Genomic DNA, 57437 nt, shown 5'->3' with positions numbered 1-57437 from the left:
GCTCGCCATGGACGGTTTCACACGCTTCGCGCTCTATTATGCTCCCCCCGATGGCCCCCTCGCCGATTTCGGCGCGAGCTGGCTCGGCTGGAACCCGCGCTCTGGCCGCAAGATGGCACATCCCGCCCTGCCCGGCCTGCCGATGCCGATTGCCGAAATCACCCGGGAACCGCGCAAATACGGTTTTCATGGCACGCTCAAACCGCCCTTCCGGCTCAAACCCGGCTTCGACGTGTCCGAATTGCACAACGCCACCGAAGCGCTCGCCGCGACGCTGCCGCCCGTTCTGCTTGACGGGCTGAAGCTGTCGAAACTCGACTCCTTCCTTGCGCTCCTCCCCGAAGGCGACACCACGCAGATCGCCCTGCTCGCAGCCCGCGTGCTCGAGGCGCTGGACGGGTTCCGCGCCGCTCCCGAGGAAACCGAGCTGGAGCAACGCCGCGCCGCAGGCCTCTCCCCGCGTCAGGAGGTACTGCTCCAGCAATGGGGCCATCCCTACGTGATGGAAGAGTTCCGCTTCCACCTGACACTGTCGGGCAAACTGTCCCCAACCGAGGCCGACGCCGTTGCTGGTCACCTGCGCCCGGTCATCCAGCCGCTCCTGCCGCGGCCCTTCCGCATCCGCGAAATCTGTCTCTTCGGCGAAGGTCAGGACGGTCGTTTTCACCACTTGCATCGCTACACCCTCTCCGGCTGAATCGCCCGCACCATTTGCGCCACAATCGGGTATGTGGCCGAGAGGTTTGGCTGATCCGCGCAAGATCTTCTTCGAGTTTTAGGTAATTTGGCGTGGATCTCGCCTATGCCGGGAGCGTTCCCCGGAGGCCCCGATCCGTCGCGCCGCAGATTGTGCGTCGGACCGATCTGCCGTGACAGGTCGTCTGGCGTCTTCCTTGAACGCCCCAACCCGGCCTGCGAAACACCCATATCATACTGTAATTTATAATATTTTCCTCGCTTCGGATTTAGACGCCGCCTTCGCCCCGGCATGTGCCGCACCGACCGCGTGCTTTGCATCGGAACCCGTCGCCAGCCTGCCCGGGCTGGATTTCCGTGGGACGGAAGGCGGGTAGCCCGCCCCTCGTGTGCTGACATCACGACCGACTGGGCCAACACGCCGCAACCTCCGTGAGCGGAAATGTAAGTTTTTTGACTCTTCTTCGTCATGACGCCGCCCAAATTCGCTGCGAAATCCCAGACCAACGACGAATAAGGAGACTCTCATGGAATGGATTGCACAGATTACGATTGGTGACCTGATCCTGTCTTTCATGGCATGCTGCCTCATCCACGAGATGCTTATTGCGGTCCTGCCCGACGAGGTTGCCGGCCCCGGCGGCTGGTTGATCGACACCGGCACCGATGAGTGACCGCGGGCAGTATCCGCCTGTGTGACGCCCCCTCTCTTCAAAACACATCCTGCCCGGATTGACCGGGCAACAGGTGCAAGCTTCGAGTTGCGGACGGTATCTCGGGGTCCTGACGAAGACGAACGCAGAATGCCTCTCCGCCAGTCCGAACCGAGCAAGCGTTCCTGTGGAAGCGTTTCAACGCCTCCCCTTCGCACACAATCACAAGACAGAAAAACCCTGCCAGCGGCATGCTGACAGGGCCAATCCCCTGACTCGGGGAGAGCGGACGGCACTGCGCCTGAGCAGCTTGCCCGCCCGCTCCCTAACCTGATCAGAACGGGCTGTCGGGATAGTAGAACTTCTCGGCATTGTCCTGGGTGATCAGGACCGAGCCGATCACGAACTTGCCGGAGACCGGCGCGTTGGAGACGAAGTTCAGCGCCGTCATCTCGATGGCCGTGGCGGACATTGACGGCGGATAGGTCACGTTCGCCTTGATCGTTGCATCGCCATCGGCCACGCGCTTGATCATCTCCTTCATGCCGGCACCGCCAAGTACCCACATCTCGTCCGTGCGGTCCGCTTCCTTCATCGCGCCGAGAACGCCGATGGCCATGTCGTCATCGGAGGCCCAGACAGCGTCGATTTCCGGATATTTGGACAGGAAGTCCTGCATCACGGTGAAGGCGTCGTCGCGGTTCCAATTGCCATGCTCCATGGCCAGGATCTCGATGCCGGAGCCTTCGATCGCGGCCTGGAACCCCTCGACGCGCTCATTGTCGATGGTCGTCGGGATGCCGCGCAGAACGACGATCTTGCCGCCATCGGGCATCATTTCCTTGAAGAACATGCCAGATGTGGTGCCGAAGCCAGGATTGTCGCCGGCCACGTAAAGGTCTTCGATGCCGTCCTCGGAGAGGCCGCGGTCGATCACGGTGACCCAGGCGCCGGAGGCCTTCACGCGCTTCACGGGGGCCGTCAGCGGCTCGGATTCGAAGGGCAGCACGACCAGCGCGTCGATATTGCGCGTGGCCATCATGTCCTCGATATCATTGACCTGCTTGGCGGGGTCGGACGCGGTGGAGAGGACGAAATCCAGCTCCGGATAGGTGGCTTCCAGCCGCTCAATGGTGGTCTTTGCATGGAAGTTCATGCCGCCGGCCCAGCCATGGGTCGCGGCCGGAATGGACACGCCGATGATCGTGGTCTCGGCCATCGCCACGCCTGCTGCCAGAATGGTCGCAATCGCCGTGGCACCGAAGAGATGCTTCATTTTCATGGTCTTCCTCCCTAGATTGCCCCGCGACGGGGCAGTTTTCCCGTCAGCGGGATGACTTCCTGGCGCGCTGCAGCACAACCGCCAGAATGATGATCACGCCCTGGATCGCCCCGTTGAGATAGGGGGACACAAGGTCCGTGAGATTGAGGATATTGTCGATCAGCCCGAGGATGAGCACACCGACCACGGTGCCCCAGACCCGGCCATAGCCGCCCGAGAGCAGGGTGCCGCCGATGATGACCGCGGCAATGGTCTCCAGTTCCCAGAGCAGGCCGGTGGAGTTCGAGGCCGAGCCGAGACGCGGCACGTAGAGAACCGAGGCCAACCCCACCAGGATGCCAAGCACGATATAGGTCATCAGCCGGACATTCTTGACATGCACGGCCGAGTAGCGCGCAACCTGCTCATTGGAGCCGATAGCGGCGCAGTGGCGGCCATAGGCCGTGTGGCGCATGGCGATCTCGCCGAGAATGGCGACAATGGCAAAGACGATGATTGGCCAGCGGATGCCGAACAGCCCGCCGTAATAGACCGGCTCATAGATCGAGCCGAGCGAGAAATTCAGCGAGATGGTGCCGCCATCGGCCATCCAGGTCACGAGGCTTCGGAAGATCACCATCATGCCCAGCGTCACGATGAAAGCTTCGATCCCCATTCGGGTGATCAACAGCCCGTTCACCGCGCCCGCCGCTGCCCCGAGCATGAGCCCCGTTCCCATGCCGACGAGGATCACGCCCCAGTTCGTCCCGAGGCTCGGAATCAGCCCGTTCATCACCATGATCATGATGCCCGCGATGAAGGCCGTCATCGAGCCGACCGAAAGGTCGAGCCCGCCGGCCGTGATCACGAAGGTCATGCCAACGGCCATGATGCCGATGAAGGAGGAGCGCGAGAGCACGTTGGTGATGTTCTTGGACCCGAGGAAATCGGGGTTCAGCAGATAGCCGACAACCACCAGCACGATGAGTGCCAGGATCGGTCCGAGCGCCTGCAAGTCGAATTTGAACCCTGCCTTGCCGGGGGCATTGCTGGTCGTCTCACTCATGGCCATTGCCCTTCTTGTCCAGTCCCATTGCGAGGCGCACGATCGTGTCCTCGTTCACATCATCGCCCGTCACTTCACCCGCGATCCGTCCGCGCCGCATGACCGCGACCCGGTCGCACAGGCCGATCACCTCGGTCATTTCCGAAGAGATCACGACGACGGAATGGCCCGCATCGGCGAGCGCATGGATGAAGGTGTAGAATTGCTGCTTGGTGCCGACATCGATCCCGCGCGTGGGTTCGTCGATGATGACGATCTGCGGCTCGGCCAACATGATCTTGGCCAGCAGCACCTTCTGTTGATTGCCGCCCGACATATTGCCGACCAGCACGTCGCGCGACGGCGCGCGGATGTCGAACTCCTCGATCGCCTTGTCGAGTGCGGCTTCCTCGGCTTTCCGATCGATGACGATATTGCTGAACTTCTTCAGCGCCAGCAACGTCAGGTTGCGCCGCATGTCCTGGGTCAGGATCAGGCCGTTTTCCTTGCGGTCCTCGGGCAGGTAGACGAGCCCCGCCTTCATCGCATCTTCCGCGTTATGGATCCGTACCGGCGCACCGTTGATGGCGACCGAGCCGGTGGAGGGGCGAACGCCGAACAGCCCCTCCATCAGCTCGGTGCGGCCGGACCCGACGAGCCCGGCAAAGCCGAGAATCTCGCCCCGTCGAAGGGCAAAGGAGACGTCCTTCACGAGCGTTCCGATGGTAAAACCTTCCACCTCCAGAACCGGTTCGGCCCCATCGGCCGGGCGTTTGGGCGGGAACATGTCGGAGAGGTCGCGCCCGACCATTGCCTCGGCCATCTGGTCTTCATTGAGCTCGCCCCGCTGCGCAGTGCGGACAATCCGCCCGTCGCGCATGACCGTGATCCGGTCGGCAATGCGGGCCACCTCGTCGAGCTTGTGCGAGGTGTAGAGAATGGCGGTGCCCTCGGCTTTCAGCCGGTCGATCTGGCGGAAAAGCACCTCGGTTTCGCGCGTGGTCAGCGCGGCGGTCGGCTCATCCATGATCAGCACACGCGCCTTGCGCGACAGCGCCTTGGCGATCTCGACCATCTGCTTCTCCGGCACGGAGATATCGGCGGTCTTGGAGCGCGGATCGAGTGGCGTTTCCAGCCGGCCAAGAAGATCACGGGTCTGGGCGCGCATGGCGGCGTGATCCAGCAGGAAGCCACGTTTAAGCTCATGGCCAAGGAAGATATTCTCCTCCACGGAAAGCTGCTGCGCGAGGTTGAATTCCTGGTGAATGAGGGTCACGCCCATTGCTTCGGCCTCGCGAGAGCGGGCGAATGTCACCGGGGCGGCGTCCAGCACGACCTCGCCGTCGGAGGCCGCAAGATAGCCGGACATGATCTTCATCGTGGTCGATTTTCCGGCGCCGTTCTCACCGATCAGGGCATGGACCTCGCCCGGATAGAGCTCCATCGAGATGTCGAAGAGGATCTGGATGGGGCCAAAGGAGCGCTGCACATTGCTAAGCGCAAGGATGGGGGCCGCGGACTCGGTCCGCGGCGCTCCCGTCATATTGGCGGCGGCCAGGCTCATGCGCGCCTCATGCCAGCTTGACCCAGGCCGCGTCCCGCGCCGAGCTGCGCACGCAGGCATCGACAAAGGAGACGCCGGTCAGCCCGTCCTGAACGCTCGGGAAGACGACATCGGCCGGGATTTCCTCACCCGCCAGCTTCGCCCGGATCGCCCGTGCGGCCTCCGAGTAGATATTGGCGAAGCCTTCCAGATAGCCCTCGGGGTGGCCGCCCGGCGTCCTTGAGACGCGGTTGGCCACATCGCGCGCGCCGGATCCGGAGCGGGTCAGCAGTCGCTTGGGCTCGCCAAACGGCGTGTACCAGAGATAGTTCGGGTCCTCCTGGGACCATTCCAGCCCGCCCTTCTCGCCATAAACACGCAGTTTGAGGGCGTTTTCATTGCCCGGCGCCACTTGCGAACACCAGAGCATGCCGCGCGCGCCGCCCTTGAAGCGGAGCATGACATGGCCATTGTCGTCCACGCGGCGACCGGTGACGAAGCTCTGCAGATCGGCGGAGAGCGTTTCCAGCTCCAGCCCGGTCACGAAGCTCGCGAGGTTGAAAGCGTGGGTGCCGATGTCGCCTGTGGAGCCTCCTGCCCCGGAGCGTTCCGGGTCCGTGCGCCATTCGGATTGCTTGTTGGCGCCGGTCTGCTCCTCGGCCTCGGTCAGCCAGTCCTGCGGGTACTCGACCTGCACAACTCGGAGCGTGCCAAGCTCGCCCTTCGCCACCATCTCGCGCGCTTGGCGCACCATCGGGTAACCGGTGTAGTTATGGGTCAGCACGAACAGCGCGTCGCTCTCGTCCGCCAGCTTCACCAGCTTGCGGGCATCCGGCAGGGTCGAGGTCAGCGGCTTGTCGCAGATCACATGGATGCCGCGCTTGAGAAACTCGCGCGCCGCCGGGTAATGGACATGGTTCGGCGTGACAATCGCCACGGCCTGGATGCCGTCCTTGATCCGGTTTTCGCGGATCGCCATCTCGCGGAAATCGCCATAGATCCGGTCGGGGGCGAGGCCAAGAGCCTCGCCCGAGGCTTTCGCCCTCTCCGGAGTGGAACTCAAAGCGCCTGCAACCAGTTGATATTCCCCGTCGATCCGGGAGGCGATGCGGTGGACAGCGCCGATAAAGGCGTCATTGCCACCACCAACCATGCCAAGTCTGATAGGTGCCATGATCAGATCCCCAGCATCTTCTTGTTGGCCTCTTCATCGGTCCCGCCATCGGCGAAATCGTCAAAGGCCTTTTCGGTGACGCGGATGATGTGATCCTTGACGAATTGCGCCCCTTCGCGCGCACCGTCCTCGGGGTGTTTGAGGCAGCATTCCCATTCGACCACGGCCCAGCCGTCGAAATCATTGGCAGCCATCTTGGAGAAGATCGCACCGAAATCGCACTGCCCGTCGCCAAGGCTGCGGAAGCGACCCGCGCGGTCCGTCCAGCCCTGGTAGCCGGAATAGACACCTTGTTTGCCGGTCGGATTGAACTCGGCATCCTTGACGTGGAACATGCCGATCCGGTCCTTGTAGATGTCGATATTGTCCAGGTAATCAAGGCATTGCAGGACGTAGTGGGACGGATCGTAGAGCATCATCGCGCGCGGATGGTTGTTCACGCGCTCAAGGAACATCTCGAAGGTCACACCGTCATGCAGGTCCTCCCCCGGATGGATCTCATAGCAGACATTGACGCCGCATTCATCCGCATGATCAAGGATCGGCTTCCAGCGCCGCGCCAACTCGTCGAAGGCAGTCTCGATGAGGCCGGCAGGCCGCTGCGGCCAGGGATAGATGTAAGGCCATGCCAGCGCGCCGGAGAAGCTCGCATGGGCGGTGATCCCCATGTTCTTCGAGGCGGAAAGCGCCTTCTTGACCTGATCCACGGCCCATTCCTGGCGCGCCTTCGGATTTCCGCGCACCTCGGGGGCCGCGAAACCGTCGAAAGCGGTGTCATAGGCGGGATGCACGGCCACGAGCTGGCCCTGCAGGTGGGTCGAAAGCTCGGTGACCTCGACGCCGTTTTCGGCCGCCTTGCCCTTGAACTCGTCGCAGTAATCCTTGCTCTCGGCCGCTTTCGCGAGATCGATGAGCCGGCCATCCCAGCTCGGGACCTGCACGCCGAGATAGCCGCAATCCGCGGCCCATTTGGTGATGCTGTCCCAGGAATTGAACGGCGCCTCGTCTCCGGCAAACTGGGCCAGGAAAAGAGCGGGTCCCTTGATCGTCTTCATCGCACAACCTCCTCGGCCGGCGAAGTGGCGCGCTCTCGCGCAGCCCCTCCCCGGCATTTGCGAATCGCAGATGTAATCCTTTACATCACGAGCATATCCTGCATGTAATCGATTACAAGATAGAAACTCAGCTATGTACGCATTGCCCCATCCATTGGGACGAAGCCCGCACAAAGGCTTGATACATGGGAGAAATCACCTCTCGCGCCCCCTCGATCCGCGATGTCGCGCAGGTTGCCGGCGTCTCCACGGCGACCGTGAGTCGGACGCTGTCGACTCCGGACGTGGTGTCGAAATCGACCCGCGAAGCGGTCTTCGCCGCCATCGAGGAAACGGGCTACCGGGTCAATCTCGCCGCGCGCAACCTGCGCAAGCGCGAGACCGGCGCAATTGCCGTGCTGGTGCCCAATCTCGCCAACCCGTTTTTCTCCCGCATCCTGTCGGGCATTGCCGAGGTGATGATGGAAGCCGGCTTGAATGTGCTGATCGCCGACACCAAGCCGACAGCTGACGGCGAGCACAGCTTCCCCGAATATGTCCGGCAGAACCATGTCGACGGGATCATCGTGCTCGACGGCAAGCTGCGGCACGAGAAGCTCCTCGACCGGGGCAGCGCCGATATCCGCGCGCCGATGGTCTTTGCCTGTGAATGGATCGCCTCGATCGGGCGTCCTGTTGTGACGGTGGACAACCAAGAGGCTTCGGTGCGGGCGGTGCAGCACCTGCTCAAGCTCGGGCATCGCAAGATCGGCCATATCTGCGGTCCACCGGACAATGTGCTCTCGTCAAGCCGGCTGGAAGGTGCGCATGGCGCGATGCAATCGGTCGGGTTGCGGATGAAGCCGGACTGGATTTATCCGGGCGACTTCTCGCTGCAATCGGGCGCAGAGGCCGCAAAGCTCTGGTTTGCCTCCACAGACCGACCAACGGCCGTCTTCGCGGCCTGTGACGAGATGGCGCTCGGTTTCATCGGCGCGCTGATGCGGCGCGAGGTGAATGTCCCGAACGACGTCTCCGTGGTCGGATTCGACGACCTGGAGATGGCGGCCCACTTCGTGCCGGCGCTGACAACCGTCCGGCAGCCGCGCGCGACCATGGGACGGGCGGCGGCACGGATGCTTTTGGAGCGGATGCGGATGCGTCCCGAAGACCGTGTTGCAGGCCCCGCGCCGCGCATTATCCTGCCGGTGAAACTGGCCGAGAGGGAATCCACGGCACCGCCACCGGGCCGAGGAGAGGAAGAAAGCAAACCATGAAATTTGTTCACCTTATTGCGGCGACAAGCTGGCTTGCCGGGCAGGGCATCGCGGGCGAGTTGCCTCCGCCTGTGACGGACGCGATGTATATGCCGGCCAGCCCGCAGATGGTCGAACTGGGGCGCCTGCTCTTCTGGGACCCGGTCCTGTCGGGCAACCGCAACATCTCCTGCGGCACCTGTCACCACCCGAAATTCGGTACATCGGACGGGGTGTCGCTCTCCATCGGCGAAGGCGCCACGGGGCTCGGGCCGGACCGCGTGCCGGACCCGGCGAACCCGCCCGAGCAGCGAATCCCGCGCAACGCGCCTGCGCTGTTCAATCTCGGGGCGTTGGAGTTCACCGTGCTCTTCCATGACGGCCGGATCGAGGCCGACCCCGACGAGCCGAACGGGCTGCGCACTCCGCTCGATCAGGAGATGGTGCAAGGCTTTTCCGGCGTGCTCTCGGCGCAGACCATGTTCCCGGTGCTCAGCCAGGACGAGATGGCCGGGCATTACGGCGAAAACGAGATCTCCAAGGCCGTCCGCTCGGGACGGCTGACCGGCGAGGACGGTGCCTGGGACCTGATCGCGCAGCGGGTGCGGGCGAACCCGGACTATCAGGCCGGGTTCGAGGCCGCCCTGCCGGAGGTTGCGGCCGGCAAGCCGATTTCCTTCACCGATATTTCCGACGCCATTGCCGAGTTCATCGCCTGGGAATGGCGGTCCGATGACAGCGCCTTTGACCGTCATCTGCGCGGCGAGGCGGCGCTTGAGGGCGCCGCACAGCAGGGCATGACGCTGTTTTACGGCGATGCCGGCTGCGCCAGCTGCCATTCCGGCCCGTTCCAGACAGACCACGCGTTCCACGCGATGGGTGTTCCGCAACTCGGCCCCGGCAAAGCCGAACGTTTCGAGAGCCATGCACGGGATGAAGGACGGTTCCGCGTGACCGGGCGCGCCGAGGATCTCTATGCCTTCCTGACCCCGAGCCTGCGCAATATCGCCCTGACCGGGCCATACGGGCATAGCGGTGCCCATCGCGACCTCGGCGCCTTCATTGCCTATCACGCGGATCCGGCAACGGGCTTCGCCGCGTTCGACCGCGAACAACCGATCCTGCAGGAGTTCGAAGGCAAGCCCGTCTGGGCGGCGATTGACGAGGGGGGCGAAGGCGACCGGATCCTCGCGGCGCTGGACCCGGAGCCGATCGCGCTCTCACCCGAGGACATCTCGGCCCTTGCCGCCTTCCTCGAAAGCTTGACGGGGGATCGTGGCGCTGAGGGTCGGCTGGGTATTCCGGATCGGGTCCCAAGCGGATTGCCGGTGGATCACTGAGCGCGACCAAGCGAGTGCATTGTGCCGCAAGGCCACATCTGGACGAAGCGTTGAAAGGCACGGAAGAAAGCGAAGCCGCCGGACCGTCCCGGCGGTCTGGCGCGGACATGGCTACCGCTGGAACGTCTTGTGGCCGCAACGACTTGCGACATTGTCCGTAGAACGCTCTTCAAAGATCTCCTAGTCGATCTCGCGCAGCTCCACCTGCCCACCCGATTGTCTCCAGACCTGGTAGCTCCGTCCCGCCTTGGCCGTGACCCAGTCGCCGGTCTCGCCCGCAGGCCAGATCACACGCAGCTCAACCTCCTCCAGCGCCCCCAGCCCGAAATGCTCCGGCACCGACCGGCCCGAGCCATGCCCGCCGCCCGAGGTGACCTCGCGCGCCACGATCCGCCCATCGGGCAGACGTAGTTCGATCCAGGCGCCGACGGCGAAGTCGTTCACCCCGACCTGGCGCGGGCGCAGCGCGATCCAGCGCCCTGCCCCGTCCGAGACATTGCGATAAAGCTCCATTGGCGCCCGGCGGTTGATCACCACGAGGTCCAGCAACCCGTCGCCGTCGAAATCCGCCAGCGCCGCGCCGCGCGCGCGATCCTGCGTCGCCACGCCAGCCTCGACAGACCGCTCCACGAAGCTCCCATCCGCCTGCTGGATTAGAAGGTTGTTCGGATCGTTGATGGCATTGCTCGGCATCTGGTCGACATTACCCTTGGCGATGAAGAGATCGTCGCGCCCGTCATTGTTCACGTCACCGAACTGCGCCGTCCATCCGGTCGAGGGGCGGCCGTCCTCGCCGATATGGGGCCGTTGCGCGAAGGTGCCGATCGAAAACGGCGCCTGTTCGTAGCCCGAGCGCCCCTCCGAGAGCAGCGTCAACTGGTCCGCCATCGAGGTCAGCACGAGGTCGGGCCGGCCATCGCCGGAAATGTCTCGGCTGGCGATGCCCATTCCCCAGATGGAAATCCGCGTCCAGCCGTCTTCCTCGCCCAGCAGGCGCGGCTCGCCCTCCATGCGCCACATCTGCTCCTCGCCCGCGCGCACGTAGTAATGCCGATCATTGGAGACGCGCAGATCCGCCCGGCCCTCCCGCATCCAATCCGAGAACAGCATCGAGAGCGCGCAGAATCCCGGCTCCAGGATCATCGGCGGACCATAATGGTCGCCGTCGGGACGGTGCAACTCGTTGACATCGCAGGCCTCGAAAGGCCCGTCCGGCTCGTCGCGGTCGACGTAATTGCCGATTGCGAGGGTCGGGAAGCGATGTCCCGTCTCCCAGGTCGCGGAGAAGGCAGTGGACCAGCGATCGCCGCCCTCGAAGCCGAGCCGCGCACCAGCCTCCTCGAAGCGGCACGCGCCAAGCCCTTTCAGCAGCTTGTTCTCTCCAACCCGCAGCACGGCCAGATCGAGGATCCCGTCATCGTCGATATCGAGCGGATAGGCACCGGTCACGCCGGTCAACTCGGGCATCCCCTCTCCAAGCCCGAAGGCAAACTCCTCGCCCGGCGCTGTGATCCGGTTGAGAAACAGCCGCGCCGGTGCAGTGCCGCCGGCGGCATAGATCTCCGGTCGGTGATCGCCATTGCAATCGAACACCGCCACGCCGCCGCCGACGAAATGCTCCCATCCGCCCGCATAGACATGCTCGACCGGCAGGGCGGCGCGCTCATCGACAAAACTGACCTCCGCCGCCGCCGGCAGCGCCATCAGCGCCAGAAGAGTGACTACCCTCATTGCCCGGCCTCCCCCACGAGTGCTTCGCTCGCCGCCGACAGCGCCAGCGTCGCCGCGCCACGCGCCCAGACAAGGTCGCCCCAGGCATTGGCCTCGATCCGCGGCAGCGCCCGCGCCTTGTTCAGCGTCAGCGCCCGCGCCTCGGCCAGCACGTCCTCGGCATAGAGATAGTCGTATTTCATCCGCGCGCCCGACAGGATCACGAGCGATGGATCGAAGAGGTTGATGACATTGGCAATCCCGGCCGAGAGGAACCGTCCTGCCCGTCGAAAGATCGTCCGTGCCGCCTCGTTGCCGGCCTTGGCCTGGTCATAGAGGCTCTCGAGGATCACCTGTGCCGAGCCGGACGCCGTCCGGTGCAGGTCCAGCGCCACGGAAGCCTCGCGCACCAGCGCATAGTCCGACACATAGGCCTCCAGGCAACCGCGCTGGCCGCAGCGGCAGAGCGCCCCGTCAAGCTGCACCTTCGTGTGGCCGAGCTCCATGCCGACCGAATGGGCGCCGCGATAGAGCTTGTGATCCATCACCAGCCCCATGCCGACGCCGTATTCCAGCGTGATCACGGCAAAATCGGCCAGACCGCGCCCGGCGCCATACCAGAGCTCGGCCAGCGTCAGCAGGTTGGCGTCATTGTCGACCTGCACCGGCAGGCCGAGCCGCGACGACATCAGTTCGGCGATCGGCAGCTCCGTGCCGCGGATGATCGGCGACCAGAGCGCCATCCCGCGCGCATGATCGACAATGCCCGGGACACCGAGCCCGACCCCCGAAAGCTGCGCCCGCTCCATTCCGGCCTTGTCCAGCAACAACCGCAGAAGGCTCTCCGCCTCTTCGACGAGAAGTTCGATCTCCGAGCGCAGGCTTGGGCGGTTCAGACTCGCCTCGACAACGGTCCGACCGGCGAAGTCGATGATCACGCCGGAATGGGTCTGGTCGCTGAGCTTGATCCCGACGACGAACCCTGCTTCTGGCCGCACCGCCAGCGCCACGGGCGGACGCCCGCGCCCACCTGGCTCTCGCGGCGCTTCGACCTCGCTCAGCAACCCGGCCCCGAGCAGGTCGGACACGAGGGTCGAGACCGAGGCGGGGCTCACATTGAGATGCTTGGCCACGTCAACGCGCGGGATCTGACCCTGCGAGCGGACACAGTCGAAAACCTGCTGGCGCAGCGGTGGCGCGGACGAATCATGGGCCGGAACGATCGGGCCACAGCCCGCTCCGGGCAGAGTGATCTTGTCAGAGTCTTCGGCAAATCCCTGCATATTTCCTTCACTCCACCAATAAAATACCTTTCTGCACCGCAGAAGATGTGACCGCAAACACGCAAAACAGCACAGGTTTTGCCCGAATTCTGGCCGAACACCGCATACTGAGGTGATTTTTATTTTGACAAATAAATTAATTCGGTCAATCTTTTTATCGGAGCGGCCCAAGGGGGAGTCTCGTGGACCGCCGCCCAACACGCAGGGCAAAATTCGGGAGGAATTCATGCGTAATCTTTTCATAGCGGCTGCCGCGCTGAGCACCGTCTTCACCACCACCGCGCTGGCCGAGGGCCTGACCGTTGGCGTGTCCTGGTCGAATTTCCAGGAAGAACGCTGGAAGACGGACGAGGCCGCCATGGTCGCCGCTCTTGAAGCCGCTGGCGCCACCTATGTTTCGGCCGACGCCCAATCGTCCGCCTCCAAGCAGCTTGCAGATGTCGAAGCGCTGATCGCGCAGGGCATCGACGCGCTGATCCTGTTGGCGCAGGACACCGAGGCCGCCATCCCCGCCGTGGCGCTTGCTGCGGATGAGGGCATTCCGGTTGTCGGTTATGACCGTCTGGTCGCCGATCCGCGCGCCTTCTACCTGACCTTCGACAATGTCGAGGTTGGCCGCATGCAGGCCCGCGCTGTTTTCGACGCCATGCCCAAGGGCAACTACGTGATGATCAAGGGCTCGCCCACCGACCCGAACGCAGACTTCCTGCGCGGCGGTCAGCAAGAAATCATCCAGGCGGCTGTTGACAGCGGCGACATCACCATCGTCGGCGAAGCCTATACCGACGGCTGGCTGCCGGCCAATGCACAGCGCAACATGGAACAGATCCTGACCGCGCAAGACAACAAGGTCGACGCCGTTGTCGCCTCCAATGATGGCACCGCCGGTGGCGTTGTCGCAGCCCTGACCGCTCAGGGCATGGAAGGCATCCCGGTTTCCGGTCAGGACGGCGACCATGCCGCGCTGAACCGCGTTGCCCTGGGCACCCAGACGGTGTCTGTCTTCAAGGACGCCCGTGATCTCGGCCGCAACGCCGCGGAAATCGCTGTTGCGCTGGCTGGCGGCACCGCCATGGCCGATGTCGACGGCGCGGCAGAGTGGACCTCACCCGATGGCGTGACCATGACCGCCAAGTTCCTGGCCCCGGTTCCGGTAACCCAGGAGAACCTCAGCTTCGTGACCGATGCCGGATGGATCGCGGTCGACAAGCTCTGCCAGGGCGTCGAGAACGGCCCGGCCCCCTGTAACTGACCCACACTCACGTAACTGAAGCGAACAGCCCCCGCCGATCACGGCGGGGGCAATCGGAACGCGCATCCCGGAGAGCGCCACACATGGCTGACCAGAACGCAAAGAGCGACCTGCCGCAGCAATCCCGCCGGAATATCCTCGACACGCTTGAACTCGACACCCGACTGCTTGGCATGATCGGTGCGTTCGTCGTCATCTGCGTTGTCTTCGATATCTGGACGGGCGGCCGGTTCCTGACCCCTCGCAATATCTTCAACCTGACGATCCAGACCGTCTCCGTTGCCATCATGGCAACCGGCATGGTCTTCGTCATCGTCACCCGCCACATCGACCTCAGCGTCGGCGCCCTGCTCGCCACCTGTTCGGCGTTCATGGGTATGGCCATGACCGCCTGGCTGCCAAACATCCTCGGCATCGAGCTTGGCTCCGGCATCATCGCTCCCATCGCGATTCTCGTCGGCATCGTCGTCGGCACGGCGATCGGCGCCTTCCATGGCTGGCTGATCGGGTATCTGACGATCCCTGCCTTCATCGTCACGCTGGGCGGCCTCTTCGTCTGGCGCAACGTCGCCTGGCACCTGTCCAGCGGCCAGACCCTCGGCCCGCTCGACCCGACCTATCTCAAGCTCGGCGGTATTTCCGGCACGCTCGGCGCCACCGGCTCCTGGGTCCTCGGCATCCTTGCCGCAGGCTTCTCCCTTTACCTGCTCTTCAACGCACGGCGCTCGAAAGTCGCGCATGGCTTCCCGGTCAAGCCCGTCTGGGCCGAACTGACCATTGCCGGCGTCGTCTCCGGCACCATTCTCGGCTTCGTCTGGATCCTCAACTCCTATGAGATCCCGGTCCGCAAGCTGGCCCGCGAATTCGCGGCCCGCGGCGAGGAAATGCCGGAAGGCTACACAGAGGTCTACGGTGTCCCCTACTCGGTGATCATCCTGATCATCGTCGCCCTGGTCATGACCGTGGTCGCACAGCGCACCCGCCTTGGCCGCTATATCTTCGCCACTGGCGGTAACCCCGAAGCGGCCCAGCTCTCGGGCATCGACACCAAGCTGCTGACGGTCAAGATCTTCGCCATTGTCGGCTTTCTCTGCGCCATCTCGGCGGTCGTTGCCTCCGCGCGCCTGACCTATCACACCAATGATATCGGCACGCTGGACGAACTTCGCGTCATCGCGGCGGCGGTCATCGGCGGCACGGCCCTCTCGGGCGGCTTCGGCACGATCTACGGCGCCATCCTCGGCGCGCTGATCATGCAGTCGCTGCAATCGGGCATGGCCATGGTCGGCGTCGAAGCGCCCTACCAGAACATCGTCGTCGGTATCGTGCTGGTCTTCGCGGTCTATGTCGACATCCTCTATCGCAAGCGGACGGGAGACTGACCCATGCCACTTGATACCTCAAATCGCGGCACGCCTCTTCTGGAACTGCGCAACATGCGCAAGAGCTTCGGCGGCATCCACGCCGTGGACGACGTTTCTCTGGATCTCTACCCCGGCGAGGTTGTCGGTGTTCTCGGCCATAACGGCGCCGGCAAATCGGTGCTGATGAAGATGCTGTCGGGCGCCTATCCGCGCGACAGCGGCCAGATCCTCATCAATGGCGAGGAGGCGCATATCGAGAACCCGCGCGATGCGCGCTCCTACAATATCGAGACGATCTATCAGACCCTTGCGCTGGCGGACAATCTCGACGCCGCCTCCAACCTGTTCCTGGGACGCGAATTGGTGACCCCGCTTGGCCTCGTGAACGACGCCAAGATGGAGTCGGAAACGCGCAAGATCATGAACCGGCTCAACCCCAACTTCCAGCGTTTCCACACGCCGGTCTCGGGGCTCTCGGGCGGCCAGCGGCAATCCGTCGCCATCTCCCGTGCGGTCTATTTCAACGCCAAGATCCTGATTATGGACGAACCCACTGCGGCGCTCGGCGTCGAGGAGACGGCCATGGTGGCCCGCCTCATCGACGAGCTGAAGGCGCAGGGGCTCGGCATCCTGCTGATCGACCATGACATCCACCAGGTGAAGGCGCTCTGCGACCGCGCTTCGGTGATGAAGAACGGCAAGCTGGTTGGCACGGTGCGGGTCGATGAAGTCTCCGAGGATGACATCCTCGGCATGATCATCCTGGGCAAGAACCCGGAGAATGGAGTGGAGTAATGTTTATCGGTCTGGACCTCGGGACATCGGGTCTCAAGGCGCTCTTGATCGACGAAGACCAGAAGGTCATCGCCGAAGCCACGGCGCCGCTTACCGTCTCACGCCCTGCCGCGGGCTGGTCGGAACAGGCGCCGGCGGATTGGCTGGCGGCAGCTTCGGCGGCGATGGACGGGCTGGCCGCCGCGTCCCCGCTGGCGGGCGTCAAGGGCATCGGGCTCTCGGGCCAGATGCATGGCGCCACGCTGCTGGACGCGGCCGATGACGTGTTGCGCCCCTGTATGCTCTGGAACGACACGCGCTCCTACCAAGAGGCCGCGGCGCTCGACGCCGCCCCGCTCTGGCGCGAAATCTCCGGCAATATCGTCTTCCCGGGCTTCACCGCACCAAAGGTAATGTGGGTTCAGAAGAACGAGCCAGAAGTCTTTGACAAGCTGGCAAAAGTTCTGCTTCCGAAAGACTACCTCCGGCTCTGGCTGACGGGCGAATACGTGTCCGAGATGTCGGATGCGGCCGGCACCTCCTGGCTCGATACCGGCAAGCGGGACTGGTCGGACGCACTGCTGGCCGGCTCCGATCTCAGCCGCGACCACATGCCGAGCCTTGTCGAAGGCGCGGCGGCCTCTGGCACGCTGCGCAAGGAACTGGCAGATCGCTGGGGCCTTCCGGGCAATGTCGTGGTCGCCGGTGGCGGCGGGGACAATGCCGCCTCCGCCGTTGGCGTGGGAGTCGTCAACGCGGGCGAGGCCTTCATCTCGCTCGGCACTTCGGGCGTGCTCTTCGCCGCCTCCGATGCCTACCAGCCGGACCCGGCCACGGCCGTGCACACCTTCTGCCACGCCCTGCCCGACACATGGCACCAGATGGGCGTGATCCTCGCGGCCACCGATGCGCTGAACTGGTACGCGAACCTCGTCGGCTCGGATGCGGCGACGCTCACGGGCACTCTGGGCGAGCTGCGCCGTCCGGGCCGGGCGATGTTCCTGCCCTATCTTGGCGGCGAACGGACCCCGCATAACGACGCCCAGATCCGCGGCGCCTTTACCGGGCTGGAACACGCCACCGATCAGGCTGCCGGCGCCGTTGCCGTGCTCGAAGGCGTGACCCATGCCGTGAAGGACAGCTATGACGCGCTGGCCTCAACCGGCACGAAATTCGAACGACTCATCGCCGTGGGCGGCGGGTCGCGCTCGGTTTACTGGCTGCAAGCCATCGCCACATCGCTCGACATGCCGGTGCAGGTGCCGGTGGCCGGCGATTTCGGCGGCGCTTTCGGCGCGGCACGCCTCGCGCTCATGGCGGCCACTGGTGCCGGGGCCGAGATCGCGACGATCCCGGAAATCTCCAAGGTGGTCGAGCCGGTCAAGGAACTCAAATCCGCTTTCGCCGATGCGCATGCGCGTTATCGCGACAGCTACCAAGCCCTCAGAGGTCTCTCATGACAAACTTCTTCGACGGTATCGCACCGGTCATATACAATCCCACCAGCGATAGCGACCTCGCCTTCCGCCACTACAACCCGGACGAGATGGTCATGGGCAAGCGGATGGAAGACCAGCTCCGCTTCGCAGTCGCCTATTGGCACAGCTTCGCCTGGGAAGGCGGCGACCCGTTTGGCGGGCGCACCTTCGAGCGGCCCTGGTATCCGCAGGACAACATGGCCAATGCGAAGCTCAAGGCGGATGCCGCCTTCGAGATGTTCGACATTCTCGGCCAGCCCTATTTCTGCTTCCATGACGCCGATATCTGCCCCGGCGGTAGCAATTTCGCCGAGTACAAACGCAATCTCGAAGAGATCATCGACTATCTCGCCGAGAAGATGGAAGGCTCCAGCACCAAGCTGCTCTGGGGCACGGCGAACATGTTCACCGACCGGCGCTTCATGTCCGGTGCGGCGACCAACCCGGACCCGGATGTCTTCGCCTGGTGCGCGGCAACGGTGAAATCCTGCATGGACGCGACCTTGAAGCTCGGCGGGCAGAACTACGTGCTCTGGGGGGGCCGCGAGGGCTACGAGACGCTTCTCAACACCGACCTGGTGAAAGAGCGCAACCAGGCCGGCCGCTTCCTGCAGATGGTGGTCGAGTACAAGAAGAAGATCGGCTTTGACGGGCTGATCCTGATCGAGCCCAAGCCGCAGGAGCCAAGCAAGCACCAGTACGATTACGATGTGAACACGGTCTATTCCTTCATCAAGGAGTTCGACCTCGAAGGCGAAGTGGCGATGAATATCGAGCAGGGCCACGCGATCCTCGCCGGGCACAGCTTCGAGCATGAGCTGGCCATGGCCGCCGCCTTCGGCATCCTCGGCTCCATCGACATGAACAAGAACGACTACCAGTCCGGCTGGGACACAGACCAGTTCCCGACCAACGTGCCGGAAGTGGCGCTGGCTTATTACGAGATCCTGAAATCGGGCGGTTTCACCACCGGTGGCACGAATTTCGATGCCAAGCTGCGGCGCCAGTCGCTCGACGCCGAGGACCTGATCGCCGGCCATGTCGGCGCGATGGATGTCTGCGCACGCGGGCTGAAGGCGGCAGCGGCAATGCTGGAAGATGGCGGTCTCGAAGCAGCCCGCGATGCCCGCTACGCCGGTTGGGACACCGATGTGAACAAGGCCATGCTGACCTCCGGCACGCTTGAGAGCATCGCAGCGCGGGTTGAGGCCGAGGATATCAATCCGCAGCCGCGCTCGGGACGGCAGGAACGGCTGGAGAACTATATCAACCGTTTCGTCTGACCTGATCGAACCTCTTGACGGACAGAACGGGCGCTCTTCAGGGCGCCCGTTTTCCTTTGGAGGGCGTCGCAAAGCAGCTTGGCCGGATTCGCGGAGTTTGCGGCCGTTCGCTACGACCGAAAATGCACCAGTGGTAGACGTTCCAGCGCCGGACCGTGGGCTGGCACGGCGGCTTCGCCTAGCTCCGTGCCGATCAGCGCTCTGCCCACAACGGTCCCCTTGGCTTCTGTCGAACCGGACCATTCCTCTGGGCCGCGCCCTTTCGACATCCCCAACAGGCAAAGGCTCGCCCAGCCCAACAGGCCCCATACAGCACCGCGTGACAGCCGCGCCAGAAAGGCGTATAACGCGGTCAACCGGCCGAAGCGCCGGAACCGAGGCAATTCAGGCAACCAGGGGCAGTCTCATGGACACAAGCACCTTTCTCTCTCGACGCGGCTTTCTCGCAACGGCTGCGGCCGGAACCGCCGCGTTGGCGGGATGCGCCAATGGCGTGAACTCCCAGGGCGGGTCGCGGATAGACCAGCGCGTTGACGCAACGCGCTCCTTCCTCTTCTCGACCTATCCCGGCACGGCGCAGCTCGAGCAAAAGGCAACGGGCGTGCTCTACATGCCGCTGATCACCAAGGCCGGGTTCGGCGTCGGCGGCAGCTACGGGACAGGCGCCCTGCGGATCAACAATTCCACCGTGGATTACTACGAGGCGCTGCAGGCCAATGTCGGCTTCCAGATCGGCGCCCAGCAATATGCCCATGCGCTCTTCTTCATGACCGCAGACGCGCTTCAAAGCTTCCGCACCTCGCATGGCTGGTCCGTTGGTGCCGATGCCGAATATGCGCTGGTCGACCAGGGCGGCAACCTCTCTGCCGAGACGCTGACGACGCTGGAACCGATCGTCGCACTGGTCTTTGCACAGGCAGGTCTGATCGCCGGCGCGACGCTTGGCGGAACGAAATATCGTCGCTTCATCCCCTGATCGGACGGGCAGCGACATCCGGATGAAGGGCGCGCGGATCTCCGCGCGCCTTTTTTTGCTAGCGATGGCTGGGGAGAGCTGGTTTCTCGCGGCCGCCCCCCTCTCATTTCAGCATCCATTCCCCCTCGGGATAGAAGGCATGGAACGCGAAGGCGAAAAGCACGTCATGCGGCACGTCCGTGCCATCTCCGTCCCTCACCCGGATCGAACCGACATCCCGCCCGCGCGCGATTGACTGGCTGTCCAGCGCGGAGGCCTGCCCCGCCCGCCAGCTCAGCACCAGTCCGGCCTCGCGGATCTCCTCGGCCCGCGCCAGCCGCGCCACCGGCCAGGCGCGGTCGCCGACCCGGACCACGCGGGCCAGTGGCGCGATGCCATGCGGCGGCAACTCGCCGCTATAGAGGAAGGGACGCGCGGAGCTGTCATAGCCGGAATAAGGGTTGCGCCCGTAGGACCGGTTATAGTCCGGCTCGGCCATGACCAACCCGTCGGGGTTGCGGCTGCGATACTCATCCCAGCTCTCCATCCAGCTCGGCATTTGCCGCAATTCGGTGCCCGTGTGGACGCCGACAATCCCCGTGCCGATGGCCTGCTGCCACCAGCTCTCGGTCTCGCGGTCAAACATGATCATGTCGGAGTTGCGCAGCTTGCCCGAGACGCCGAATTCCAGCACCTCGCCGCCAACCCGCCGATCGAAGGTCAGGCCGGAATTACACAGCGGGCAAAAGGTCACCGCCACCGGAATGCCGCCCACGCTGTCATTCACGATCTCATGCCAGGTCAGGTAGCGGATCGGGTAGGCGCGCGGCCGGGCACCCTCGATCTCGAGCGTGATCACCGGTTCGCGCCCGCCGATCCGGCTCTCCTGTGCGACCTCCATGAACCTCGGATCCGAAAGCGCCGGGATACCGTCCCGTGGCGGTCCGCCTGAGATGATCTCGACCCAGTTTTCGATGCTGGTCCGGGAAAAATCTGTCCGGGGCCATTCCTGTTTCCAGAAATCGGGATTGGCACTGGCGGCAAGCGGCGCGGCGCAGAGCGCGGCGGCGAGAAGCAACGGGGCGAGGCGCATGGGCTGTCCTTCCTGTTCGGCCTCTCCAGCCTGCCAGCGCAAGGCGCGCCTGCACAGCCCCGCTCACGCAGGCGTCACGGAATGCGTTTTCGCGTGAAGAGCCGCAATCAGAGCGAGGGGCCGCGCCGCAGCCGCGTCCCATCGGTGAACCGCGCATAGCGGAAGCGCGCGAGCCCGTGCTCCGGCCCCTGCCCCGTCACCATCCGCGCCAGCGCCCGGCCAACGCCCGGGCCAATGCCAAACCCGTGTCCGCTCATCCCCGTCGCCACGATCAGCCCCGGCAGGCCCGGCGCCCGGTCGATCACCGGGACGACATCAGGCATCGTGTCGATCATCCCGGCCCAGCTGTCGCGGACTATGGGCGTGCCGATGGAGGGAAATCTTTCAGCGAAGCGCGACAGCATCAGCCCGATATGATCGGCCACCGGCTCCGGCTCCAATACGCGCATCCGCTCGAAGGGCGTCTCCTCCTCGGCCGCCCAGCCGCGCGGGGTCCGCCAGGAATCGGGGAAACCGGTCGGCGCGCCCGGTTCCAGATCGGTATGGGCAAAGCTGTCCCGGATCAGCGGCATGTAGCGATGCAGGTGTCGCAGCGCGTCCGGCCCGAGGAAGAAACCATGCCGGTCGCCGAGCGCAAGCGTGTAACCGCCATCCTCCCGCCGACGCATTGCCAGCCCCTCATCGACCGAATTGCCGGGCGCGAAATCCGACATCGGATGGGTTTGCAACGCCGTGGCGCGGACCGAAAGCTGCGGCAGGTTCAGCCCGTGCGCGCGCAGGAAGAGCGAAGACCAGGCGCCGCCCGCCAGCACGACCTGGTCGCAGGCCACGCGCCCCGCCTCGGTCACAACGCCGCGAAGCTGCCCCCCGGCCAGCTCCAGCCGGCGTACGGCACAATTCTCGGCGATCCGGACCCCGACCGATTGCGCCAGCCGCGCCACCGCCGGCACGGCCTTCCACGGTTCGCCCCGTGCATCCGAGGGCGTGGTCACGCCGCCGATCCAGCGCTCGCGGGCGCGCCCTCCAAAGAGCGCAACCACCTCCCCGGCGTTCAGCATTCGCGACTGCAGACCATGACGCCGCGCCGTCTCGACCCACGTTTCGTAGCGCGCCAGGTCGGATTTTTGCGTGGTCAGGTAACTCACCCCGACCGTCCTCACCCCGCACGCCCCGTCCAGACGCGCATCGACCTCTTTCCAAAGTCTCAGCGCATCGATCATCAGCGGCAACTCGGCCTCGTCGCGCCCCTGTTGCCGGATCCAGCCCCAGTTGCGCGAGGATTGCTCGCCAGCCACCCGCCCCTTCTCGCAGAGCAGGACCGACTGCCCCGCTTCAGCGAGGTAAAGCGCGGTGAAAACGCCGATCACCCCGCCGCCGATAATGACCGTATCAACGGCGTCCGGCAGCGGGTCGTCGAAACGAATGGGGGTCTGAAGCGTGATGCGGGCTGTATCTGTCATGCGCCCGGTCTAGCGCGACGGGCTCGGCATTGGGAAGGTTGGAGGCGATGATATGGAGAGAAGCCCGGGCTGAAGCCTGACGTTTCCTGTGTGTGTGGTCAAAAAACGGACAAAAGGCAGGTATTCTACAGTCGCGACGGAGAGAATCTCGAGCTGTGCCTGCGCCGGACCGTGGGCTGGCACGGCGCCTTCGGCTCAACTCCGTGCCCGTTTGCGCTCTGTCCTGATCGCCGTTTCCAGCTCAAAGCGAAGCAAAACGCTGCGCAGAAACGCCAAAGAAAACGGCCGGCACACCCAGGGGTCTGCCGGCCGTTCTGTTTCGTTCGGGCGCCCTCAGCGCTCGACCGTGACCTTCACGATCCGGTCCGGGTTCTTCACCGCGCCATTGGCAGCAGAGCTTCCCTTCTTGATGGAATCGACCACGTCCATCCCGTCGATCACCCGCCCGACGACCGTGTACTGGCCGTTCAGATGCGGCGCGGGCGCGAACATGATGAAGAACTGGCTGTTGGCCGAGTTCGGGTTTTGCGAGCGCGCCATGCCGACAACACCCCGGTCGAAGGACACGTCCGAGAATTCCGCCGGCAGGTCGGGCTGGCTGGAGCCGCCTGTCCCGGCCTGGCGTGTGTCGCCCCCGGCCTTGCCGAACTGCACGTCGCCGGTCTGGGCCATGAAGCCGTCGATCACGCGGTGGAACACCACCTCGTCATACTCGCCGCCCTCGGCCAGCGACACCAGCCGGTCGGAATGCTTCGCGGCCACGTCGGGCAGCAGGTCGATCACAACCGTCCCGTTGGCCTCGCCGGCAATCTCCAGAACCAGGTTCGGGCCGGGCCCGTCCTCGGCTGCCATCGCGGGCGATACAGCGCCCAGCTCGACAGCGGCATAGCCCAGCACGAGCGAAACCCCGGCGGCAAAGATCCCGCCTGCGATCCAGCGATCACGCGACATCGGCAGCCACCTTCACGGAGATCATTGTGTCCGGCTTCGCGGGCGGCTCGCCACGGGTGATCGCATCGACGTGCTCCATACCCTCGATGACCCGGCCATACACGGTGTATTGGCCGTTGAGGAAGTCATTGTCGGAGAAGTTGATGAAGAACTGCGAATTGGCCGAATCCGGGCTCTGGGATCGGGCCGCGCCAAGCGTGCCGCGCGCGTGAGGCAGCTTGGAGAATTCCGCCGGCAGGTCCGACAGCTCGGAGCCGCCGCGGCCAGCCATGCGGATATCGCCGGTCGACTTGCCGAACTGCACATCGCCCGTCTGGGCCATGAAGCCCTCGATCACGCGGTGAAAGACCACACCGTCATAGGCGCCAGAACGGGCCAGCTCCTTCATGCGCTCCGAATGCTTCGGCGCGACGTCCGCCAGCAGCTCGATCACCACGTTGCCTTCTTTCAGCTCGATGATGACGGTGTTTTCCGGATCCTTGATCTCGGCCATGTCTCGTTCCTTCCTTCTTTCGCATGGCGGGTATGCCTCCCGCGCTGTCGGCGCGACCCTAAACCGCGTTAGCGGAAACCGAAACCCCATAGCTGCGCGTTAGCGCTTGCGGTATTGCAACGGCAACTTCATCCAAGGAGCATTCTCATGAGCTGGAAGACCCTCGACGACATGGACATGGCCGGCAAGACAGTGCTGATCCGCGTCGACATCAACGTCCCCGTCAAGGATGGCGTCGTCACCGATACGACCCGCATCGACCGCATTGTGCCCACCGTCAAGGACGTCCTTGCCGCTGGCGGCAAGCCGGTGCTGATGGCCCATTTCGGCCGCCCCAAGGGCCAGGTTGTCCCGGAATTGAGCCTGGGCCAGATCGTTCCGGCGCTGGAAGCCGCCTTCGGCCAGCCGGTCAAGTTCGCTGCCGAGAATTTCGAAGCCGCTGCCGCCAACCTCAAGGATGGCGAGATCCTGCTGCTCGAAAACGTACGTTTCTTCCCCGAAGAGACCAAGAACGACCCCGAATTCGCGGCCAAGCTGGCGAAGCTCGGCGATATCTATGTCAATGACGCCTTCTCCTGCGCCCACCGCGCCCATGCCACGACCGAAGCCATGGCTCGCGCCCTGCCCGCCGCTGCCGGCCGTCTTATGGCCGCCGAGCTCTCGGCGCTGGAAGCCGCCCTCGGGACGCCCGAGCGCCCCGTCGTCGCTGTTGTCGGCGGTGCCAAGGTCTCGACCAAGTTGGAGCTGCTCTCCAACCTGATCGAGAAGGTCGACCATCTCGTCATCGGTGGCGGCATGGCCAACACCTTCCTTGTTGCCAAGGGCGTCGAGATCGGCACCTCGCTGGCGGAGCGCGACATGGCCGACACCGCCCGCGCGATCCTCGAGAAGTCCGAGACAACCGGCTGCACGATCCACCTGCCGATCGACATCGTCGTTGCTGGTGAGTTCGCGACCGGCGCTGCCAACGAGACCCTGCCTGTCGACCAATGCCCGGCCGACAAGATGATCCTCGATGCGGGCCCGGCCACGGTTGAAGCTCTCAAAGGCGTTTTCGCCGCGTGCAAGACCCTGATCTGGAACGGCCCGCTGGGCGCTTTCGAGATCGAGCCTTTCCACAAGGGCACCTTCGACGCAGCTCTTGCGGCAGCCGCTCTGACCGCCGAGGGCAAGCTGAAGACGGTGGCCGGTGGCGGCGACACGGTTTCGGCACTCAACAAGTCGGGTGCGGCCGAGAACTTCACCTATATCTCCACCGCCGGTGGCGCCTTCCTCGAATGGATGGAAGGAAAGGAACTGCCCGGCGTCGCCGCTCTCGGCTGATCCGGAGAAGACCAGGACGCGGAAGGCCGGGCTGATTGCCCGGCCTTTTTCGTGCGCGGCCCCGGGTGAGACAGCTGGATCGGAGCGGCGGCGCTCGGTTTAATTCCTGCCTGCCGGTTCTCCACCGCACCGATCCCTGCCCCAGACACAGTCTGAAGCCGGATTTCCGGCCGGCAGGGTGACCCAAACAGACCCCGGCCTGCATCATTGTCGCCATCGCGCGAACCGCTCTTCAAATCCGCCCCGTTGCATGACTAGAAGTGGCGATGAACCAGACCCTGCCCGCCGAGAGAACCGCCGCGGGGCCCGTGCGCCGCCGCCGGGTGATCTACGTGCCGGGCTATGACCCGTTCCACGCCCGCCGCTATCGCGAGCTTTACCGGACGGAAGCGCGCGACCAGGCCGCCATCTCCGGCTATTCCATCGAGATCGAAGGGCAGAACGGACGCGACCTCTATTCCTGGCATGTGACCGGCGAGATCGAGGGAGCGCGGGTCGAGGCTGACATCTCGCTGCTGGCCTGGTCCGATATCGTCAAGGGGTCGATGGAGCGTGGTCTTTTCCAGACCTATCTGCAGGCCGTGCGCACGCTCTGGGTCTATGGCCGCTCCGGCGCGCTGCGCGGCGTGATGCGCCTGAGCAAGGGGCCGGGCATCGCGGCGCTCTACCCGGCGACATTCCTGACGCTGCAGATGCTGATTGCCTTGCTGGCCGCGTGGAGCATCGGCTGGGCGATCGCGCTTGTCGCGCCCTGGTGGGCGGGGCTGGCCGGGCTGCTGGCCGTGCGTCCGGTCCTGAGCTTCTTCGCGCGGCATGACAATCTCATCCTCGCCCGCTACCTGCTTCACAATTATGCCTTTTCCTCCGAGATCGGCGGCGCCAACCCGCCCGCGCTCGAAGCCCGCATTGAGGAGTTCGAGGAGGTGCTGGCCGAGGCCATGGCGGGCAATTTCGACGAGGTGCTGGTCGTCGCCCATTCCTCTGGCGCCCATATCGCCGTCTCCATGCTGTCGGACCTGATCCGCGGCGGGCGTGCGCCGGAAGGCGGGCCGGTGCTCTCCCTGCTCACGGTCGGACAGGTGATCCCGATGGTCTCGCTGCTGCCGACAGCGGCGCGGCTGCGCGCGGATCTGAACTTCCTCTCCGCCTCCGACCGGTTGACCTGGATCGACGTCACCGCGCCCGGTGATGGCTGCGCCTTCGCGCTGACCGACCCGGTGGCCGTCTCCGGCGTCGCCCCGGAAAACCAGCGTTGGCCGCTCATTCTCTCCGGCGCCTTCACCCAGACCCTGAGCCCGGAACGCTGGAAGGAACTGCGCTGGCGCTTCTTCCGCCTGCATTTCCAATATCTCTGCGCCTTCGACCGGCCGAACGATTACGACTATTTCCGCATCACCGCCGGCCCGCAAACGCTGGCCCAGAGGCTGGGGCATCGCAAGCCGAGCCCGAGCGCCAAGCGCGATGTGGTGTCGAAACAACGGACGATGGAGCTGCGCGATGTCTGACCGCCTGCCGCCCAAACCGCGGGCGCGCGCCGAGAAGGTCTCGCTGCTGCGCTATCTGCGGCTGTTCCGGCAGGATATCCTCTCGGCCCAGCCCGAAAAGCTCTACCGCGCCTGGATGGCCGAGTTCCGCACGCCCTTCTTCCGCTCTTTCATGATCAACCAGCCGGACCTGATCAAACGCGTGCTCAACGAGCGGCCCGACGATTTTCCGAAATCCGACCGGGTCCGCGAGGGGCTTGCGCCGCTGCTCGGCAATTCCGTCTTCATCACCAATGGCGAGACCTGGAAACGCCAGCGCCGCATCATCGACCCGGCCTTCGAGGGCGGACGGCTGCGCGCGGCCTTCCCGGCGATGTGGGAAGCGACCGAAGCGGCCGTGGCCCGGCTCTCGGCGCGGGCCGGCACGGGGCCTGTCGAGATCGAGGCGGAGACAAGCCACGCCGCGGCAGACGTGATCTTCCGAACGCTCTTCTCCATCCCCATCGACCACACCGTCGCGGCCGAGGTCTTCGAGGAGTTCCGCGCCTACCAGCGCACCCAGCCTCTGGTCAATATCGCCGCCTTCCTGCCGATCCCGCGCTGGTTTCCGCGCTTCCACGGGCGGGCCACACGCCGGAGCGCCGAGCGGATTCGCGGGCTAATCGCGCAGCTGACCGAGGACCGGAAGGCCGAAATCGCGGCGGGCACAGCGCCGGACGATCTCGCGACCAAGATCATGACCACGCCCGACCCGGTCACCGGCGAGATCTTCGAGGCATCGGAAATGGTCGACCAGGTGGCGATCTTCTTTCTCGCCGGACATGAGACCTCTGCCTCCGCGCTGGCCTGGGCGCTCTATCTGCTCGGCACCAATCCGGAGGTGCAGGAGCGTGTCGCCGCGGAAGCGCTCGCGGCCATCGACCCCAGGCTGCCCCGGTTCTCGATGGTTTCGAAGATGGGCTACACGCGCGATGTCTTCCGCGAGACGCTGCGGCTCTACCCGCCGGTGCCGATGATGGTGCGCGAGACCTCGAAGGCCGAGCGTTTTCGCGACCGCGACGTGCCCGAGGGCAGCCAGGTCGTTCTCTCGCCCTGGCATCTCCACCGCCAGCCGCGCCTCTGGGAAAACCCGGACGCCTTCGATCCCAGCCGATGGAAGTCGGAGAATGGGAAGGCCTGCCAGCGCGAAGCCTATATTCCCTTCTCTTCCGGTCCGCGCGTCTGCACCGGCGCGGGGTTTGCCATGCTGGAAGGGGTGCTGCTGCTGGGTATGCTGGTGCGAAACTTCCACATCACACCGGTCGCGGGGCGGGAGCCAGTGCCGGTGGCACATCTGACAGTGCGGGCGAAAGACGGGATCTGGCTGGAGCTGCACCCGCGCTGACCGCAGGGCCGGTTCGGCAGGTCAGGCGTGGTGCGGATTGTGCGGCTCTAAAGCTTCGAACGGATTGTCGCGCAATTGCAGATCATGACAACGCGACACCCGCTGCTGCGCGACAGGCACCCTTGTGGCTGCATGGTACGACTGAATTCCGCATGGGCTTGGGTCTGGTCGGACAGGCGCGGAGCGCCGCGAATGACACCGCCCTGCCGGGCCGGTTTCGCGTTCAACAAGCGGAGCATCCCCTGCTCCGGCGTCAGATTCGCAGCCATGGTACACATGGCACCAGCTTGAGGCAGAGCGGTTAATCCTCTCCTAACCGGAGCTGATAATCCTTCAGCACGTAGAGACGGATCGCCGAGGCCAACCCCATCTCCAGCCCCCGCTCACGGTCGATCCGCGCAGCGAGCGCGTTGATCGTCTGTCCCTGACGTTGGGCGATGGCGCGAAAGGCGCGCCAGAATTCGTCTTCCAGTGAGACCGAGGTCCGGTGCCCGGACAGGGTCAGCGAATGTTTGACCGGCCGGCTCACCGCGCCCGCTCCGCCCGTAGCCGCGCCTCTGGTCCGAACAGGTCCAGATCATGTTCGAGCCCCGGAAAACGAGCAAGAATTTCCGCGCGTTGGCTGCTATTCGCCGGTTCCGGTTCCAGCACGTTGGGATGAAAGCTCTCGATGGCCAGCCCGTCCGCGGCAAGGATCGCGTGCCGGTCGAGCAGGAGCTGAACATAGGTGACCGGGCGGGCCGGCCCGACCTGGATGCCCTTCAACCCGACCATCTCGCGCGCTTCGATCAGCACACCTTCCGGCGGGCCGCCCGGCAGATTGAGCAGGATCCCGGCCAGTGGCGACAGGCGCAGCTCCAGATGCGGGCTTCCTCCGGCAAGCGCATTGCGCGGAACCAGGACCGGCGCAAGCGCGGGTTGTTCGGCCATCTGCCGCATGCTCAGGGCGCGACGGCCAACCCATTGCAGCGGCAAGGCGCCATGATCGACGGTAAGGACAAGGTCGCCCCGCTCGAGAAGCCCGGCCGCGCGCGGCCCCTGCGGTGTCATGACCCGGGCCTCGGCCGAAAGCGCCGTCTGCAACCAGGCGCCGGCGACCACCGGCATCTGCGGGATATCGCTCCGCTCGTCATGGCTCAACAGGTACGGACGCGGCTGCTGACGCGGCACGTTTATGGGGCGGGATCGCCCGAAAGCCTTCCTGGGGACATTCTCCATGCCCGGTATCGTCCAATCTGCCTCAATCCGCACTTTCGGCGGCGGCGTCTGATGCGCCGTTTTTGCAGGAAACAGACTCCCCGCAATGAGGCAGTCTGACAATCGCGGAACAGGCAAAAAAACCGTTTGTGACAGAATTGCATTGGACGCACGCGCGGCGGCCGGCTCACCGCTCGATCCACAAGCGGAACCGATGCCCAATTTGGAAAGTGTTTTCGGATTCCACGACCAATCCGCACCCTGCGAAATCTCGACAGACTTCCCCTCACCCGATACGCAGAGAGGACAAGCGACAGGATAGACATCATGGCCCGCGTTCTGCTCCTCTATGCCCATCCCGGGCATCGGCATAGCCACGTCAACCGCGCGATGTTCCGCGCCGCACAAGCCATCGAGGGGATCACCGCCGTCGATCTCTACGCCCGCTATCCCCGTTTCGACATACGCATCGACGCGGAACAGGCGCAGCTGCTGGAGCATGACATCCTGCTCTTCCAATACCCCGTCTTCTGGTATTCCTCGCCCGCGCTGGTCAAGGAATGGCTGGACCTGGTGCTGGAGCACGGCTTTGCCTATGGCCATGACGGCACGCAACTGGCTGGCAAGCGGATGATGCTGGCGGTCTCCGCCGCCGGACCCGAGGAGGCCTATTCTTCTTCGGGCTACCAGAATTTCCCGCTCCGCACCTTCCTCGCGCCGATGGAACAGACGGCCACGCTCTGCAAGATGGATTTCACGCCGCCATACGTGCTGTACCACGCGCTGAAGGCGCCAAAGGACGGCGCGCTGGACGCCCATGTCGCGGGCTATGTCCAGCTGCTCGAAGCGCTGCGTGATGATCGCTACGATTTCGATGCTGCCAGCGCCCGCGACTGTGTCACCCGGGACACCCTGCCCCTTCACGCGGAGGCCTGAGCCATGGACTCCTTCCTTCTGACCGCCTTTCTCTTCCTCTGCGCCGGTGCGATTGCCGTTCCCATCGCGACCCGCCTCGGGCTTGGCTCGGTGCTGGGTTACCTGATCGCCGGTATCGTGCTTGGCCCGGTCCTGTCGACGCTGGGTGTCGATGTCGTCGGGCTCCAGCATTTCGCAGAGTTCGGCGTGGTGATGATGCTCTTTCTCGTCGGGCTGGAACTGGAGCCGCGCCTGCTCTGGGAGATGCGCGCACGGCTGCTCGGGCTCGGCGGGCTGCAGGTGGCTGGCACCACGGGGTTGATCATGGGGGCGGCGATCCTGTTCGGCCAACCCTGGACGATCGCGCTGGCAACTGGCCTTGTCCTTGCCTTAAGTTCGACCGCCATCGTCTTGCAAACGCTCAATGAAAAAGGCTTGATGAAAAGCGATGGCGGACAGGCGAGCTTCTCCGTTCTGCTGTTTCAGGACATCGCCGTCATCCCGATGCTGGCGCTGATCCCACTGCTGGCCCTGCCGGAGCTGACCGAACATGCCAGCGCCGCCGCGCAGCACGGCGGCGATGCCCATGGCGACGGCCATGGTCTCAGCCTGAACATCACCGAAGGCCTGCCCGGCTGGGCCACGGCCCTGGTCACGCTCGCCGCCATCGCCGCCGTGATCGGCATCGGCTCCTGGCTCACGCGCCCGCTCTTCCGCTATATCGCCATGGCAAATCTCCGCGAGCTCTTCGTCGGTGCCGCGCTCTTGCTGGTCATCGGCATCGCCCTGCTCATGACCATCGTCGGCCTCTCCCCGGCCCTCGGCACCTTCCTCGCCGGCGTTGTGCTGGCCAATAGCGAGTATCGCCACGAGCTTGAAAGCGATATCGACCCGTTCCGAGGGCTGCTGCTCGGCGTGTTCTTCATGACCGTCGGCGCACTGATCGATTTCGAGCTGCTCTTCAGCGAGTTCGCGACCATTCTCGGCATGACCTTCGGGGTGATGCTGTTGAAAGCCGCCGTGCTCTTCGCGCTCGCCCTCGCCTTCCGCCTGAGGGGGGCCGACCGCAGCCTCTTCTCGCTCGGCTTGGCCCAGGCCGGTGAGTTCGGCTTCGTGCTGCTCTCCTTCACCGTCGCCAACAACGTGCTCCCGGAAGCACTCGCCGACAGGCTGCTGCTCGTCGTGGCGCTGTCCATGCTCTTCACCCCGGCGCTCTTCGTCCTCTACGACCGCGTACTCGCGCCCCGAACGGTCGAGACGCAGAGCCGCGAGGCGGACGAGATCGACGACGAGGCCGGGATCGTTATTGCCGGCTATGGCCGTTTCGGCGGCGTGATCAACCGGATGCTGCGGGCCAACGGGTTCGAGACGGTCGTGCTCGATTTCAGCTCCGAACAGCTCGAGATCCTGCGGTCCTTCGGAAACAAGGTCTTCTACGGCGATGCAACACGCCCGGACCTGCTCCATGCTGCCGGGATCGGCGAGGCGAAACTCTTCATCATCGCCATCGACGACAAGGAACAGATCACCGGGCTTGTCCATTACATGCGCGAGCATCACCCGCAGGTGCATGTGATCGCCCGCGCCATCGACCGCCACCATGTCTACGAGCTGTATGCTGCCGGTTGCCGCGACATCATCCGCGAGACGTTCGACTCCTCGGTGCGGGCAGCCCGTTCGGCGCTCGAAGCGCTCGGGCTACATCCCTTCGAGGCGGAACTGCGCGCCAAGAGCTTCACCCAGAGCGACCGCAAACGGCTGGCCGAGCTCGCGGAGATCTATGACCCGGAGACCCCGGTGCATCTCAACGAAGCCTATGTCGCGCGAAGCAAGCAGGCCTCCGAGGAAGAACGCGAGGAGCTCTCCGGAAAGACCAGGCAGTTTTCCAACCGGGCCAGCCGGGGCTGGGTTCCGCCAACGCTGGAGGACCTGGAAGCAGAGATAGAGATGGGGGAGGACTGACGGCAGCACCGCGCCGAGACTCTGGACAGGCGCCGTGCCATCGGCGCAAACGCCCGAACTCTGCTATTTGGCGACAATTGTGATGGGTGCATCACCCAGCTTGCCCGGAACCAGTGTCGGGGCGGGCGCAGGCCGGCGATCCGCGCTTTATTCCTGCGCTGAGGTGTCTACCGGGCTGGGCTCGGGCGACAGCATCGCTTCGGCCACGGCAACAGCCTTCTGAGCATCAGAGCCATCGCTCGCCTCGGCCACCGTGTAGCTGTCGGTCAGCGCGGCGGAGTTCAGCGCGATCTTGTCGACCACGGCACCGTTGGAACCGGCCGGCCCATAGGTCACGCCATTGACCGCGAAATAGACAGCGCCGGCCGCCCCTGTGCGCAGGGTCGGCGGCTCCTCGGTCTGGGGAACGACATATGTGTCGCCCGGATTGAGGATCTTTTCAAAAATGGTCGAACCGTCAGCTGCGCGCACACGCACCCAGGCCGGACGGACAGCAACCAGCACAACTTCCGGCACATCCTCGGTGACACGCGGCGTTGCCGGTCCATCGAAAACGGCCTCGGCGACGGCAGCGTCGATGGCGTTGCCCAGACCGGGATCCGGCCGCAAGCCGGTTTCTCCGGGCTGCACGGCGGCAACGCGCGCGCCCCGCGCACTTGCGGAGGCAACACCGGCCAAGGCACCAACATCGCGCGGATCAAGTGCTGCGATCGGGCCGTCGCGCGCAGTCATGACGGGACGGTCCAGCGTCTGGGGACGATAGAGCCGGTCCAGCGAATCAACGGGAGCGCCCGAGGCAACCTCGACCGCTTCATCTTCGGCGTCTTCGGGGCGTTTGACATCGGCAAGCGGGTCGACGACGGCCACGGCCGTCGGCGCGCGTTCAACCGGGGTCACGTTGACGCGCTGGATTTCCTGCAGGACGGACCAGCCGCCATAGGAAACAGCGCCGATCAGCGCCAGCAAAACCAGTGTCGACCCGATGGCGCGCGGCTCCAGGCTGGTCAGCGGGCTTACAGGCTTGGGGGCAAAGGAGACGCGGGGATCCTTGAACGGGTCATAGCCCTCGGACTTGCCGCCCGCGGATTTGCGATAAACAGGCTTTGTGGAGGCGGGGGCAGCCAGCTTGTCGGCTGTGGAATGAGCGACGAAACTGGATTCGCGGCAGAATGTCTCAAACGCCCATTCCGGGTCGAGACCGAGATAGCGGGAATAGGAGCGCACGTAGCCGGCAACGAAACCTGGGGTTTCGAAAGCACTCGGATCCGAATTTTCGATAGCCGCAATGAAGGATGCTTTGATCTTGAGCTCGCGCTGGACGTCGAGGAGCGATTTGCCCATCGTTGCGCGTTCACCGCGCATCACATCGCCAAGGCGAAGATCGAAGTCGTCAAAGCCCTTCGGCGGAGATTGCCCTTCCTCCACCTTGGGCGGCTCGTTGCGCCCAATCATCTGCCCGTCCCCATACGCGTCAATTGTTGTCCCCACATCCGGATGATTCGACGACTCACCCGACGTTACCGCGAAATTAACACAGCGAGGTTAACCTTGCACTTGCTGATAGCTCAGGCGGACAATTCTTGGCGGTTAAGCGCGCATTGTGACCACAGGTTGTCCATCGCGCGCACAAGACCATCCAGCATATCGGGCGTGTGGACGGGCGACGGCGTAAAGCGCAACCGCTCGGTTCCGCGCGCCACGGTCGGGAAGTTGATCGGCTGCACATAGATGCCGAAATCTTCCAGAAGCATGTCGGAGAGCTGCTTGCAGTGAACCGGGTCCCCCACCATGACCGGCACGATATGGCTGCCATGATCGATGATCGGCAGGCCCATGGCCTTCAGGCGGGTCTTGAGGATCTTCGCGTGGAGCTGCTGCGTGTCGCGCAGCGCCTGATCGGTCTTGAGATGCTTCACCGACGCCGCGGCACCGGCGGCCACGGCCGGCGGCAGCGAGGTGGTGAAGATGAAGCCCGGCGCGTAAGAGCGGATGGCATCACACATTTTCGCGCTTGCCGCGATATAGCCGCCCATCACTCCATAGGCCTTGGCGAGCGTACCGTTGATGATGTCGAGACGGGCCATCAGCCCATCGCGTTCGGCCACCCCTGCCCCGCGCGGGCCATACATGCCAACCGCGTGGACCTCGTCGATATAGGTCAGCGCATCAAACTCGTCCGCCAGGTCGCACAGCGCCTCGATCGGACCGAAATCGCCATCCATCGAATAGATCGACTCGAAGGCAATCAGCTTGGGCGCCGCCGGATCGTCCGCTTCCAGCAGCTCGCGCAGATGCTCGACATCATTGTGACGGAAGATCCGCTTGGCGCCGCCATTGCGGCGCACGCCTTCGATCATCGAGGCGTGGTTGAAGGCGTCCGAATAGATGATCAGGCCCGGCAGCAGCTTCGGCAGCGTCGAAAGTGTCGCATCATTGGCGATATAGGCGGAGGTGAAGATCAGCGCCGCTTCCTTGTGGTGCAGATCGGCCAGTTCCGCTTCCAGCCGCTTGTGATAGACAGTGGTGCCCGAGATATTGCGCGTCCCGCCCGAGCCGGCGCCCGTGGCCGCAAGGGCCTCCTCCATCGCTGCCAGAACGACCGGATGCTGCCCCATGCCGAGATAGTCGTTGCCACACCAGACGGTGATGTCTTTTTCCGTTCCGTCCGGACGGGTCCAGACCGCATGCGGGAAATTCCCCTTGCGCCGTTCGATATCGATGAAGGTACGATAGCGTCCTTCCTCGTGCAGCTTCTCGATGGAGGCGTCGATAGCGGCGGCATAGCGAGCTTTGTTGGTCACCTGGGTTTCCCTCGGTCTATTGGTCGTTGTTCGCGCATTGATCAGTATTCAATCACAGTATCGAGGGACTTGCACTTTGACATGGCGCAAATTGCCGCTCACTTTCCGCAATATGAATATGTTTTATGCACTCACTGGTCTGCGATGACAATCCGGCAATCCGCATTTCCCTTGGCCTTGGCCTGGGCGTTGCAGGCCGAAAGCGCCCGGCCACCATCGCCCCGGTCCATCCCGAAGAAGCCCGTGCTGGGCGAAACCGCCATCGCCTTGGGCGCCTTGAGCTTGCGGTATTTCTTGTCGAAGGCCTGAGTCGCCTCCGCGGAGAGCGTCAGCTGCCGGCTCTTGTATCGCTTCGGAAGGACGGTTGCGAGGATGACGCAAGGCTCGCCAGTCGTCCGGCGCGCATTGCAGATGGCAAGTGCGGCCTTCTGAGCGTCTTGCGCCGAGTGGTAGTTGCTCACATTGGCGACCAGATTGGAGGATTGAGGCTCCATCGGCGACACCGCGATCGCGCCGTAATAAGGCATCATCGCCGCGCCCTGCTTGAGGACCTTCTGCAGGTTCTTGTCGAGCCAGTCGAGTTCGACGACCTGGGCGGTCGAGCCCTTGCCGAACAGCATCTTCTTGGCCGACTTGCTGTCGACGGTCTGGGCCAGGGCGGTGGAGGCCGAAAGGGCCAGGGCGCCGGCCAGGATCGGGGCCGCAAAACGGGCAAAGTCAAATTCGCGCTTGAACATTCAGGTGTCTCCCTCGTTTGCGCGCAATCTACGTCCAGCCCTCGGCCTTGTCGAGCCGCCACGACGCCGGGCCGACGGGCTGGCCAGTACATGATTTCGTGATACGGTGCGGGCATGTATTTGGAGAACCGTCATGACGATTACCTTGCTGGAGCACATCGCGCGCGTGAAGCCGATCACGCAGACCGACCGGCTCTGGGAGGTGACGCGCGACTACTACTATGCCAACGGCGCCCGGATGATTGCCTACAGGCACTTTATCGGCCGACCGGAGCATGAGCCGCCCGAGAGAATGACGGTCCGGCATGAAGGGTTTCCCGAAGAACTCGTCGAACGGCTATTCCAGAAACAGTTGGTGCTGGTAAACCCGATCCCGGAACTGGCCAGCCGCACGGCAGATCCTTTCTTCTGGTCCGACATCCCTTCCATGACCGAGTTGCTCGACAAGGAAGAAGCCTTTCTCGACACGCTGAAGGAGATGCAGATCGGCGACGGGCTGGCGATCCAGGTCTTCGGACCGAGTTCACGCAATGGCATCTTCAATATCGGCTTCGGAGGAGACCGGCCCGACCTCGACATGCGTGCGCTCAAGGAACTGCAACTGGCCGGGCAGCTCAGCCATCTCGCCTATATCCGCATGACGCCGGATTACATGCCCTCTGCCCACGGGACCGTGGCGATGACCGACCGGGAACGTGAGGTGCTGGAATGGATCGCGCGCGGCAAGTCGAACTCCGTGATCGCCGAGATCCTCGGGATCTCCGCGCATACGGTCGATACCCATGTCCGCCGGATCTTTCGCAAGCTCGATGTCAATGACCGCACCACCGCAGCGGTCAAAGGGCTGGGCGCGGGGCTGTTCCCCTCGGCGGCCTGAGGCGGGACATTCGAGATCGATGTCAGGTCGCGCCCGCCATGAAAGGCGCCCACTGAAGCGGTTTTGAGCCGCGATCGGACGTTCTCATGAACATCTTTGACCAACTGCTTTGCCGACCTTGCAGACATCCGAGATGCTCTCGCGGATGTCGGTTCTCGGATTGAATCGGTTTTCAGCCGAGAAAGTTAACGCTTGGTCCGACGAGACAGACGCCCCTATGCTGACCTTGGTCCCGCCAAATTGGAAACAACGGCAGACTGCTCTGCAAATTGGCTGGGGCATATGGGAGGACTCAATTGACTTACGGTAACATTACTCATCTTCATCGCCGCCGCTTTCTGGCTCTGTCCGCCGGTGCCGCTGCCATGCCATTCATGCCCAGGTCAGGATGGGCTTTTGGGTCAGAAACGCATTCAACCATGGTCGGTGACGTCGAACTCACGGTGATCAGCGATGGCCACCTCACAATTCCGTCGGGTGTACTGGCGCCGAATGCACCGAAGGAAGAATTCGAGGCCTTCATGACGGGCATCATGGGCTCGGTCCCGGAAACGGTTCAGCCCGAGACCAACCATGCGTTGCTGCGCGTTGGAGGCGAGACAATCCTGATCGACAACGGGTCCGGCAAGAAGTTTCAGCCGACCGCGGGAAAACTGCTGGAAAACCTTAAAATCAATGGGATTGATCCCGCCTCGATAGAAAAGGTCATATTCACACATGCCCATCCAGACCATGTCTGGGGCACGCTTCTGGACGATGGCTCGCTCGCTCTGCCCAATGCCACGTATTATGTCGGCGAAACGGAGTTTGGTTTCTGGATCAATCCTGAGACCGAAGGGATGATGCCTGATGATCTAAAGGCGTTCGCCCAAGGTGCGCGGCGCGATCTCATGGCTGTTCAGGACCGAGTTCAACTGGTCAAGGAAGGCGACAGCATCGCTGCCGGCGTAAGTGTGCTGGACACGCCGGGACATACACCGGGCCATATCTCTGTTCTTGTCGATGGCGGTGACGGTCTCGTCATCACCGGCGATGCGGTTGCCAGCGAGTTCCTGAGTGTCCAGCATCCAGATTGGGCCTTCGGGTTCGATTCGATCCCGGATATGGCCGTTGCCAGTCGAAAGGCTCTTCTGGATCGGGTGGCGACCGATGGACACCGAGTCTTGGGGTATCACTTCGCCTATCCGGGAATTGGCAACATCGAAAAGTCCTCCGAGGGATACCGCTTCACGTCATCCTGATCATCCGTTGTCCGGTTCCGCTTTGGGACCAGACCTGCACAGAGAACATGTCTGCTCACGTCTGCAGCCAACCGGACATTGCTCGAAATCGGTCTTCGGTCTGGAATGCGCAGCGACCGGTCTACCGCGAACAGATGTGCGAGCGCCGTCTCCATCCACAAAACCGGCCGGAGCCAAGCGACACACCGGAAAGATCCCCCAAAAGAAGCCCCGCGCGCTTTTCAGCGCGCGGGGCGATCTCTTCAGTGGGCGGCGCCGCGCCGCCCAGCGGGAAAGGCTCAGGCCTTGCCCTTGTAGATGTCGATCAGGTCGGCAAAGAGCTTGAGGGCATCTTCGCGCGGACGCTGGAAGGCGTTCCGGCCGAGGATCGAGCCGTTGCCGCCGCCATCGCGGATGGCGCGGGCGTCGTCATAGACGGCGTCGGAACCTTTGGCGGCACCGCCGGAGAAGATCACGATGCGCTTGCCGGCAAAGCAGGCATCGACGCAATGCTTGACGCGGGCAGCCTGGGTCGAGATGTCGACGCCGGTATCTTCGATCACCTTGCGGGCTTCGTCCTGCATGATGTGATCGGAGGGCAGCTTGATCTTGACGATATGCGCGCCGAGCAGGCAGGCCATGTGGGCGGCGTAGCTGTCGACGTCGATCGCGGTCTCACCTTCCTTGGTGATGCCTTCGCCGCGCGGGTAGGACCACAGAACCGTCGGCAGGCCCTTGGCAGCGGCTTCCTTGCGCAGCTCAACGATCTCTTCGAACATGTTGAACATGGCATCGGAGCCGGGGTAGATCGTGAAGCCGATGGCCGAGGCACCGATACGCAGCGCGTCGTCGACGGAGGCGGTCACGGCCTGGTCCTTGTCGGCGGTGGGCGACATCAGCGAGTTCGCGGAGTTCATCTTGCAGATCGTCGGGATCTGACCGGCAAAGGTGTCCGAACCGGCTTCCAGCGAGGCGAGCGGTGCGGCATAGGCGTTCAGGCCGGCATCGATTGCCAGCTGGTAGTGGTAATGCGGGTCGTAGCCGCCGGGGTTCGGGCCGAAGGAGCGCAGCGCGCCATGCTCGAAGCCCTGATCGACGGGCAGGACGATCATCTTGCCGGTTCCGCCGAGCTTGCCGGTCATCAGCATCCGGCAGAGATTGGCCTTCACGCCGGGCGTCTCGCCTTCGTAATTCGCGAGAATCTTTTGAACGGCACGTGTGGCTTTCATGGAATCGATCCCTATTGCTTGTGGATTTCACGAGCGACGTAGGAAAGGCGGGAGGTGCGCGCAAGCAGGATTGCGGAAAGTGGACGCCAAGTCGCAGTGTGAGCGCCATGAAACGGCGTTTCGCGGCCACAAAACGCCGTTTCAGTCCATTTCCGAAATTCGGCTATGTCATCCGCGCATGTCCGGGCGGGGCGACGCTGGCCCTGCCGACAGCGAGTCCCGACCACAAATTCCGCCGTGCGGCCCCGACCGGGACAGCACGCGCCCGGGCCGCGTCATTCCAGGCGAAGACGGGATGGCATGTCCTGTTCGACCCAGAGAATCATGGCCTGCTGCGACGCTTCGGCGAGCTGGCTCTCCCAACGCGCGGCCCCCGCCGCTGAGGCAAGTCGCGCGCGTTCATCCAGCTCCGAGAGCAGCGCCGCCCCCTCCGCGTCCCCCGCGGCGGCGGCAAGGCTGGCCCAGAGAGCGGCCCCCGCATAAGAGCGTACAGCCCCGATCCCGGTGATGCGCGCCCGCGCCTCCGCCCGGATCTCCGGCAGGGACAGTTCCGCTGCCGCAGGGTCGGGCATGGCGCCACCGGCGCTGGCCTGCAGATCGAGGATCGTCGCGAAGGGCAGCGCCTGTTCGAGACGGTCAAGCAACGCGGCTGCCCCCGGCTGGCCGCCCTGCCCCGCCGCGAGCGCGAATCCATAGGCCGTCTCCGGCGCCCGGTCCCGCATCGACTGGGCCAATCGCAGCGCCGCGTCCGCATCGCCTGCAAGTGCAAGGTCGCGCAAGATCGCTGTGCCCGCCGCCACGTCGCGCGGCGCGCCCTTGCCCTCAAGCAGGGCAAACCCGAGCTTGCGCCGCTCCGGCGCGGCCAGATCCGGCATCTCGCCACCGATCACCGCCGACAGCAGCGACAGGTCAACCAGCTCCGCCGCGCTGGCCGGAACCAGCGCCAGACGCGGTTGGAGATCCTCGAAGATGCTCGCCGGCTCCTCCTTGTAATATTCGAAATCCAGGAAGACCCCCTCCGGATCCTCGATCTCGGTCTCGACCAGCAGCCGCTGGGGATCCTTCAGAAAAGCCGGCCAGCTTTCCTTGACCGACGCGAGGAAGGCGCGTTGTGCCCCGGACAGGCTGGCCGGTTCCTCCGAAGCTTGCTGGTTCAACTCGAGCAGCCCGGTGCCGACCAGCCCCTCGACGGCCAGCGGCGAGCCGGAAGGGTCGGCAAAGGGCGCGGGAATGAGCGGCGAGACCTTCTCCCAGAGGCCGAATGTCTCGACCGAGAGGCTGGCGCGCGACAGGAAGACGACCGGCATCGGCTCATCGGGATCCGCGCGCGCATCCATCCAGAGATAGGGGAACTCCGCGACAAACCCGATCTCGGCGAGATCCTCGGCCGTGGCGGTCAGCGAGACCGTCGCGGCTGCGCTCGGGATATCATAGCCCATCCGCAGGGAGATCTCGGGAAATGACAGCGCCTCGATCCCGACCGCTTCCAGCGCTGCGCGCATATCCGGCGGCAGGCAGATCATCGGCGCCTGCGCACCGTAGCCCGAGAGTTGCAGCTCGAACCGGTCGACCACATCGAGCGAAGCGCCGCGCAGGACCAGCCGGTCTATGGCAATCTCGCAGTCGCTGTTCTCGTCCCAGTCCGGCAGCGGCCAGAGGCGCACATCGTTGAGCGCGTAGCGTCGACCGCCCAGCCAGACAGACATGTCGGAATATTTCAGATCGACCTGGGTGCGTAGCGCCATGATGCCCGACTGGACAAGATACTGGACCAGCCGCTCGGGCTGGATCGCATCGAGCAGCGAGGGGCCCTCCTGGGCAGAAAGCGGGACAGGCAGGAGCGCGGTGGATAGCAATAGTGCTGGGAGTTTCTTGAACACGGCAGCCTCCAATCGATCGGAAATACCTGATTGAACGCCAGCCACCGAGTCGGATCAAGGCATTCCCGTCCGCCCGGACAGGGCGGACGGACGGTTCCCGGGAGCGCGGAGAGATCAGTAGGCGCCGCGGATATGCCCCTTGATCTCGGCCTCGTAGAACGCCGTCAGTTCCGCATGCAGCGCCTTCGGCAGCGGCTCGAAATCCGACGCCGCCGCGTTCCGCACGATCTGGTCCGGCGCCGAGGCGCCCGGGATGATCGTCGAAACCGCCGGGTGATCGAGGATCCAGCGCTGCGCCAGCTTGGCCACCGTCATGCCCTCGGGCAGCATGCCCTTGAGCGTCTCAACCAGCTCCAGACCGGTCTCGAATGGCAGGCCGGCAAAGGTCTCACCGACATTGAACATCTCGCCGTCGCGGTTGAAGTTCCGGTGATCGGTCTCGGCAAAGACCGTGTCCCGCGTGTAGCGCCCGCTCAGCAGCCCGCTGGCCAGCGGCAGGCGCACGATGATGCCAACGCCCTTCGCCTGCGCTTGCGGCAGCAGCTCGGTCACCAGCTTCTGCCGGAAGAGGTTGAAGATCACCTGCAGCGACAAAAGTCCCTCTTGCTCGAGGCAGATCAGCCCCTCCTCGACCGTCTCGACAGAGGCACCGAAATGCCGGATCGCCCCCTCTTGTTGCAGCTTGCGCAACGAGTCGAAAATCTCGCCCTGCCGCATGACCTCAGTCGGAATGCAATGCAGTTGCAACAGGTCCAGCGCCTCGACACCAAGTCGCTCGCGCGAGCCATCGACCCCGCGCCGCAGGGCATCCTCGGTATAGCCGTCGGGATAAACATCACCGGCGCGGCCGAACTTCGTCGCCACGCGGATCTCCGGCCCGTCATAATGCTTGAAGAACTGCCCGATCAGATCTTCGCTGCGCCCGGCCCCGTAGACATCGGCCGTATCGAAGAACCGCACCCCGTTGCCGGCCGCCGTGGCCAGGATTTCCAGCGCGATCTCGCGATCGACGCCCTCGCCCCAATTGCCTCCGATCTGCCAACAGCCCAGACCAACTTCGCTGACCTCGAACCCAGCCGCGCCCAGTTGCCTCATCTTCATGGGAGACTCCCTTTCCATATGTTGGATCAGGGCGCGCCACACCGGCGGTCCGCCCCTGCTTGCGGACCTTATCTGCCTCTCGGGGAAGCGGGTCAATCACGGGGTCTCAGGACCGAAAGGCGCCGTCATTCAGAAGTCGAATTTCACCGACGTCCGGCTGCTGGGGGCAAGCATCTCGAGACAGTTCGGCGCCTCGCCCTCTTCCACTGCGCATTCGGCCGCATCATTGACCAGAAGCCGGGAGATCCCCTCACAGTCCTGCCCGGCAAGATCGAACTGGACCACCTTGGTCTTGCCATCCTTCAGCGCGCCGAAATCAAGAATCAACAGCGTGTTGACCGTGCCCTCCGCGTCGAACACCGCAACCTCGAAGGCCGCTGCCGAGAGATCCGTCCCTGTCTGGTTCAGCGCCACATAGGTCAGCCGACACCCCATTTCCGCGGGCCTGACGCTGTTCAACTCCAGCGAGAAGCCGGGTTCCTGGGCAAGGCTTGGCAAGGCTGCGAAACTCGAAGCGGCCATGGCGGCCAGTGCAAAGGCTTTGGTCTTTTTCATGGGGAGCGCTCTTTTCCTCGGCAAATCAATCCGTCAGACGATTGCTAACACGCTCCCGGAGCAGCGCAAAGCCTCGCTTTCCGCCCCCTAGGGCCGTGCCGCAGTGCGGCATTTCCGCCCGAGAGCGGCGAGACGTGACGCAGAGAGCGGATTTCAACCCACGGGAAGGCTTTTCTTCAACCTTTTGTCGTGCAAAACCATCAGCGGGGAGAGCAAGCCGACGGAATGGTCATCCGGATCCCATCGGTCATGAGAACGGCTCCCGAGATCCGGAAACAGGATTGGAAGATGACCAAACTTACAAATACGCCGTGGGACAAGCTTGAAGTCGGTATGGAGGCGGAGGTTCGCCGCGTCTGTCGTGCCGACGATTTCTTTGTGTTCGCGAACATTACCGGCAACATGAACCCCAAGCACTTTCCTCGGATGAAAGAGGTCGAGGGCGATGCCGGGCTGCACGAGCCCGTGGCGCCCGCGATGTGGGTGTCGACGCTGGTATCCTCGGCGCTCGGCAACAAGCTGCCCGGGCCGGGCACGCTCTACAAGTCTCACAAGGTCGAGTTCCACGAGCGCGCCCATGACGGCGACGAGTTGATCGTGAAGGTGCGCCTGACGGACAAGCTCGACAACAATGTCGCCCGTTTCTCCTGTGCTGTCGACACCACCGAGGGCAAGCACCTGATGGACGGGACTGTCGAGGTCTACGCGCCGCTGGAGGCGATGGATTACGATGCCGGGGACATCCCGGGCATGATCGTCCAGAAGCATGTGCATTTCGACAAGATGCTGGCCGAGGCCGAGCCGCTGCCGCCGATGAAGACGTCGGTAGTCGCGCCGGAGACGGAAGATTCGCTGCTTGGCCCGCTTCTGGCTGCCGATCACACCATCATCGATCCGATCCTGATTGGCGACGAGGTCAAGATCCACGCCGCCGCCAAGGCAATCGGACGGGATATTTCCGGTTTCGAACTGATCCACGAGCCCAATCACAAGCTGGCCGCCTCCATCGGTGTCCGGCTGGTCCATGAGGGCAAGGCGCAGGCGGTCATGAAGGGCAACCTGCACACGGACGACCTGCTTGGGCAGGTGGTCAAGCGCGATGGCGGGCTGCGTATCGGCCGGCGTCTGAGCCATGTCTTCGTGATGGACGTGCCGGGCCTCACACATCTGTTGCTGATCTCGGACGCAGCGATCAACATCGCGCCGGACCTTGAGACCAAGGTCGACATCACCCAGAACGCGATCGATCTCGGCCATGCGCTCGGTCTTGACGTGCCCAAGGTCGGCATTCTCTCCGCGGTCGAAACGGTGACGCCGAAGATCCCCTCGACGCTGGATGCCGCCGCCATCTCCAAGATGGCAGAGCGGGGCCAGATCAAGGGCGCTCTGGTCGACGGACCGCTGGCGATGGACAACGCAATCGATATCGAGGCGGCGCGGACCAAGGGCATCCAGTCCATGGTGGCGGGTCAGGCCGAGATCCTGATCGCGCCGAACCTGGAAAGCGCCAATATGCTGGCCAAGGAGCTGACCTTCATCGCGCATGCAGAGGCAGGTGGTGTCGTGATCGGCGCCAAATGCCCGGTCATCCTGACCAGCCGCGCCGATGACGAAAAGGCTCGTCTCGTGTCCTGCGCCTGCGCGGCGCTGTACGCTTACAAGAAAGCGCCGGTCTGAAGCGCAAGCGCTCTCTGATTGATGCAATGGAACGGGCGGCCTTGTGCCGCCCGTTGCCGTTTCAGACGGTTTCAGACGGGACCGTCGATCTCGTGGAGAGAACGGACGTTCGCTGCATGCGCAACGTTAGCTGTGCCAACGCCTTCCCGTGGGATGGCGCTGGTACGATTGAGGTCTGCACTTTATCGCAGCCAAACCCGACGAAGTTCAATGCGGTGCGCGCGGGTGACAAAGCGCCAGCCCGCCGAGACGGGCAGGCGCTGGCACGGCGGCTTCGCCTTGATTCCGCGCCCAGAAGCGCTCGACCGAAACGTCCCCTATCGGCTCATATGACCCCTTCCGCCCGACCTTACACCACCGGTGTCAGCACCGCCCTGCCCTCATGGAAGGCCGCGATATTCGCCCGTTGCAACGCGCCCATGGCCTGCCGTGTCGACACCGTGGCCGACCCGATATGCGGCAAGGCGAGGACGTTCTCCAGCTTCAGGAACCGTGGATCGATCTCCGGCTCGCCCCGGAACACGTCCAGCGCAGCACCGCCGAGCCGGCCCGCCTCGAGCGCGTCGAGCATCGCCGCCTCGTCAATCGTCGAGCCGCGCGAGATATTGACGACGATCCCCTCCGAACCGAGGGCTGATAGCGCCTGGGCGGAGACATAGCCCTCCGTCTCCGACCCGCCGACAATGGCCACGACCAGGAAATCCACCGCCGCGGCCAGCGACACCGGATCGTCATGGAAGCGCCAGTCCTCCGGAACCGGCTTGGGCGCGCGCGAGTGGTAATGGATCTCCATCTTGAATGCGGTCAGCCGGTCGGCAATCGCGCGGCCGATGCGACCAAGCCCGACAATCCCGACCCGTCGCCCGCTCACCGTACCGGCCAGCGGCACCGGACCCTCTTTCGCCCATCGGCCAGCCCGCAGGTACCTCGTCGCCGGCAGCATCCGCCGCGCCTGCGCAATCAACATCGCCACCGCGAGATCAGCCACGTCATCGCTCAGAACGTCAGGCGTATTGGTCACCCGCACCCCGCGCGCCCGGGCCGCCGCCACGTCGATCGCTTCGAAGCCGACGCCGAATTTCGCCACCAGCCCGAGGCCCTGCAGCAGGTCCATCTCCGCCCCGCCGAGCCGCCGCTGGCTCCGATAGGCAATCGCCCGCACCACCCCGCGCAGGCCCGCATCGAGACCGGCAATCTCTTCCGGCCCCGCAAGCTGTGTCACATCGAAATCCTGCCGCATCGGCTGAAGGTCCCAGTCCGGATATCTGCCAATGACGAGAAGCGGCGGGCGGGCCATATCACTCTCCTGTAGTTGCCCCCCGCCCTATCGCGATCCTGCGAGCGCGGCCAGCCCGCACGGGTTCGGCGACACCGAGCAGCCTCTTCGTGACACCCGCTCGCGAAATATTATTACGCGGCACATCAAAGCTGCGACACTATATCCAAAAATGCCGTTGACGCCCTTCCCGGTGCCTCCTATGGTCTCCCGCACAAACGCAAGGGAATCCCAAAGAATGTCCAACATTCTTGTACTCGTAGAGGAAAGGCGCATGGGCCGGTAACGGTTGACCATAACGGTACCCCATGCGCCCTCGTCATCGACGGGGGTTTTTTATTGCCGCAACGCCAGCCTAGATGGAGAAGCAAGATGGCGCAGCAAATGACCGGAGCAAGAATGGTGGTTCAGGCCCTGAAGGACCAGGGTGTGGACGTCGTGTTCGGCTATCCCGGCGGCGCCGTGCTACCCATTTATGACGAGATTTTCCAGGACAGCGGCATCAAGCACATCCTGGTGCGGCACGAGCAAGGCGCGGCCCATGCCGCCGAGGGCTATGCCCGCTCGACCGGCAAGCCCGGCGTTGTCCTGGTCACCTCCGGCCCCGGCGCGACAAACGCCGTCACCGGCATCACGGACGCGCTGATGGATTCGATCCCGATGGTCGTCCTGTCGGGCCAGGTCCCGACCTTCATGATCGGCTCGGACGCCTTCCAGGAGGCAGACACGGTCGGCATCACCCGCCCCTGCACCAAGCATAACTGGCTGGTCAAGGACACGGACGATCTGGCCGGCACGATTCACGAAGCCTTCCACGTCGCCACCTCCGGCCGTCCCGGCCCGGTGCTGATCGACATCCCCAAGGACGTCCAGTTCGCCAACGGCACCTATGTCGATCCGCGCGAAGCGCCGCAGGGGCACTACAAGCCCAAGGTGAAGGGCGATATCGAGATGATCACGGAGCTGGTCGCGGCCATGGAGACCGCCGAACGGCCGGTCTTCTATACCGGCGGCGGCGTGATCAATTCGGGCAATATCGCCAGCCAGCTGCTGCGTGAGTTTGTCGAGGCCACGGGCTTCCCGATCACCTCGACGCTGATGGGGCTGGGCGCCTACCCGGCCTCCGGCAAGCATTGGCTCGGCATGCTGGGAATGCATGGTCTCTACGAGGCCAACCTGGCGATGCATGGCTGCGACCTGATGATCAATATCGGGGCACGGTTCGACGACCGGATCACCGGCCGCATCGCCGATTTCTCGCCCAACTCGATCAAGGCGCATATCGATATCGACCCCAGCTCGATCAACAAGGTCATCCGCACCGACCTGCCGATCATCGGCGACGTTGCCCATGTGCTCGAAGATGCGCTGCGCATCTGGAAGGCGCGTGGCCGCAAGATGAACAAGGAGGGGCTGGCCAAATGGTGGGCCCAGATCGAGGAGTGGAAGGCCGTCCGTTGCCTGACCTTCAAGAACTCCGACAAGATCATCAAGCCGCAGCACGCTCTGCAACGGCTCGAAGCGCTGACCAAGAAATATGACCGCTATATCTGCACCGAGGTGGGTCAGCACCAGATGTGGGCGGCGCAGTTCATGGGCTTCGAGGATCCCAACCGCTGGATGACCTCCGGGGGCCTGGGCACGATGGGCTATGGCCTGCCCGCCTCCATCGGGGCGCAGGTGGCGCATCCCGACAGCCTCGTCATCAACGTGGCCGGCGATGCGTCCTTCATGATGAACATCCAGGAGATGGGCACGGCGCGGCAATTCAACCTGCCCGTGAAGCAGTTCATCCTGAACAACGAGCGTCTGGGCATGGTTCGCCAGTGGCAGGAACTGCTGCATGGCGAGCGCTATTCCCACAGCTGGTCCGAGGCGCTGCCCGATTTCGTCAAGCTCGCCGAAGCCTTTGGCGGCAAGGGCTTCCAGGTCTCCGACCCGGCTGATCTCGACGACGCGATCATGGAAATGATCGCCTATGACGGGCCGGTGATCTTCGACTGTCTGGTCGAGAAGCACGAAAACTGCTTCCCGATGATCCCATCGGGCGAGCCGCATAACTCGATGCTGCTCGGCGAGGCCTCCACCAAGGACGCCATCGGCAGCTCCGGCGCCGTGATGGTCTGAGCCCACGGGAAGATGAAACGGAAAGGCCGGCTCTTATCGAGCCGGCCTTTTTCGTGCGAGATGGGCGGCCTCGGCTCTCGATCCAGCGCGGGCTCCGCTCAGCTGACCCGCGCCCCGGGGCAGCTCCGATCAGACAATAGCGCTTGGCGGAAGAGATCAGCCCCCCTCGCCCCCGTCGCGAAATCTCCGATGCACGGAAAGTATCACGGCTGACGGTTCGGCTCCGCGAGACATGGCGCGCCCGCGCCATAGCGTCGGCGAAAGGCAAGGTGAACGCCAAGGATCGTCAGGATCGAGGCATAGCCGTCGACCGCGTAATGCCAGGCGAGGTAGACCGACAGAAACAGGATGATCGCGAGATAGGCGGTCGCCAGCAGTCCAAGCGCCCTCTGCCGCTCCCAGGTATAGAGGGCAACCAACGTGGCGATTGCGACATGAACGCTGGGAAAAGCCGAGATCCCGGACCCGACCCCAAGCAGCCCCCTGTCATAGGTCATCCAGAGATATTCATGCAGGGACCCTGTGAGAGAACCACTCACCCCGCTGCTGTCCAGCGCCACCATCAGATCTGCGAAATCGTCCGCCCCGGTCAGGCGCTCATAGTAGATCGGTCCGCCGGACATGAAGACAAGCGCAATGACATTGCCGAGAATGACCCAGGAAAGCGCGTAGAGGCCAATGAAGTGGTGCCGCCGTTTGCGGTCCGCGTCCGTCAGGTAGAGCAGGGCCGGAAAGCTCAGCGCCACGATCAGCCAGAGCTTCACATAGACCTGCGCAAAAAGATCCGGTGTGAGCCAGCCTGCCGATCTGCGCGCCATCACGTCATGGGTCCAAACCCAGGGATCGGCCCCCAGATGAAGCCACCGGTCGAGCACCGCCAGTGGCGGATCGGCCCAGAAGGGGATGATTGACGGCAGGGTCGTTTTCACAGGCTGGAACCCGGCGAAGAAGACCAGCGTTGCCAGAAAGACAATCCCCGCCGGCATCAACCTCTCGCGGGGGATCAGCCTGAAATGAACGGCGAGGAGGCACAGAAAGACCATGACAGCCCCGGGCAGGAGGTTCGCCTTCACGATACCAAAGGTGATAAAAAGCGACGCGGTCATCTCCAGCGGGCTGTGACCGCGAAACACCGCGGCGAGCACCTGCGCCAACAGGAGATACAGGAATGCGGCCGCAAGCAGTTTCAGCGCTTCCCTTCCCGGGGCGGCGTCTGGGGCCACCAGGTCTTCTTTCACGATGACTGCTCGTTTCTTGCTTCGGGGCCGTTCCGGCAAACCAACACGCACAGGAGGACCCACCCTACATTCGAAGAATCGTCGTTTCCCACGCCCAGATCAATCCCCCGCCTGGCTCTCAGGCGCAAGAAAATGCGCGCTGTGTGCGAGGCCACCGTGCGAACCCGGAGATCGGACGTGAAAAAGGCGCCCGCCAGCTCTTCGGCGAACGCCCTTTTGCAAACGCTTTGCTCCGGCGTCAGCCCGAGAGGGCTTCTTTCGCCTTGGCGATATCCTCGGGCGTGCCGACATTCCGGATCGCCACGGAGCGGTCGATCCGCCGGACCATGCCCACGAGAGCCTTGCCCGCACCGATCTCCCAGATCTCGTCAACGCCCTGCCCGGCCATCCAGGCCACGGATTCGCGCCAGCGCACAGCAGAGGTCACCTGTTCGACCAGAAGTTTGCGGATCTCGTCAGGGTCGCTCACCGCCTCGGCGCGCACATTGGCAACCACCGGCACTTTCGGCACCGCGATCTCGACCCCGGCCAACGCTTCGGCCATCACATCCGCAGCCGGCGCCATCAGCGCGCAATGGAACGGTGCGGAGACCGGCAGCAGGACCGCGCGTTTGGCGCCCTTGCCTTTCGCGATCTCGACCGCCCGTTCGACCGCCGCCTTGGTGCCGGAGACGACAACTTGCGCCGGGTCATTGTCATTGGCCGCGGCGCAGACATCGCCCTGTCCGGCTTCTTCGGCCACGGTGCGAACAGCCGCGTAGTCCAGCCCGAGGATCGCCGCCATCGCGCCAACGCCCACTGGAACCGCCTTCTGCATCGCCTGCCCGCGCGTGCGCAGCAGCCGCGCCGTATCCGACACGCTCAGCGCACCGGCTGCGGCCAGCGCCGAATACTCGCCCAGCGAATGGCCGGCGACATAGGCCGCGCTCTCAAGCGCGATCCCTTCGGCCTCCAGCGCCCGCAGCGCCGCGATCGACGTCGCCATCAGCGCGGGCTGGGCATTTTCCGTCAGGGTCAGCGTCTCGATCTCGCCGTCCCAGATCAATGCGGACAGACTCTGCCCAAGCGCCTCGTCCACCTCGTCAAAGACCGCCTTTGCCGCCGGATAGGCATCGGCCAGTGCCTTGCCCATCCCGATTGCCTGCGCGCCCTGCCCTGGAAAAACGAATGCCCGGCTCATCTTGCTGTCCCTTCCATTACATTTGTGATTTTTTTCCGTTACGGAACCCTCTACCCCTCCCGGCCTTGCGGGACAAGCAAGCTCAAGCGCCACCGCTGCAAACCGGCCTTGCACAATCGGGCATGTCAGAAACCCCACCCTCGCGCGCCTCTGCCTCCCGCCCCCATCTCTGCAAACCCACCCACGCCGCGCCGCCGGGGCGGGAGATGGCCGGCCGCGGCCTCCCTGCCGGAGGTATTCACCTCGCCCCTTGCCTTTACCCCCCTTCGGCGCAAACCCCGTGGCCCCCCGCCATTCTCCCTTGCAAAGGCAGGCGCCATGACGTAAACGCGCCCATCTCCGCTATTTGATGTGACCAGCGGCGCCTCTCGTGGACGGGCTGCGGAGATCTTCGCCCGCCCTATGAAGGCCGCTCTAGAAATGACAGGAGTTCGCATGCCGCTATACGAGCATGTTTTCATCTCGCGTCAGGACTTGTCCAACGCGCAGGCCGAAGGGCTCATCGAGCACTTCTCGACCGTCCTCGCCGATAATGGCGGTCAGGTCGTCGACCAGGAATACTGGGGCGTCAAGACCATGGCCTACAAGATCAACAAGAACCGCAAGGGCCACTACGCCTTCCTCAAGACCGACGCGCCTGCGCCGGCCGTGCAGGAAATGGAGCGCCTGATGCGCCTGCATGACGACGTGATGCGCGTGCTCACCATCAAGGTGGACGAGCATGTCGAAGGCCCGTCGATCCAGATGCAGAAGCGCGACGACCGCGACGACCGCCGCGGCCGCCGTTGATACATCACCTGAGCAAAGGAGCATAAGACATGGCTGCAAAACCGTTTTTCCGCCGTCGCAAGGTCTGCCCGTTCTCCGGTGAGAACGCGCCCAAGATCGACTACAAGGACACCCGTCTTCTTCAGCGCTACGTTTCCGAGCGCGGCAAGATCGTGCCCTCCCGTATCACCGCCGTCTCGGCGAAAAAGCAGCGTGAACTGGCCCGTGCCATCAAACGCGCCCGCTTTCTCGCCCTGCTGCCCTACGCTGTGAAATAAGGAGACCGCTCTCATGGACGTTATCCTTCTGGAACGTGTGGCCAAGCTTGGCCAGATGGGCGAAGTCGTTTCCGTCAAGGACGGCTATGCCCGCAACTTCCTGCTGCCCCAAGGCAAGGCCCTACGCGCCTCGGAAGCCAACAAGGCCCGTTTCGAGGCCGAGAAAGCCCAGCTGGAAGCCCGCAACCTGGAGTCGAAGAAAGAAGCCGAGAAGCTTGCCGAGACCCTCGACGGTCAGCAGTTCATCGTGATTCGCTCCGCCTCCGATGCAGGTGCCCTCTACGGCTCCGTGACCCCGCGCGACGCCGCCGAAGCCGCCACAGCCGGTGGTTTCACGGTCGACAAGAAGCAGGTCACCACGCCGAAGCCGATCAAGGATCTCGGTTTGCACGAGATGACGGTCACCCTGCACCCCGAGGTTCAGGTGACCATCGTCATGAACGTCGCCCGCTCTCAGGAAGAGGCTGAACTTCAGGCCTCCGGCAAGTCCATCCAGGAACTGGCCGCCGAAGAGGAAGCGCAGAACGAATTCGAGATCGCCGAACTGTTCGACGATATCGGTTCGGCTGCCGAGGACGACGACGACCCGCGCGGCCTCGCCGACGACGAAGCGCCGCAGGATCCGATCGAAGACTGATCTGTCCTGTATGGGACAATTCAAAGGGCCGCTTCTCGCAAGCGGCCCTTTTTTGATGCGTTGTTTCTGAGCGACACCGATCGGCCATGAACCGTTGACGACTCTTGACGCAACGCGTTGATGGGCACGGAGCCATGGCTTTGGCGCGGCGACCGTTGCGCGCGCAGAAAATGGCAGCACCGCCCGCACTCCGCCTCCAATATGGGAATACCGACTACCAGAAGCTTTGCGGGTCGATATCCACGCTCAACCGGAAATTCGGCGGTAGCTTCACCTGCGCCAGCCAACGTGTGATCGCCCCTTGCAGCGGCGCTCCCTTGGCCGCCTTGACCAGCAGCCGCACCCGGTGTCGCCCCCGCACCCGCGCGATTGGCGCCGGCGCCGGTCCGAAGACCTGCGCCCCCACCGCCCGAAGCGGCCCGTCCTGCCGCGCCAGTTCTGCGCCGATATCGAAAACCTCCTGGATCTCCTGCGACGACAGGATGATCCCTGCCAACCGGCCATAGGGTGGCATCCCGACGGCCTGTCGCTGGTCTGCCTCCGCTTTCCAGAACCCCTCCTCATCGCCCGACAGGATTGCCCGGATCACCGGATGCTCAGGCTGGTGGCTCTGCAGCAGCGCCACGCCCTGCCGACCGGCCACGCGCCCGGCCCGCCCAGCGACCTGCCGGACCAGCTGGAAGGTCCGCTCGGCGGCGCGCAGATCCGTCCCCTGCAATCCGAGATCAGCGTCGATCACCCCCACCAGCGTCAGCAGTGGGAAGTTATGCCCCTTGGCGACAAGCTGCGTGCCGATAACGATATCCGCCCCGCCGCCGGCAATCTCCTCGATCTTTGCCTTCAACGCCCGCGCCGAGCCGAAGAGATCCGAGGAAAGCACCGCCACCCGCGCTTCCGGAAACCGCGCCACGACCTCCTCGGCCAGCCGCTCAACACCCGGCCCGACCGGCGCCAGCCGCCCCTCGACCTCGCAGCTCGGGCAGGCCTCCGGCATCGGCTTGCTCTCGCCGCATTGGTGACAGACCAGCCGCTTCTGGAACCGGTGCTCCACCATCCGCGCATCGCAGAAATCGCAGCCGATCTGGTGCCCGCAGGCCCGGCAGACGGTCACCGGAGCGTAGCCACGCCGGTTCAGAAACAGAAGCGACTGCTCGCCGGCCTCGATCCGCGCGTTGACCGCTGCCTCCAGCGTCGAAGAGATCCAGCGCCCCGAGGGCAGCTTCTCCGCCCGCAAATCGATCGCCCGCATCTCGGGCATCTGCGCTTCTCCGAACCGCGCCCCGAGATCGAGCCGCACATATTTCCCCGCCTCCGCATTGGCCCAGCTTTCCAGCGAGGGCGTGGCCGAGGCGAGCACCACCTGCGCGTCGCAGAGCGAGGCGCGCAGAACCGCCATGTCGCGCGCGTTGTAGAAGACGATATCTTCCTGCTTGTAGGAGCCGTCATGCTCCTCGTCGACGACGATCAACCCAAGATCCCGGAACGGCAGGAACAGCGCTGAGCGCGCGCCCACGACCAGCTCCGCGCCCCCTTCGGCGACCATCTTCCAGGCCCGTCGCCGTTCCGTCATCGTCACGCCCGAATGCCACTCCGCCGGCCGCTGCCCGAACCGGGCCTCGACCCGGGCGAGGAACTCCCCCGTCAGCGCAATCTCCGGCAAGAGCACCAGCGCCTGCCGTCCGACGGCCAGGCATTCGGCCACCGCCTCCAGGTAGACCTCCGTCTTGCCGGACCCTGTGACACCGCGCAAAAGCGTGGTGCCGTAGGCACCGCGATTCACGGCGGCGCGCAGCGCCGCCGCCGCCGCCGCCTGAGCCTCGCTCAGCGGCACGCCCCCCTTGCCGATATCGAGACGGGGATATGGCAGGTCACGCGGCGTCGCCTCTTCCAGCACAGCCCCCTGCTTGACCAACCCCTTGACCACGCTCGTGGTCACACCCGCCATCGAGGACAGCTCCGAAAGCGTGAAGGCCAGACCGCCATACTCCTCGAGCACCTCCAGCACCCGCCGCCGCGCATCCGTCATCCGGGAAGGTTCCCCCGCGCCGCGCCGATAGACCTGCCGCATCGAGGGCGGATTGCCGAGGCCCGGCGCACGCAACGCCATGCGCAGCATCGAGGCCATCGGTGTCAGCGTGTATTCGCCGCAGCGGCGCAGGAAATCGCGCATCTCCTCTCGCAGGGGCGGAACATCAAGCACCCGCTCCACAGACCGGATCCTGGAGCGGTCAAAATCGCCCGCTCCCGCGCCCCAGACCACGCCAAGCACCTTGCGCGGCCCCAAAGGCACTTCCACGAGCGCGCCCGGCGCGCAGCCTTCCTCGGGCGCGCGGTAATCCAGACAGCGATCCAGCGGTTGAGTCGTCAGGACCGCGACCAAATCATCCTTGGCAAACCAGCCTTTTTCCGTCATCTCATTCCCCGGGTGGTATACCACCCGTCGCCAGCTTGTACGGGCGCTGCAACGCGCCCCGGCTTCATACCCCTTTTGAGGAGGAAACCCATGAAATTCTTTGTCGATACGGCCGATGTCGAAGCCATCGCCGAATTGAACGATCTCGGCATGGTTGATGGTGTGACCACCAACCCGTCGATCATCATGAAATCCGGCCGTGACATCAAGGAAGTCACGAAGGAAATCTGCGACATGGTCTCCGGGCCCGTCTCCGCAGAAACCGTCGCCCTCGACGCCGACGGCATGATCGAGGAAGGCCGCGAACTGGCCAAGATCGCCGACAACATCGCCATCAAGGTGCCGCTGACCTGGGCCGGACTCAAGGCCTGCAACGTGCTCTCCGGCGAGGGTCGCATGGTCAACGTGACGCTCTGCTTCTCGCCCAACCAGGCTCTGTTGGCTGCCAAGGCCGGCGCGACATTCATCTCGCCCTTCCTCGGCCGCCTCGACGATCTCAACCTCGAAGGCACCGACCTGATCGCTGACATCCGCACGATCTACGACAATTACGGCTTCGAGACCAATATCCTCGCCGCCTCGATCCGCTCGGCCAACCACATGAAGGAGGTCGCCCTGATCGGCGCCGATGTGGCAACCGCGCCACCCAACGTGATCAAATCGATGGCAAACCACGTCCTGACCGACAAGGGACTGGACGCATTCATGAAGGATTGGGCAAAAACAGGTCAGAAAATTCTCTGACCGGTGATAGGCTTGCCGGGCAAAGTTCAAGTGGACGTGACGGGGCAGGCATGAGCGATATCGCGGTGGATCTGGAAGAACTGAAAGACAAGATTATTTCGGAACCGGATGTGATCCTCGACGATCGCGACATCATGCGTGCCCTGATCTCGGCCAACGAGAAGTCGCTCGGCGGCAACATCATCGATTTACGCGGCATCGCGATGGAGCGGTTGGAAAGCCGACTGGACCGGCTGGAAGACACCCACCGCTCCGTCATCGCCGCGGCCTATGACAATCTCGCCGGCACCAACCAGATCCACCGCGCCATCCTGACCCTGCTCGACCCGGTCGAGTTCGAGGCGTTTCTCAAGGGGCTCGGTGGCGAGGTGGCGGCGATCCTGCGGGTGGACTGCATCAAGCTCGTGCTGGAAAGCAACGCCAATTCGGAGGGTGAGATCGCCGTCCGCCGACTCGGTGACGTGCTGAACGTGGTCCAGCCGGGTTTCATCGAAAGCTACCTGACCCAGGGGCGCGACGGCATCCCGACCCGCCCCGTCACCCTGCGCCAACTCCGCCCCGAGAGCGAGTTCCTCTATGGCGAGGCCGCCGGCTGGATCAATTCCGAGGCGCTGCTGAAGCTCGATTTCGGCCCCGGCACCCTGCCCGGCATGCTCACACTCGGCTCCGAGGACCCGCACCAGTTCCGCCCCAACCAGGCGACCGATCTGCTGGCTTTCTTCGCCGGCGTCTTTGAACGGCAGATGCGCCGGTGGCTGAGCTGATCCATATCTCGGACGGGCTGCGGGACGCGATGTCCCGCTGGCTGGACCATCTGCGCGCCATCGACGGCGTGGCCGAGAACACGATCACGGCCTATCAGCGCGACCTTCTGAGCTTCCTCGCCTTCCTGACTCGCCATCACGGCGACAGTCTCGGCCGGGCCCCGCTCGCCCGACTCACGATCTCCGATATGCGCGCCTGGATGGCGCATGAACGCGGTCGCGGCATCGCGGCCCGATCCCTGGCCCGCGAACTCTCTGCGGTGAAAAATTTCGCCGGCTGGATGGCCGAACGCGACGGCTTCGATGCCACTGCCATCCTCGCCGCGCGCGCCCCGAAATACCGCCGCAAGCTCCCCCGCCCGCTGGCCGAGGACGCCGCCAAAGCCGTGCTGGAGACGGTCGAGTTTCAATCCGAGGATCCCTGGATCGCCGCCCGCGATGTCGCCGTGGTGACGCTGCTCTATGGCTGCGGGCTGCGGATCTCCGAGGCGCTCGGTTTGACCGCCGACGCCCTGCCATTGAGCGAGAGCCTGCGCATTCGCGGCAAAGGTGGCAAGGAGCGCATCGTCCCGCTCCTGCCCGCGGCCCGCGATTCTGTGTCTCGCTACCTTGCCCTCTCCCCCTGGCCCGCCGAGCCCGGCACGCCGCTCTTTCGCGGCAAGCGCGGTGGCGCGCTCAACCCGCGCCTGATTGCCAAGGTGATGGAGCGCACCCGCCTTCAACTCGGCCTTCCGGCGTCGGCGACACCCCATGCCCTGCGCCACAGCTTCGCCACCCACCTCCTGTCCGCCGGCGGCGACCTGCGGGCGATTCAGGAACTGCTCGGCCACGCCTCACTCGCCACAACCCAAGCCTATACAGCCGTCGACACAGCGCGGCTGATGGAAGTTTACGATCAAGCTCATCCCCACGCGACCGAGAGAGGATGACGCCCGAAACACGCCACAAACCACTCCTGAGCCCCGCAAGGGGCGAGGCAAAGGGAATGGCGCGGTACGCGCCGCTGCTGAACAGCCCAAAGACGGAAGCCGAAGCGGAGGTGCCCCCTCGGCGCTCGCGGCCTTCGGCCGCTCCCGCCATTGGGGCCGGGCGCGCCTTCGGCGCGTGTCTTTGGTTGCAACCCGACCCGCCCCGGCCATAAGATCCCGCGACCTTGCAGATTTCCCGACCGACCGTCGCCAGAAAGCACGTATGAAGCCTGAACATCGCGCCTATTCCGTCCACCTGCTCACCGCGACAGGCGCCGTGCTTGCCATGCTCGCCCTGATTTCGGCGGTGAATTACAACTGGCCGATGATGTTCGTCTGGCTCGTGGCCGCCTTCGCGGTGGATGGCATCGACGGGCCGTTGGCGCGCCGATACGATGTCCAGTCAAACGCCCCGCAGGTCGATGGGGCACTGCTCGACCTGATCGTCGATTACCTTACCTACGTCTTCATACCAGCGTTTGCGCTCTACGCCTCTGGCCTCATGCCCGGCTGGACCGGCTGGGCGGCGCTGGTCGGCATCACCTTCACCTCGGCGCTCTATTTCGCCTATACCGGCATGAAGACAACCGACCATTCCTTCTCC

At 64.2% G+C, this 57437-nt stretch carries 50 protein-coding genes (1 of these 50 running past the window's edge); 26 read left to right on the top strand and 24 right to left on the bottom strand.

Translation table 11 applies throughout. The features are described from left to right. Nucleotides 1-7: 7 nt before the first annotated feature. Both R3X27_RS09525 and R3X27_RS09520 read left to right on the top strand, forming a co-directional pair. Nucleotides 8-697, top strand: a complete 690-nt coding sequence (locus R3X27_RS09525) for a DUF1045 domain-containing protein (RefSeq protein WP_317708619.1) — start codon at nt 8-10, stop codon at nt 695-697. Between the two features lie 526 nt (nt 698-1223). Next, nucleotides 1224-1370: a hypothetical protein gene (locus R3X27_RS09520; protein ID WP_317708618.1), complete on the top strand. Its 147-nt coding sequence runs from the start codon at nt 1224-1226 to the stop codon at nt 1368-1370. Between the two features lie 313 nt (nt 1371-1683). Here the strand turns inward: R3X27_RS09520 and R3X27_RS09515 are convergent, their stop codons facing one another. From R3X27_RS09515 to R3X27_RS09495, 5 genes are read right to left on the bottom strand one after another with little or no spacing between them, the layout of a single operon-like run. Then, nucleotides 1684-2631 carry an ABC transporter substrate-binding protein gene (locus tag R3X27_RS09515; protein ID WP_317708617.1) on the bottom strand — a complete coding sequence of 316 codons (948 nt, stop codon included), beginning with the start codon at nt 2629-2631 and terminating at the stop codon, nt 1684-1686. Between the two features lie 43 nt (nt 2632-2674). Then, on the bottom strand, nt 2675-3676 hold the full coding sequence (locus tag R3X27_RS09510; RefSeq protein ID WP_317708616.1) for an ABC transporter permease: 1002 nt from the start codon (nt 3674-3676) through the stop codon (nt 2675-2677). Then, entirely contained in the window at nt 3669-5219 is a 1551-nt protein-coding gene (locus R3X27_RS09505) for a sugar ABC transporter ATP-binding protein (protein WP_317708615.1), read from the bottom strand. The genes R3X27_RS09510 and R3X27_RS09505 overlap by 8 nt, the downstream gene beginning before the upstream one ends. A gap of 7 nt (nt 5220-5226) precedes the next feature. Next, nucleotides 5227-6372, bottom strand: coding sequence for a Gfo/Idh/MocA family oxidoreductase (locus tag R3X27_RS09500; protein ID WP_317708614.1), 1146 nt, complete (start codon nt 6370-6372; stop codon nt 5227-5229). A gap of 2 nt (nt 6373-6374) precedes the next feature. After that, on the bottom strand, nt 6375-7427 hold the full coding sequence (locus tag R3X27_RS09495; protein WP_317708613.1) for a sugar phosphate isomerase/epimerase: 1053 nt from the start codon (nt 7425-7427) through the stop codon (nt 6375-6377). A gap of 185 nt (nt 7428-7612) precedes the next feature. Between R3X27_RS09495 and R3X27_RS09490 the strand changes: the two genes are divergently transcribed. Both R3X27_RS09490 and R3X27_RS09485 read left to right on the top strand, forming a co-directional pair. Further along, the gene (locus tag R3X27_RS09490; protein WP_317708612.1) at nt 7613-8683 is read left to right on the top strand and encodes a LacI family DNA-binding transcriptional regulator; all 1071 of its coding nucleotides are present in this window, start codon (nt 7613-7615) and stop codon (nt 8681-8683) included. Further along, the gene (locus tag R3X27_RS09485; protein WP_317708611.1) at nt 8680-10002 is read left to right on the top strand and encodes a cytochrome-c peroxidase; all 1323 of its coding nucleotides are present in this window, start codon (nt 8680-8682) and stop codon (nt 10000-10002) included. Before R3X27_RS09490 ends, R3X27_RS09485 begins: the two co-directional genes overlap by 4 nt. Before the next feature lie 180 nt (nt 10003-10182). Here the strand turns inward: R3X27_RS09485 and R3X27_RS09480 are convergent, their stop codons facing one another. Together R3X27_RS09480 and R3X27_RS09475 are read right to left on the bottom strand one after the other, a co-directional pair. Continuing rightward, the gene (locus R3X27_RS09480; RefSeq protein WP_317708610.1) at nt 10183-11733 is read right to left on the bottom strand and encodes a CRTAC1 family protein; all 1551 of its coding nucleotides are present in this window, start codon (nt 11731-11733) and stop codon (nt 10183-10185) included. Then, entirely contained in the window at nt 11730-12995 is a 1266-nt protein-coding gene (locus R3X27_RS09475) for an ROK family protein (RefSeq protein ID WP_317708609.1), read from the bottom strand. The genes R3X27_RS09480 and R3X27_RS09475 overlap by 4 nt, the downstream gene beginning before the upstream one ends. A gap of 226 nt (nt 12996-13221) precedes the next feature. Between R3X27_RS09475 and xylF the strand changes: the two genes are divergently transcribed. The 6 genes from xylF (at nt 13222) to R3X27_RS09445 (ending at nt 20122) form a co-directional block, all read left to right on the top strand. After that, entirely contained in the window at nt 13222-14247 is a 1026-nt protein-coding gene (gene xylF / locus R3X27_RS09470) for a D-xylose ABC transporter substrate-binding protein (RefSeq protein ID WP_317708608.1), read from the top strand. 83 nt (nt 14248-14330) lie between these two features. Continuing rightward, nucleotides 14331-15629 (top strand): sugar ABC transporter permease, encoded by a 1299-nt coding sequence (locus R3X27_RS09465; protein WP_317708607.1) that lies wholly within the window; start codon nt 14331-14333, stop codon nt 15627-15629. Nucleotides 15630-15632: 3 nt separating this feature from the next. Next, entirely contained in the window at nt 15633-16406 is a 774-nt protein-coding gene (locus R3X27_RS09460; protein ID WP_317708606.1) for an ATP-binding cassette domain-containing protein, read from the top strand. Then, nucleotides 16406-17845 carry a xylulokinase gene (gene xylB / locus R3X27_RS09455; protein ID WP_317708605.1) on the top strand — a complete coding sequence of 480 codons (1440 nt, stop codon included), beginning with the start codon at nt 16406-16408 and terminating at the stop codon, nt 17843-17845. Before R3X27_RS09460 ends, xylB begins: the two co-directional genes overlap by 1 nt. Beyond that, nucleotides 17842-19146 carry a xylose isomerase gene (gene xylA, locus R3X27_RS09450; RefSeq protein ID WP_317708604.1) on the top strand — a complete coding sequence of 435 codons (1305 nt, stop codon included), beginning with the start codon at nt 17842-17844 and terminating at the stop codon, nt 19144-19146. The genes xylB and xylA overlap by 4 nt, the downstream gene beginning before the upstream one ends. A 406-nt stretch (nt 19147-19552) precedes the next feature. After that, on the top strand, nt 19553-20122 hold the full coding sequence (locus R3X27_RS09445) for a YSC84-related protein (RefSeq protein WP_317708603.1): 570 nt from the start codon (nt 19553-19555) through the stop codon (nt 20120-20122). Nucleotides 20123-20225: 103 nt separating this feature from the next. Here the strand turns inward: R3X27_RS09445 and R3X27_RS09440 are convergent, their stop codons facing one another. The 4 genes from R3X27_RS09440 to R3X27_RS09425 all read right to left on the bottom strand — a co-directional run bounded on the left by R3X27_RS09440 (nt 20226) and on the right by R3X27_RS09425 (nt 24098). Further along, a complete protein-coding gene (locus R3X27_RS09440; RefSeq protein WP_317708602.1) occupies nt 20226-21194 on the bottom strand; it encodes a DUF3179 domain-containing protein in 969 nt (322 codons plus the stop codon). A 107-nt stretch (nt 21195-21301) separates the two neighbouring features. Further along, on the bottom strand, nt 21302-22654 hold the full coding sequence (locus R3X27_RS09435; protein ID WP_317708601.1) for an FAD-binding oxidoreductase: 1353 nt from the start codon (nt 22652-22654) through the stop codon (nt 21302-21304). 333 nt (nt 22655-22987) lie between these two features. Then, nucleotides 22988-23605 (bottom strand): peptidylprolyl isomerase, encoded by a 618-nt coding sequence (locus R3X27_RS09430; RefSeq protein WP_317708600.1) that lies wholly within the window; start codon nt 23603-23605, stop codon nt 22988-22990. Beyond that, a complete protein-coding gene (locus tag R3X27_RS09425) occupies nt 23595-24098 on the bottom strand; it encodes a peptidylprolyl isomerase (RefSeq protein ID WP_317708599.1) in 504 nt (167 codons plus the stop codon). The genes R3X27_RS09430 and R3X27_RS09425 overlap by 11 nt, the downstream gene beginning before the upstream one ends. A gap of 147 nt (nt 24099-24245) precedes the next feature. Between R3X27_RS09425 and R3X27_RS09420 the strand changes: the two genes are divergently transcribed. From R3X27_RS09420 to R3X27_RS09410, 3 genes are all read left to right on the top strand, one after another. Then, nucleotides 24246-25421: a phosphoglycerate kinase gene (locus tag R3X27_RS09420; protein WP_317708598.1), complete on the top strand. Its 1176-nt coding sequence runs from the start codon at nt 24246-24248 to the stop codon at nt 25419-25421. Between the two features lie 266 nt (nt 25422-25687). Continuing rightward, nucleotides 25688-26926, top strand: coding sequence for a hypothetical protein (locus R3X27_RS09415; protein ID WP_317708597.1), 1239 nt, complete (start codon nt 25688-25690; stop codon nt 26924-26926). Next, the gene (locus tag R3X27_RS09410; RefSeq protein ID WP_317708596.1) at nt 26919-28289 is read left to right on the top strand and encodes a cytochrome P450; all 1371 of its coding nucleotides are present in this window, start codon (nt 26919-26921) and stop codon (nt 28287-28289) included. The genes R3X27_RS09415 and R3X27_RS09410 overlap by 8 nt, the downstream gene beginning before the upstream one ends. 301 nt (nt 28290-28590) lie before the next feature. Here the strand turns inward: R3X27_RS09410 and R3X27_RS09405 are convergent, their stop codons facing one another. Both R3X27_RS09405 and R3X27_RS09400 read right to left on the bottom strand, forming a co-directional pair. Continuing rightward, complete coding sequence (locus R3X27_RS09405) at nt 28591-28818, bottom strand: ribbon-helix-helix domain-containing protein (RefSeq protein ID WP_317708595.1); 228 nt, start codon at nt 28816-28818, stop codon at nt 28591-28593. Then, nucleotides 28815-29507: a Hint domain-containing protein gene (locus tag R3X27_RS09400; protein ID WP_317708594.1), complete on the bottom strand. Its 693-nt coding sequence runs from the start codon at nt 29505-29507 to the stop codon at nt 28815-28817. Before R3X27_RS09400 ends, R3X27_RS09405 begins: the two co-directional genes overlap by 4 nt. Nucleotides 29508-29813: 306 nt before the next feature. Here R3X27_RS09400 and R3X27_RS09395 point away from each other — a divergent pair, with 306 nt between their 5' ends. Continuing rightward, nucleotides 29814-30422, top strand: coding sequence for an NAD(P)H-dependent oxidoreductase (locus R3X27_RS09395; RefSeq protein ID WP_317708593.1), 609 nt, complete (start codon nt 29814-29816; stop codon nt 30420-30422). A 3-nt stretch (nt 30423-30425) separates the two neighbouring features. Then, a complete protein-coding gene (locus R3X27_RS09390) occupies nt 30426-32363 on the top strand; it encodes a monovalent cation:proton antiporter-2 (CPA2) family protein (RefSeq protein ID WP_317708592.1) in 1938 nt (645 codons plus the stop codon). Nucleotides 32364-32510: 147 nt separating this feature from the next. Here R3X27_RS09390 and R3X27_RS09385 read toward each other — a convergent pair whose 3' ends face one another. From R3X27_RS09385 to R3X27_RS09375, 3 genes are all read right to left on the bottom strand, one after another. After that, nucleotides 32511-33815, bottom strand: coding sequence for a helix-turn-helix domain-containing protein (locus R3X27_RS09385; RefSeq protein ID WP_317708591.1), 1305 nt, complete (start codon nt 33813-33815; stop codon nt 32511-32513). 113 nt (nt 33816-33928) lie between these two features. Continuing rightward, entirely contained in the window at nt 33929-35164 is a 1236-nt protein-coding gene (gene hemA / locus R3X27_RS09380; RefSeq protein WP_317708590.1) for a 5-aminolevulinate synthase, read from the bottom strand. Between the two features lie 131 nt (nt 35165-35295). Continuing rightward, nucleotides 35296-35901, bottom strand: a complete 606-nt coding sequence (locus R3X27_RS09375; RefSeq protein WP_317708589.1) for a 5-aminolevulic acid synthase — start codon at nt 35899-35901, stop codon at nt 35296-35298. A gap of 133 nt (nt 35902-36034) precedes the next feature. On the opposite strand from R3X27_RS09375, the gene R3X27_RS09370 reads away from it, so the two are divergent. Then, entirely contained in the window at nt 36035-36778 is a 744-nt protein-coding gene (locus tag R3X27_RS09370) for a helix-turn-helix transcriptional regulator (protein WP_317708588.1), read from the top strand. Nucleotides 36779-37074: 296 nt separating this feature from the next. Further along, nucleotides 37075-38019, top strand: a complete 945-nt coding sequence (locus R3X27_RS09365; RefSeq protein ID WP_317708587.1) for an MBL fold metallo-hydrolase — start codon at nt 37075-37077, stop codon at nt 38017-38019. A 278-nt stretch (nt 38020-38297) separates the two neighbouring features. Here R3X27_RS09365 and R3X27_RS09360 read toward each other — a convergent pair whose 3' ends face one another. The 4 genes from R3X27_RS09360 to R3X27_RS09345 form a co-directional block, all read right to left on the bottom strand. Next, nucleotides 38298-39227 (bottom strand): class I fructose-bisphosphate aldolase, encoded by a 930-nt coding sequence (locus R3X27_RS09360; RefSeq protein WP_317708586.1) that lies wholly within the window; start codon nt 39225-39227, stop codon nt 38298-38300. A gap of 275 nt (nt 39228-39502) precedes the next feature. Next, the gene (locus R3X27_RS09355; RefSeq protein ID WP_317708585.1) at nt 39503-41107 is read right to left on the bottom strand and encodes a hypothetical protein; all 1605 of its coding nucleotides are present in this window, start codon (nt 41105-41107) and stop codon (nt 39503-39505) included. A gap of 114 nt (nt 41108-41221) precedes the next feature. Beyond that, a complete protein-coding gene (locus tag R3X27_RS09350; protein WP_317708584.1) occupies nt 41222-42208 on the bottom strand; it encodes an aldo/keto reductase in 987 nt (328 codons plus the stop codon). A gap of 129 nt (nt 42209-42337) precedes the next feature. Beyond that, nucleotides 42338-42763, bottom strand: coding sequence for a hypothetical protein (locus R3X27_RS09345; RefSeq protein WP_317708583.1), 426 nt, complete (start codon nt 42761-42763; stop codon nt 42338-42340). 288 nt (nt 42764-43051) lie between these two features. Here R3X27_RS09345 and R3X27_RS09340 point away from each other — a divergent pair, with 288 nt between their 5' ends. Beyond that, complete coding sequence (locus R3X27_RS09340) at nt 43052-44440, top strand: bifunctional enoyl-CoA hydratase/phosphate acetyltransferase (protein ID WP_317708582.1); 1389 nt, start codon at nt 43052-43054, stop codon at nt 44438-44440. Nucleotides 44441-44789: 349 nt separating this feature from the next. On the opposite strand, the gene R3X27_RS09335 is transcribed toward R3X27_RS09340, so the two are convergent. After that, a complete protein-coding gene (locus tag R3X27_RS09335) occupies nt 44790-45737 on the bottom strand; it encodes a 2-hydroxyacid dehydrogenase (protein WP_317708581.1) in 948 nt (315 codons plus the stop codon). Between the two features lie 351 nt (nt 45738-46088). On the opposite strand from R3X27_RS09335, the gene R3X27_RS09330 reads away from it, so the two are divergent. Further along, nucleotides 46089-47843: an acetolactate synthase 3 large subunit gene (locus R3X27_RS09330; protein WP_317708580.1), complete on the top strand. Its 1755-nt coding sequence runs from the start codon at nt 46089-46091 to the stop codon at nt 47841-47843. 203 nt (nt 47844-48046) lie between these two features. On the opposite strand, the gene R3X27_RS09325 is transcribed toward R3X27_RS09330, so the two are convergent. Next, nucleotides 48047-49081: a phosphatase PAP2 family protein gene (locus tag R3X27_RS09325; protein ID WP_317708579.1), complete on the bottom strand. Its 1035-nt coding sequence runs from the start codon at nt 49079-49081 to the stop codon at nt 48047-48049. A gap of 238 nt (nt 49082-49319) precedes the next feature. Beyond that, complete coding sequence (fabD, locus tag R3X27_RS09320; RefSeq protein ID WP_317708578.1) at nt 49320-50261, bottom strand: ACP S-malonyltransferase; 942 nt, start codon at nt 50259-50261, stop codon at nt 49320-49322. A gap of 435 nt (nt 50262-50696) precedes the next feature. Here fabD and rpsF point away from each other — a divergent pair, with 435 nt between their 5' ends. The 3 genes from rpsF to rplI are packed head-to-tail and all read left to right on the top strand — an operon-like array spanning nt 50697 to nt 51944. Beyond that, the gene (gene rpsF / locus R3X27_RS09315) at nt 50697-51050 is read left to right on the top strand and encodes a 30S ribosomal protein S6 (RefSeq protein WP_317708577.1); all 354 of its coding nucleotides are present in this window, start codon (nt 50697-50699) and stop codon (nt 51048-51050) included. Between the two features lie 29 nt (nt 51051-51079). Then, entirely contained in the window at nt 51080-51307 is a 228-nt protein-coding gene (rpsR, locus tag R3X27_RS09310; protein ID WP_010139260.1) for a 30S ribosomal protein S18, read from the top strand. A 13-nt stretch (nt 51308-51320) separates the two neighbouring features. Then, the gene (gene rplI, locus R3X27_RS09305; protein WP_317708576.1) at nt 51321-51944 is read left to right on the top strand and encodes a 50S ribosomal protein L9; all 624 of its coding nucleotides are present in this window, start codon (nt 51321-51323) and stop codon (nt 51942-51944) included. A gap of 214 nt (nt 51945-52158) precedes the next feature. On the opposite strand, the gene R3X27_RS09300 is transcribed toward rplI, so the two are convergent. Further along, entirely contained in the window at nt 52159-54357 is a 2199-nt protein-coding gene (locus R3X27_RS09300) for a primosomal protein N' (RefSeq protein WP_317708575.1), read from the bottom strand. A gap of 90 nt (nt 54358-54447) precedes the next feature. On the opposite strand from R3X27_RS09300, the gene fsa reads away from it, so the two are divergent. The 4 genes from fsa to R3X27_RS09280 form a co-directional block, all read left to right on the top strand. Beyond that, complete coding sequence (gene fsa, locus R3X27_RS09295; RefSeq protein ID WP_317708574.1) at nt 54448-55101, top strand: fructose-6-phosphate aldolase; 654 nt, start codon at nt 54448-54450, stop codon at nt 55099-55101. Between the two features lie 50 nt (nt 55102-55151). Further along, nucleotides 55152-55865: a DUF484 family protein gene (locus R3X27_RS09290; protein WP_317708573.1), complete on the top strand. Its 714-nt coding sequence runs from the start codon at nt 55152-55154 to the stop codon at nt 55863-55865. 29 nt (nt 55866-55894) lie between these two features. Next, nucleotides 55895-56794, top strand: a complete 900-nt coding sequence (locus tag R3X27_RS09285) for a tyrosine recombinase XerC (RefSeq protein WP_317708655.1) — start codon at nt 55895-55897, stop codon at nt 56792-56794. A gap of 262 nt (nt 56795-57056) precedes the next feature. After that, a protein-coding gene (locus R3X27_RS09280) for a CDP-alcohol phosphatidyltransferase family protein (RefSeq protein WP_317708572.1) crosses the window boundary here: on the top strand, nt 57057-57437 show its 5' portion. It continues 330 nt past the right edge of the window; 381 of the gene's 711 nt are visible here — the first part of the coding sequence; its start codon is at nt 57057-57059; the stop codon falls past the right edge of the window.

It is taken from the genome of Tropicimonas sp. TH_r6 (genome assembly GCF_033101155.1).
In the GTDB taxonomy this organism is placed as follows: domain Bacteria; phylum Pseudomonadota; class Alphaproteobacteria; order Rhodobacterales; family Rhodobacteraceae; genus Tropicimonas.
This window is presented reverse-complemented; position numbering and strand designations above follow the sequence as displayed.

Bases quoted from the DNA above. Each gene is read 5' to 3' on its own strand.
- R3X27_RS09525 (WP_317708619.1), top strand. From the start codon at position 8: ATGGACGGTTTCACACGCTTCGCGCTCTATTATGCTCCCCCCGATGGC.
- R3X27_RS09520 (WP_317708618.1), top strand. From the start codon at position 1,224: ATGGAATGGATTGCACAGATTACGATTGGTGACCTGATCCTGTCTTTC.
- R3X27_RS09515 (WP_317708617.1), bottom strand. From the start codon at position 2,631: ATGAAAATGAAGCATCTCTTCGGTGCCACGGCGATTGCGACCATTCTG.
- R3X27_RS09510 (WP_317708616.1), bottom strand. From the start codon at position 3,676: ATGAGTGAGACGACCAGCAATGCCCCCGGCAAGGCAGGGTTCAAATTC.
- R3X27_RS09505 (WP_317708615.1), bottom strand. From the start codon at position 5,219: ATGAGCCTGGCCGCCGCCAATATGACGGGAGCGCCGCGGACCGAGTCC.
- R3X27_RS09500 (WP_317708614.1), bottom strand. From the start codon at position 6,372: ATGGCACCTATCAGACTTGGCATGGTTGGTGGTGGCAATGACGCCTTT.
- R3X27_RS09495 (WP_317708613.1), bottom strand. From the start codon at position 7,427: ATGAAGACGATCAAGGGACCCGCTCTTTTCCTGGCCCAGTTTGCCGGA.
- R3X27_RS09490 (WP_317708612.1), top strand. From the start codon at position 7,613: ATGGGAGAAATCACCTCTCGCGCCCCCTCGATCCGCGATGTCGCGCAG.
- R3X27_RS09485 (WP_317708611.1), top strand. From the start codon at position 8,680: ATGAAATTTGTTCACCTTATTGCGGCGACAAGCTGGCTTGCCGGGCAG.
- R3X27_RS09480 (WP_317708610.1), bottom strand. From the start codon at position 11,733: ATGAGGGTAGTCACTCTTCTGGCGCTGATGGCGCTGCCGGCGGCGGCG.
- R3X27_RS09475 (WP_317708609.1), bottom strand. From the start codon at position 12,995: ATGCAGGGATTTGCCGAAGACTCTGACAAGATCACTCTGCCCGGAGCG.
- xylF (WP_317708608.1), top strand. From the start codon at position 13,222: ATGCGTAATCTTTTCATAGCGGCTGCCGCGCTGAGCACCGTCTTCACC.
- R3X27_RS09465 (WP_317708607.1), top strand. From the start codon at position 14,331: ATGGCTGACCAGAACGCAAAGAGCGACCTGCCGCAGCAATCCCGCCGG.
- R3X27_RS09460 (WP_317708606.1), top strand. From the start codon at position 15,633: ATGCCACTTGATACCTCAAATCGCGGCACGCCTCTTCTGGAACTGCGC.
- xylB (WP_317708605.1), top strand. From the start codon at position 16,406: ATGTTTATCGGTCTGGACCTCGGGACATCGGGTCTCAAGGCGCTCTTG.
- xylA (WP_317708604.1), top strand. From the start codon at position 17,842: ATGACAAACTTCTTCGACGGTATCGCACCGGTCATATACAATCCCACC.
- R3X27_RS09445 (WP_317708603.1), top strand. From the start codon at position 19,553: ATGGACACAAGCACCTTTCTCTCTCGACGCGGCTTTCTCGCAACGGCT.
- R3X27_RS09440 (WP_317708602.1), bottom strand. From the start codon at position 21,194: ATGCGCCTCGCCCCGTTGCTTCTCGCCGCCGCGCTCTGCGCCGCGCCG.
- R3X27_RS09435 (WP_317708601.1), bottom strand. From the start codon at position 22,654: ATGACAGATACAGCCCGCATCACGCTTCAGACCCCCATTCGTTTCGAC.
- R3X27_RS09430 (WP_317708600.1), bottom strand. From the start codon at position 23,605: ATGTCGCGTGATCGCTGGATCGCAGGCGGGATCTTTGCCGCCGGGGTT.
- R3X27_RS09425 (WP_317708599.1), bottom strand. From the start codon at position 24,098: ATGGCCGAGATCAAGGATCCGGAAAACACCGTCATCATCGAGCTGAAA.
- R3X27_RS09420 (WP_317708598.1), top strand. From the start codon at position 24,246: ATGAGCTGGAAGACCCTCGACGACATGGACATGGCCGGCAAGACAGTG.
- R3X27_RS09415 (WP_317708597.1), top strand. From the start codon at position 25,688: ATGAACCAGACCCTGCCCGCCGAGAGAACCGCCGCGGGGCCCGTGCGC.
- R3X27_RS09410 (WP_317708596.1), top strand. From the start codon at position 26,919: ATGTCTGACCGCCTGCCGCCCAAACCGCGGGCGCGCGCCGAGAAGGTC.
- R3X27_RS09400 (WP_317708594.1), bottom strand. From the start codon at position 29,507: ATGGAGAATGTCCCCAGGAAGGCTTTCGGGCGATCCCGCCCCATAAAC.
- R3X27_RS09395 (WP_317708593.1), top strand. From the start codon at position 29,814: ATGGCCCGCGTTCTGCTCCTCTATGCCCATCCCGGGCATCGGCATAGC.
- R3X27_RS09390 (WP_317708592.1), top strand. From the start codon at position 30,426: ATGGACTCCTTCCTTCTGACCGCCTTTCTCTTCCTCTGCGCCGGTGCG.
- R3X27_RS09385 (WP_317708591.1), bottom strand. From the start codon at position 33,815: ATGATTGGGCGCAACGAGCCGCCCAAGGTGGAGGAAGGGCAATCTCCG.
- R3X27_RS09375 (WP_317708589.1), bottom strand. From the start codon at position 35,901: ATGTTCAAGCGCGAATTTGACTTTGCCCGTTTTGCGGCCCCGATCCTG.
- R3X27_RS09370 (WP_317708588.1), top strand. From the start codon at position 36,035: ATGACGATTACCTTGCTGGAGCACATCGCGCGCGTGAAGCCGATCACG.
- R3X27_RS09360 (WP_317708586.1), bottom strand. From the start codon at position 39,227: ATGAAAGCCACACGTGCCGTTCAAAAGATTCTCGCGAATTACGAAGGC.
- R3X27_RS09350 (WP_317708584.1), bottom strand. From the start codon at position 42,208: ATGAAGATGAGGCAACTGGGCGCGGCTGGGTTCGAGGTCAGCGAAGTT.
- R3X27_RS09345 (WP_317708583.1), bottom strand. From the start codon at position 42,763: ATGAAAAAGACCAAAGCCTTTGCACTGGCCGCCATGGCCGCTTCGAGT.
- R3X27_RS09340 (WP_317708582.1), top strand. From the start codon at position 43,052: ATGACCAAACTTACAAATACGCCGTGGGACAAGCTTGAAGTCGGTATG.
- R3X27_RS09335 (WP_317708581.1), bottom strand. From the start codon at position 45,737: ATGGCCCGCCCGCCGCTTCTCGTCATTGGCAGATATCCGGACTGGGAC.
- R3X27_RS09330 (WP_317708580.1), top strand. From the start codon at position 46,089: ATGGCGCAGCAAATGACCGGAGCAAGAATGGTGGTTCAGGCCCTGAAG.
- fabD (WP_317708578.1), bottom strand. From the start codon at position 50,261: ATGAGCCGGGCATTCGTTTTTCCAGGGCAGGGCGCGCAGGCAATCGGG.
- rpsF (WP_317708577.1), top strand. From the start codon at position 50,697: ATGCCGCTATACGAGCATGTTTTCATCTCGCGTCAGGACTTGTCCAAC.
- rpsR (WP_010139260.1), top strand. From the start codon at position 51,080: ATGGCTGCAAAACCGTTTTTCCGCCGTCGCAAGGTCTGCCCGTTCTCC.
- rplI (WP_317708576.1), top strand. From the start codon at position 51,321: ATGGACGTTATCCTTCTGGAACGTGTGGCCAAGCTTGGCCAGATGGGC.
- R3X27_RS09300 (WP_317708575.1), bottom strand. From the start codon at position 54,357: ATGACGGAAAAAGGCTGGTTTGCCAAGGATGATTTGGTCGCGGTCCTG.
- fsa (WP_317708574.1), top strand. From the start codon at position 54,448: ATGAAATTCTTTGTCGATACGGCCGATGTCGAAGCCATCGCCGAATTG.
- R3X27_RS09290 (WP_317708573.1), top strand. From the start codon at position 55,152: ATGAGCGATATCGCGGTGGATCTGGAAGAACTGAAAGACAAGATTATT.
- R3X27_RS09285 (WP_317708655.1), top strand. From the start codon at position 55,895: ATGTCCCGCTGGCTGGACCATCTGCGCGCCATCGACGGCGTGGCCGAG.